This window comes from Cupriavidus sp. C3SS-1 (genome assembly GCF_057073755.1).
Genome location: NZ_CP172700.1, coordinates 2,313,224 through 2,370,479, shown reverse-complemented (window position 1 = coordinate 2,370,479; position 57,256 = coordinate 2,313,224). Strand labels below are relative to the sequence as shown.

The 57,256-nt window shown below is 63.5% G+C and carries 49 protein-coding genes and 3 rRNA genes (2 of these 52 cut by a window edge); 35 read left to right on the top strand and 17 right to left on the bottom strand.

All coding sequences use genetic code 11. The annotated features are described in order from the left end of the window. From flgK to rrf, 6 genes are all read left to right on the top strand, one after another. Window positions 1-1,766: the 3' portion of a flagellar hook-associated protein FlgK gene (gene flgK / locus ACIGJC_RS26890; protein ID WP_483712509.1), read on the top strand. 130 nt of this gene lie to the left of the window's left edge; 1,766 of the gene's 1,896 nt are visible here — the last part of the coding sequence; the start codon falls outside the window, past its left edge; its stop codon occupies window positions 1,764-1,766. Window positions 1,767-1,801: 35 nt separating this feature from the next. Continuing rightward, the gene (gene flgL / locus ACIGJC_RS26885; RefSeq protein WP_483712507.1) at window positions 1,802-3,016 is read left to right on the top strand and encodes a flagellar hook-associated protein FlgL; all 1,215 of its coding nucleotides are present in this window, start codon (window positions 1,802-1,804) and stop codon (window positions 3,014-3,016) included. Window positions 3,017-3,269: 253 nt separating this feature from the next. Beyond that, on the top strand, window positions 3,270-3,485 hold the full coding sequence (locus ACIGJC_RS26880) for a hypothetical protein (protein ID WP_483712506.1): 216 nt from the start codon (window positions 3,270-3,272) through the stop codon (window positions 3,483-3,485). 272 nt (window positions 3,486-3,757) lie between these two features. Further along, window positions 3,758-5,289, top strand: a 16S ribosomal RNA gene (locus tag ACIGJC_RS26875). Window positions 5,290-5,628: 339 nt separating this feature from the next. After that, a 23S ribosomal RNA gene (locus ACIGJC_RS26870) occupies window positions 5,629-8,509 on the top strand. Window positions 8,510-8,635: 126 nt separating this feature from the next. Then, a 5S ribosomal RNA gene (gene rrf / locus ACIGJC_RS26865) occupies window positions 8,636-8,749 on the top strand. The 16S, 23S and 5S rRNA genes sit together here, the layout of an rRNA operon. 62 nt (window positions 8,750-8,811) lie before the next feature. Here rrf and ACIGJC_RS26860 read toward each other — a convergent pair. Beyond that, window positions 8,812-9,429: a DsbA family protein gene (locus tag ACIGJC_RS26860; protein ID WP_483712505.1), complete on the bottom strand. Its 618-nt coding sequence runs from the start codon at window positions 9,427-9,429 to the stop codon at window positions 8,812-8,814. Window positions 9,430-9,494: 65 nt separating this feature from the next. Then, on the bottom strand, window positions 9,495-10,223 hold the full coding sequence (locus tag ACIGJC_RS26855; protein WP_483712503.1) for an SDR family oxidoreductase: 729 nt from the start codon (window positions 10,221-10,223) through the stop codon (window positions 9,495-9,497). Between the two features lie 181 nt (window positions 10,224-10,404). On the opposite strand from ACIGJC_RS26855, the gene ACIGJC_RS26850 reads away from it, so the two are divergent. The 5 genes from ACIGJC_RS26850 to ACIGJC_RS26830 all read left to right on the top strand — a co-directional run bounded on the left by ACIGJC_RS26850 (window position 10,405) and on the right by ACIGJC_RS26830 (window position 15,771). Then, the gene (locus ACIGJC_RS26850; protein WP_483712502.1) at window positions 10,405-11,970 is read left to right on the top strand and encodes a class I adenylate-forming enzyme family protein; all 1,566 of its coding nucleotides are present in this window, start codon (window positions 10,405-10,407) and stop codon (window positions 11,968-11,970) included. Window positions 11,971-12,128: 158 nt separating this feature from the next. Continuing rightward, window positions 12,129-13,016 carry an IclR family transcriptional regulator gene (locus ACIGJC_RS26845; RefSeq protein ID WP_483712501.1) on the top strand — a complete coding sequence of 296 codons (888 nt, stop codon included), beginning with the start codon at window positions 12,129-12,131 and terminating at the stop codon, window positions 13,014-13,016. A gap of 145 nt (window positions 13,017-13,161) precedes the next feature. Further along, complete coding sequence (locus ACIGJC_RS26840) at window positions 13,162-14,883, top strand: ribonucleoside triphosphate reductase (protein WP_483712500.1); 1,722 nt, start codon at window positions 13,162-13,164, stop codon at window positions 14,881-14,883. A 29-nt stretch (window positions 14,884-14,912) separates the two neighbouring features. After that, window positions 14,913-15,092 carry an anaerobic ribonucleoside-triphosphate reductase gene (gene nrdD, locus ACIGJC_RS26835; protein WP_483712499.1) on the top strand — a complete coding sequence of 60 codons (180 nt, stop codon included), beginning with the start codon at window positions 14,913-14,915 and terminating at the stop codon, window positions 15,090-15,092. A gap of 4 nt (window positions 15,093-15,096) precedes the next feature. Next, the gene (locus tag ACIGJC_RS26830) at window positions 15,097-15,771 is read left to right on the top strand and encodes an anaerobic ribonucleoside-triphosphate reductase activating protein (RefSeq protein WP_483712497.1); all 675 of its coding nucleotides are present in this window, start codon (window positions 15,097-15,099) and stop codon (window positions 15,769-15,771) included. Between the two features lie 64 nt (window positions 15,772-15,835). Here the strand turns inward: ACIGJC_RS26830 and ACIGJC_RS26825 are convergent, their stop codons facing one another. From ACIGJC_RS26825 to ACIGJC_RS26815, 3 genes are all read right to left on the bottom strand, one after another. After that, window positions 15,836-16,786: a Bug family tripartite tricarboxylate transporter substrate binding protein gene (locus tag ACIGJC_RS26825; protein ID WP_483714403.1), complete on the bottom strand. Its 951-nt coding sequence runs from the start codon at window positions 16,784-16,786 to the stop codon at window positions 15,836-15,838. Window positions 16,787-16,916: 130 nt separating this feature from the next. Beyond that, a complete protein-coding gene (locus ACIGJC_RS26820) occupies window positions 16,917-17,675 on the bottom strand; it encodes an SDR family oxidoreductase (RefSeq protein ID WP_483712496.1) in 759 nt (252 codons plus the stop codon). Between the two features lie 48 nt (window positions 17,676-17,723). Beyond that, on the bottom strand, window positions 17,724-18,677 hold the full coding sequence (locus ACIGJC_RS26815) for a 2-hydroxyacid dehydrogenase (RefSeq protein ID WP_483712495.1): 954 nt from the start codon (window positions 18,675-18,677) through the stop codon (window positions 17,724-17,726). 109 nt (window positions 18,678-18,786) lie between these two features. Here ACIGJC_RS26815 and ACIGJC_RS26810 point away from each other — a divergent pair, with 109 nt between their 5' ends. Further along, window positions 18,787-19,929 carry a citrate synthase gene (locus ACIGJC_RS26810; RefSeq protein ID WP_483712494.1) on the top strand — a complete coding sequence of 381 codons (1,143 nt, stop codon included), beginning with the start codon at window positions 18,787-18,789 and terminating at the stop codon, window positions 19,927-19,929. A gap of 111 nt (window positions 19,930-20,040) precedes the next feature. Then, entirely contained in the window at window positions 20,041-20,472 is a 432-nt protein-coding gene (locus ACIGJC_RS26805; RefSeq protein WP_483712493.1) for a hypothetical protein, read from the top strand. On the opposite strand, the gene metC is transcribed toward ACIGJC_RS26805, so the two are convergent. From metC to ACIGJC_RS26775, 6 genes are all read right to left on the bottom strand, one after another. After that, the gene (metC, locus tag ACIGJC_RS26800; RefSeq protein ID WP_483712491.1) at window positions 20,473-21,699 is read right to left on the bottom strand and encodes a cystathionine beta-lyase; all 1,227 of its coding nucleotides are present in this window, start codon (window positions 21,697-21,699) and stop codon (window positions 20,473-20,475) included. 60 nt (window positions 21,700-21,759) lie between these two features. Then, on the bottom strand, window positions 21,760-22,788 hold the full coding sequence (locus ACIGJC_RS26795; RefSeq protein WP_483712490.1) for a D-cysteine desulfhydrase: 1,029 nt from the start codon (window positions 22,786-22,788) through the stop codon (window positions 21,760-21,762). A 34-nt stretch (window positions 22,789-22,822) separates the two neighbouring features. After that, a complete protein-coding gene (locus ACIGJC_RS26790) occupies window positions 22,823-23,548 on the bottom strand; it encodes an amino acid ABC transporter ATP-binding protein (RefSeq protein WP_483712488.1) in 726 nt (241 codons plus the stop codon). 44 nt (window positions 23,549-23,592) lie between these two features. Beyond that, the gene (locus tag ACIGJC_RS26785; RefSeq protein ID WP_483712487.1) at window positions 23,593-24,252 is read right to left on the bottom strand and encodes an amino acid ABC transporter permease; all 660 of its coding nucleotides are present in this window, start codon (window positions 24,250-24,252) and stop codon (window positions 23,593-23,595) included. 73 nt (window positions 24,253-24,325) lie between these two features. Then, the gene (locus ACIGJC_RS26780) at window positions 24,326-25,126 is read right to left on the bottom strand and encodes a transporter substrate-binding domain-containing protein (RefSeq protein WP_483712485.1); all 801 of its coding nucleotides are present in this window, start codon (window positions 25,124-25,126) and stop codon (window positions 24,326-24,328) included. 318 nt (window positions 25,127-25,444) lie between these two features. Next, window positions 25,445-25,792, bottom strand: coding sequence for a DUF3088 domain-containing protein (locus ACIGJC_RS26775; protein ID WP_483712483.1), 348 nt, complete (start codon window positions 25,790-25,792; stop codon window positions 25,445-25,447). Between the two features lie 223 nt (window positions 25,793-26,015). Between ACIGJC_RS26775 and ftrA the strand changes: the two genes are divergently transcribed. The 3 genes from ftrA (at window position 26,016) to ACIGJC_RS26760 (ending at window position 28,920) form a co-directional block, all read left to right on the top strand. Continuing rightward, complete coding sequence (gene ftrA / locus ACIGJC_RS26770; protein WP_483712481.1) at window positions 26,016-27,014, top strand: transcriptional regulator FtrA; 999 nt, start codon at window positions 26,016-26,018, stop codon at window positions 27,012-27,014. Between the two features lie 246 nt (window positions 27,015-27,260). Continuing rightward, window positions 27,261-28,499, top strand: a complete 1,239-nt coding sequence (gene phaZ, locus ACIGJC_RS26765; RefSeq protein WP_483712480.1) for a polyhydroxyalkanoate depolymerase — start codon at window positions 27,261-27,263, stop codon at window positions 28,497-28,499. 220 nt (window positions 28,500-28,719) lie between these two features. Beyond that, window positions 28,720-28,920, top strand: a complete 201-nt coding sequence (locus ACIGJC_RS26760) for a hypothetical protein (RefSeq protein WP_483712479.1) — start codon at window positions 28,720-28,722, stop codon at window positions 28,918-28,920. 27 nt (window positions 28,921-28,947) lie between these two features. On the opposite strand, the gene ACIGJC_RS26755 is transcribed toward ACIGJC_RS26760, so the two are convergent. The 3 genes from ACIGJC_RS26755 to ACIGJC_RS26745 all read right to left on the bottom strand — a co-directional run bounded on the left by ACIGJC_RS26755 (window position 28,948) and on the right by ACIGJC_RS26745 (window position 31,808). Next, window positions 28,948-29,718 carry an IclR family transcriptional regulator gene (locus ACIGJC_RS26755; RefSeq protein WP_483712477.1) on the bottom strand — a complete coding sequence of 257 codons (771 nt, stop codon included), beginning with the start codon at window positions 29,716-29,718 and terminating at the stop codon, window positions 28,948-28,950. Window positions 29,719-29,805: 87 nt separating this feature from the next. Continuing rightward, a complete protein-coding gene (gene dmpG, locus ACIGJC_RS26750; protein WP_483712476.1) occupies window positions 29,806-30,828 on the bottom strand; it encodes a 4-hydroxy-2-oxovalerate aldolase in 1,023 nt (340 codons plus the stop codon). A gap of 11 nt (window positions 30,829-30,839) precedes the next feature. Continuing rightward, window positions 30,840-31,808, bottom strand: coding sequence for an acetaldehyde dehydrogenase (acetylating) (locus ACIGJC_RS26745; protein WP_483712474.1), 969 nt, complete (start codon window positions 31,806-31,808; stop codon window positions 30,840-30,842). A gap of 529 nt (window positions 31,809-32,337) precedes the next feature. Between ACIGJC_RS26745 and ACIGJC_RS26740 the strand changes: the two genes are divergently transcribed. The 3 genes from ACIGJC_RS26740 to ACIGJC_RS26730 all read left to right on the top strand — a co-directional run bounded on the left by ACIGJC_RS26740 (window position 32,338) and on the right by ACIGJC_RS26730 (window position 34,179). Continuing rightward, complete coding sequence (locus ACIGJC_RS26740; protein ID WP_483712473.1) at window positions 32,338-33,159, top strand: DUF2092 domain-containing protein; 822 nt, start codon at window positions 32,338-32,340, stop codon at window positions 33,157-33,159. A gap of 12 nt (window positions 33,160-33,171) precedes the next feature. Next, the gene (locus ACIGJC_RS26735; protein WP_483712472.1) at window positions 33,172-33,696 is read left to right on the top strand and encodes a hypothetical protein; all 525 of its coding nucleotides are present in this window, start codon (window positions 33,172-33,174) and stop codon (window positions 33,694-33,696) included. Window positions 33,697-33,852: 156 nt separating this feature from the next. Continuing rightward, window positions 33,853-34,179, top strand: a complete 327-nt coding sequence (locus ACIGJC_RS26730; protein WP_483712471.1) for a hypothetical protein — start codon at window positions 33,853-33,855, stop codon at window positions 34,177-34,179. A gap of 31 nt (window positions 34,180-34,210) precedes the next feature. On the opposite strand, the gene ACIGJC_RS26725 is transcribed toward ACIGJC_RS26730, so the two are convergent. Further along, window positions 34,211-36,550, bottom strand: coding sequence for an ATP-dependent DNA helicase (locus ACIGJC_RS26725; RefSeq protein WP_483712469.1), 2,340 nt, complete (start codon window positions 36,548-36,550; stop codon window positions 34,211-34,213). Between the two features lie 276 nt (window positions 36,551-36,826). On the opposite strand from ACIGJC_RS26725, the gene ACIGJC_RS26720 reads away from it, so the two are divergent. The 3 genes from ACIGJC_RS26720 (at window position 36,827) to ACIGJC_RS26710 (ending at window position 41,252) form a co-directional block, all read left to right on the top strand. After that, complete coding sequence (locus ACIGJC_RS26720; protein ID WP_483712468.1) at window positions 36,827-38,125, top strand: MFS transporter; 1,299 nt, start codon at window positions 36,827-36,829, stop codon at window positions 38,123-38,125. 123 nt (window positions 38,126-38,248) lie between these two features. Then, a complete protein-coding gene (locus ACIGJC_RS26715) occupies window positions 38,249-39,355 on the top strand; it encodes a porin (protein WP_483712467.1) in 1,107 nt (368 codons plus the stop codon). A 91-nt stretch (window positions 39,356-39,446) separates the two neighbouring features. Then, window positions 39,447-41,252 carry a methyl-accepting chemotaxis protein gene (locus tag ACIGJC_RS26710; RefSeq protein WP_483714402.1) on the top strand — a complete coding sequence of 602 codons (1,806 nt, stop codon included), beginning with the start codon at window positions 39,447-39,449 and terminating at the stop codon, window positions 41,250-41,252. A 114-nt stretch (window positions 41,253-41,366) separates the two neighbouring features. Here the strand turns inward: ACIGJC_RS26710 and ACIGJC_RS26705 are convergent, their stop codons facing one another. After that, the gene (locus ACIGJC_RS26705) at window positions 41,367-42,881 is read right to left on the bottom strand and encodes a CoA-acylating methylmalonate-semialdehyde dehydrogenase (protein ID WP_483712466.1); all 1,515 of its coding nucleotides are present in this window, start codon (window positions 42,879-42,881) and stop codon (window positions 41,367-41,369) included. A 184-nt stretch (window positions 42,882-43,065) separates the two neighbouring features. Between ACIGJC_RS26705 and ACIGJC_RS26700 the strand changes: the two genes are divergently transcribed. The 13 genes from ACIGJC_RS26700 to ACIGJC_RS26640 all read left to right on the top strand — a co-directional run bounded on the left by ACIGJC_RS26700 (window position 43,066) and on the right by ACIGJC_RS26640 (window position 55,740). Next, window positions 43,066-44,031, top strand: a complete 966-nt coding sequence (locus tag ACIGJC_RS26700; RefSeq protein ID WP_483712465.1) for a LysR family transcriptional regulator — start codon at window positions 43,066-43,068, stop codon at window positions 44,029-44,031. A gap of 159 nt (window positions 44,032-44,190) precedes the next feature. Then, complete coding sequence (locus ACIGJC_RS26695; RefSeq protein WP_483712464.1) at window positions 44,191-45,822, top strand: thiamine pyrophosphate-binding protein; 1,632 nt, start codon at window positions 44,191-44,193, stop codon at window positions 45,820-45,822. Window positions 45,823-45,845: 23 nt separating this feature from the next. Continuing rightward, a complete protein-coding gene (locus tag ACIGJC_RS26690; RefSeq protein WP_483712463.1) occupies window positions 45,846-46,577 on the top strand; it encodes a succinate dehydrogenase/fumarate reductase iron-sulfur subunit in 732 nt (243 codons plus the stop codon). 2 nt (window positions 46,578-46,579) lie between these two features. Beyond that, complete coding sequence (locus ACIGJC_RS26685) at window positions 46,580-46,915, top strand: succinate dehydrogenase (RefSeq protein WP_483712462.1); 336 nt, start codon at window positions 46,580-46,582, stop codon at window positions 46,913-46,915. Next, window positions 46,912-47,259 (top strand): succinate dehydrogenase/fumarate reductase transmembrane subunit, encoded by a 348-nt coding sequence (locus ACIGJC_RS26680; RefSeq protein WP_211947612.1) that lies wholly within the window; start codon window positions 46,912-46,914, stop codon window positions 47,257-47,259. The genes ACIGJC_RS26685 and ACIGJC_RS26680 overlap by 4 nt, the downstream gene beginning before the upstream one ends. Continuing rightward, window positions 47,260-49,008 (top strand): L-aspartate oxidase, encoded by a 1,749-nt coding sequence (locus tag ACIGJC_RS26675; RefSeq protein WP_483712460.1) that lies wholly within the window; start codon window positions 47,260-47,262, stop codon window positions 49,006-49,008. A gap of 12 nt (window positions 49,009-49,020) precedes the next feature. Beyond that, window positions 49,021-49,956 (top strand): fumarate hydratase, encoded by a 936-nt coding sequence (locus tag ACIGJC_RS26670; protein ID WP_483712459.1) that lies wholly within the window; start codon window positions 49,021-49,023, stop codon window positions 49,954-49,956. Beyond that, window positions 49,950-50,633: a fumarate hydratase C-terminal domain-containing protein gene (locus tag ACIGJC_RS26665; protein WP_483712458.1), complete on the top strand. Its 684-nt coding sequence runs from the start codon at window positions 49,950-49,952 to the stop codon at window positions 50,631-50,633. The genes ACIGJC_RS26670 and ACIGJC_RS26665 overlap by 7 nt, the downstream gene beginning before the upstream one ends. Before the next feature lie 44 nt (window positions 50,634-50,677). Further along, window positions 50,678-51,511 carry an amidohydrolase family protein gene (locus tag ACIGJC_RS26660; protein ID WP_483712457.1) on the top strand — a complete coding sequence of 278 codons (834 nt, stop codon included), beginning with the start codon at window positions 50,678-50,680 and terminating at the stop codon, window positions 51,509-51,511. Window positions 51,512-51,575: 64 nt separating this feature from the next. After that, entirely contained in the window at window positions 51,576-52,490 is a 915-nt protein-coding gene (locus ACIGJC_RS26655; RefSeq protein WP_483712456.1) for a LysR family transcriptional regulator, read from the top strand. A gap of 427 nt (window positions 52,491-52,917) precedes the next feature. Further along, the gene (locus tag ACIGJC_RS26650) at window positions 52,918-53,865 is read left to right on the top strand and encodes a Bug family tripartite tricarboxylate transporter substrate binding protein (protein ID WP_483712455.1); all 948 of its coding nucleotides are present in this window, start codon (window positions 52,918-52,920) and stop codon (window positions 53,863-53,865) included. 86 nt (window positions 53,866-53,951) lie between these two features. Continuing rightward, window positions 53,952-54,962, top strand: a complete 1,011-nt coding sequence (locus ACIGJC_RS26645) for a Bug family tripartite tricarboxylate transporter substrate binding protein (RefSeq protein ID WP_483712453.1) — start codon at window positions 53,952-53,954, stop codon at window positions 54,960-54,962. 34 nt (window positions 54,963-54,996) lie between these two features. Next, on the top strand, window positions 54,997-55,740 hold the full coding sequence (locus ACIGJC_RS26640) for a sulfite exporter TauE/SafE family protein (protein WP_483712452.1): 744 nt from the start codon (window positions 54,997-54,999) through the stop codon (window positions 55,738-55,740). Window positions 55,741-56,582: 842 nt separating this feature from the next. Here the strand turns inward: ACIGJC_RS26640 and ACIGJC_RS26635 are convergent. Then, a protein-coding gene (locus ACIGJC_RS26635) for a TRAP transporter large permease (RefSeq protein ID WP_483712451.1) crosses the window boundary here: on the bottom strand, window positions 56,583-57,256 show its 3' portion. The gene runs 619 nt beyond the window's last position; the window shows 674 of its 1,293 coding nt (coding positions 620-1,293); its start codon lies beyond the right edge, outside the window — the gene reads right to left on this strand; its stop codon occupies window positions 56,583-56,585.

Below are 57,256 nucleotides of genomic sequence, written 5' to 3'. Positions count from 1 at the left end.
GCGGCCAGTACACCAGCCAGGGATTCTTCGGCCAGGGTTCGAATACCACCACGGTGATGCGCGTCTATGACGAGTTCCTGACCGGCCAGTTGCGTGGCGCCCAGTCGACCAGTTCGTCGCTGTCGACTTACTCCGACCAGATCAGCCAGATCGACAACCTTCTGGCCGACCAGAAGGGCGGCCTGGCACCGTTGATGCAGAAGTACTTCGCCGCCGTGCAGGCCGTGGCCGATACCCCCGCGGACCCGGCGGCACGCCAGGGCATGCTGTCGGCCGGCCAGGCACTGGTGGGCCAGATGCGTTCGGCCAGCAATTACTTCGATCAGCTGCAATCCGGCGTCAACACGCAGGTCGGCACCGCCGTCGACCAGATCAATGCCTATACCAAGCAGATCGCCACCATCAACGGAGAGATCACCAAGCTGAAGGCGGCCTCCGGCGGCCAGCCGCCCAACGACCTGCTGGATCAGCGCGACCAGGCCGTGGCCGAGCTGACCAAGCTGGTCGGCGCCAAGGTCGTGGTCCAGGACGGTGGCACCTACAACGTGTTCGTGGGCAATGGCCAGCCGCTGGTGATGGGGACGGATTCCTACGATCTGAAGGCAGTTGCCTCGGCGGCCGATCCGAACCGGACGGTGGTGGGCTACACCCTGCCCAACGGCGCGGTATATGAAAGCGAACCGGGTTCCATCAATGGTGGATCGCTGGGCGGGCTGCTGCAGTTCCGCACCGAGACGCTGGACTCGGCACAGAACGCTATCGGCCGGCTGTCGCTGGCGATCGGCCAGTCCTTCAATGACCAGCACAAGCTGGGCATGGACCTGAACGGCAATGTCGGCACCGACATGTTCAAGCTCGGCACGGCGACGACGCTGCCCAACGCCAACAACACTGGCAGCGCCCAGGCGCAGGCCAGCATTACCGACGCCTCGGCATTGACGACGAGCGACTACACGCTGAAGTTCGACGGGACCAACTACACGGTCACGCGCCTGTCGGACAAGCAGGTCACGACGACGACGACCATGCCGGTCACCGTGGATGGCTTCACCGTGCAGATGACCGGTACCATGGCCGCGAATGATTCGTTCGTGATCCAGCCGACCCGGCATGCGGCGGCGGGATTCGACATGGTGATTACCGATCCGGCCAAGATCGCGGCGGCATCGCCCGCGCGCGCCGATGCCGCGAGTACCAATCTTGGCACGGGTACAGCCACGCTCGGCAACGTTGCCCAGGGCTTCACGCCGCTGACGACCCCGATCACCGCTATCTACAACGGTACCGGCTACGACTTCAAGGATTCCACCGGCACTCTGCTGTCGCCCCAGCCCGCCGGCGTGCCCAACGGTGCCAACACAGACTACAAGATCGGCGGCCTGACTTTCAGCTTTGGCGGCGCCCCAAGGGCCGGCGATACGTTCACGCTGGCTTCCAATACCGGCGCGGTGAAGAACAACGGCAACGCACTGGCGCTGGCGAAGCTGCAGAACGCCAAGACCATCGGCGGCGTGTCGAGCTTCAACGACGCCTATGCCGAGCTCGTCAACGACGTCGGCACGCGCGCGAAGTCCGTGCAGATCGCGTCCACGTCGCAGGACAGCATCACGGCTCAGATCCGCACGGCACAGCAGTCGGTGTCGGGCGTCAACATGGATGAAGAAACGGTTTCCATGCTCAAGTTCCAGCAGCTCTACCAGGCCAACGCCCGCGTGATCCAGACGGCCAGCACGCTGTTCGACACCATCATCGGCATTGGCCGGTAAGCGGACCAGATCAAGAATTCGAGAAGGAACAGACTATGCGCGTCGCAAGCTCCACGCTTTACCAGCAAGGCCTGGCCTCGATGAACATGCAGCAGTCGTCGCTGCTGCACATCCAGCAGCAGCTCGGCACTGGCCGCAAGGTACTCACGCCCTCCGACGATCCGGTTGCCGCCACGCGCGCGCTGACTATTTCGCAGGCCAGCGCGGTCAACGGCCAGTACGCCACCTCGCGCACGCAGGCCAATATCGCGCTGGGCACGGAAGAAAACACGCTTTCCACCGTGACCACGGTCACGCAGAACATCCAGACGCTGCTGGTGCAGGCCGGCAACGGTACGATGAGCGACGTGGACCGCGCCTCGCTGGCCACGGCACTCCAGGGCCAGTATGACCAGCTGCTCGGCCTGGCCAATGCCGACGACGGCAATGGCCAGTACCTGTTCGGCGGTACGAACTCCGGCTCCGCGCCGTTCGTGCAAGGTGGCGCTGGCGTCCAGTACGTCGGCAATACCGAGCAGCAGCAGTTCCAGGTGGACGTGTCTCGCCAGATGCCGGCCGGCAGCAATGGCCGCGAAGTCTTCCAGAGCGTGCAAAGCTCGGCCGGCTACGTGCTCCAGGGCAATAGCGCGAACACCGGCACCGCCACCTATGGCCAGGTATCCACGACCGACCCGACCAATCCGCTATACGGCACTGCGCTCACGTTGTCGTTCGACGATAGCAGTGGCAGGATGCAGTACACCATCAAGGATCCTTCCGGGGCCGCGGTGGCTGGCACGCCGATGAATTACACCGACCCCGGTCAGATTTCCGCGGCTGGCATTACCTTCACGGTCAAGGGCACGCCCAAGAATGGCGACACCATTTCCATGGACCCGGCCAGCCAGGGCAGCACCGACATGTTCGCCAACTTGAAGTCGGTGATCGACGCCCTGCGCAAGCCCACGACGACCGACGCAGACTCGGCCAACCTGTCGAACACCCTCGCCACCGGCCTCCGCCAGTTCTCGAACTCGCTGGACAATGTGCTGACCGTTCGCGCTTCGGTGGGTTCGCGCATGCAGGAGCTGGATGCGCTGAACACCATCGGCACCAACCGGGGCCAGTCGTACTCGGACACGTTGTCCAGCGTTCAGGACCTGGATTACGCTGCGGCAATTACCGAGTACTATCAGCGCCAGACTGCGCTGCAAGGTGCGCAGCAATCGTTTATGCAAATTCAGAGTATGAATTTGTTTAAATATTTGTAAGGTCCGGGTTCCCGTTGGTCCATCGCCGTGCCGTGCGGCGATGGACCAACTCCTCGGACGCAAGCTCGATCGAGCAATTGGGAGTGTCGACCGCAATGGTGTCGCCATACTCCTCTCAGGCAATCGCGCCGCCCATCGCCGTTTCCGGCGAGACACACAGCAACATCATCTAACGCTCGCGGCCCGCCCCAAGACGTGGGCGCTGACCCCCATCGCATGAGAGAACGATGGCTGGCCACACCGGGAGTGGCGTTTGCGACTCATTGCAGGTATTCCCGGTGTGGCCAGCCTTCAGGTGCTTAACGGGGCGCATGAAGTTTTCTTTCATCAAGACTTGCAACTTGGCCTTGGCCGCATTACTATTCGCTCCCCGCTCGTAGAGCACCGCGCAGCGGGCAGGGATTTTCTGGCAGAAACTCAAATGAGTACGCCGTCCAGAATAAAGAATTTTTCGGAAGTGGTTGCATAATCGCTGAAAGTTCTTTATAGTCTCGCTTCTTCGCTGCTGACGCAAACGCAGCGACGCAAAACGGCAAAGCCGGTTGCGCAGTTCTTTAACAATCAAACAACCGATAAGTGTGGGCGCTTGATAGCGGATGCGAAAGACTTCGGTCTTTTAGCTTAAAAGTTATCAGTGCTCGCACAGCAAAATGTGACTGGATTTTCGGATCTGGTCAGTCAGTTTTCTGAGAGTGAGCGACCGCTCGAAAGAGCGAGGACCTTCGGGTCCACACAGAGATTGAACTGAAGAGTTTGATCCTGGCTCAGATTGAACGCTGGCGGCATGCCTTACACATGCAAGTCGAACGGCAGCACGGGCTTCGGCCTGGTGGCGAGTGGCGAACGGGTGAGTAATACATCGGAACGTGCCCTGTCGTGGGGGATAACTAGTCGAAAGATTAGCTAATACCGCATACGACCTGAGGGTGAAAGCGGGGGACCGCAAGGCCTCGCGCGATAGGAGCGGCCGATGTCTGATTAGCTAGTTGGTGGGGTAAAGGCCTACCAAGGCGACGATCAGTAGCTGGTCTGAGAGGACGATCAGCCACACTGGGACTGAGACACGGCCCAGACTCCTACGGGAGGCAGCAGTGGGGAATTTTGGACAATGGGGGCAACCCTGATCCAGCAATGCCGCGTGTGTGAAGAAGGCCTTCGGGTTGTAAAGCACTTTTGTCCGGAAAGAAAACCTCTGCCCTAATACGGCGGGGGGATGACGGTACCGGAAGAATAAGCACCGGCTAACTACGTGCCAGCAGCCGCGGTAATACGTAGGGTGCGAGCGTTAATCGGAATTACTGGGCGTAAAGCGTGCGCAGGCGGTTTGATAAGACAGGCGTGAAATCCCCGAGCTTAACTTGGGAATGGCGCTTGTGACTGTCAGGCTAGAGTATGTCAGAGGGGGGTAGAATTCCACGTGTAGCAGTGAAATGCGTAGAGATGTGGAGGAATACCGATGGCGAAGGCAGCCCCCTGGGACGTCACTGACGCTCATGCACGAAAGCGTGGGGAGCAAACAGGATTAGATACCCTGGTAGTCCACGCCCTAAACGATGTCAACTAGTTGTTGGGGATTCATTTCTTCAGTAACGTAGCTAACGCGTGAAGTTGACCGCCTGGGGAGTACGGTCGCAAGATTAAAACTCAAAGGAATTGACGGGGACCCGCACAAGCGGTGGATGATGTGGATTAATTCGATGCAACGCGAAAAACCTTACCTACCCTTGACATGCCACTAACGAAGCAGAGATGCATTAGGTGCCCGAAAGGGAAAGTGGACACAGGTGCTGCATGGCTGTCGTCAGCTCGTGTCGTGAGATGTTGGGTTAAGTCCCGCAACGAGCGCAACCCTTGTCTCTAGTTGCTACGAAAGGGCACTCTAGAGAGACTGCCGGTGACAAACCGGAGGAAGGTGGGGATGACGTCAAGTCCTCATGGCCCTTATGGGTAGGGCTTCACACGTCATACAATGGTGCGTACAGAGGGTTGCCAACCCGCGAGGGGGAGCTAATCCCAGAAAACGCATCGTAGTCCGGATCGTAGTCTGCAACTCGACTACGTGAAGCTGGAATCGCTAGTAATCGCGGATCAGCATGCCGCGGTGAATACGTTCCCGGGTCTTGTACACACCGCCCGTCACACCATGGGAGTGGGTTTTGCCAGAAGTAGTTAGCCTAACCGCAAGGAGGGCGATTACCACGGCAGGGTTCATGACTGGGGTGAAGTCGTAACAAGGTAGCCGTATCGGAAGGTGCGGCTGGATCACCTCCTTTCCAGAGCGTGCATCCAACGTCGAGCGTTCACACTTATCGGTCTGTTTGTTGTTTCAGCCTGGGCTGAAGCCAAATGCAAGCGCTTAAATCCAAGCGCTTGCATTTGGCATTTGCCAAGCGATCGCGGGTCTGCCCTGCGAATCGGCTGTTCTTTAACAATATGGGATGTAGTAAAGGTGTCGCGCGAGCGTTGATGAGACGCTGCAGTAACCAACGCGATACCGGGTTGTGATTGTATCAACCAAAATGTATTTAAGTGATCGAAAGATGACTTGGAATACGGCACAAATGCGAGAACTCACCTGTAGCGACTGTCTCACTGAGACACACTCGTTATAGGGTCAAGCGAACAAGTGCATGTGGTGGATGCCTTGGCGATCACAGGCGATGAAGGACGCGGTAGCCTGCGAAAAGCTTCGGGGAGCTGGCAAACAAGCTTTGATCCGGAGATGTCCGAATGGGGAAACCCGGCCCGAATGGGTCATCCCTGGCTGAATACATAGGCCAGGGAAGCGAACGCGGCGAACTGAAACATCTAAGTAGCTGCAGGAACAGAAATCAACCGAGATTCCCAGAGTAGTGGCGAACGAAATGGGAAGAGCCTTGTACTCTTTAGCAGTGTTGTTAGCAGAACGGGATGGAAAGCCCGGCCATAGCAGGTGATAGCCCTGTATGCGAAAACAGCGTTGTGGAACTAGGTGTACGACAAGTAGGGCGGGACACGTGAAATCCTGTCTGAAGATGGGGGGACCATCCTCCAAGGCTAAATACTCGTGATCGACCGATAGTGAACCAGTACCGTGAGGGAAAGGCGAAAAGAACCCCGGGAGGGGAGTGAAATAGATCCTGAAACCGCATGCATACAAACAGTCGGAGCCTGGAAACGGGTGACGGCGTACCTTTTGTATAATGGGTCAGCGACTTACATTCAGTGGCAAGCTTAACCGATTAGGGCAGGCGTAGCGAAAGCGAGTCCGAACAGGGCGTTCAGTCGCTGGGTGTAGACCCGAAACCAGATGATCTATCCATGGCCAGGTTGAAGGTGCGGTAACACGTACTGGAGGACCGAACCCACTAACGTTGAAAAGTTAGGGGATGAGCTGTGGATAGGGGTGAAAGGCTAAACAAATCTGGAAATAGCTGGTTCTCTCCGAAAACTATTTAGGTAGTGCCTCGTGTCTCACCTTCGGGGGTAGAGCACTGTCATGGTTGGGGGGTCTATTGCTGATTACCCCGCCATAGCAAACTCCGAATACCGAAGAGTGCAATCACGGGAGACAGACATCGGGTGCTAACGTCCGGTGTCAAGAGGGAAACAACCCAGACCGCCAGCTAAGGTCCCCAAATATAGCTAAGTGGGAAACGAAGTGGGAAGGCTAAAACAGTCAGGAGGTTGGCTTAGAAGCAGCCACCCTTTAAAGAAAGCGTAATAGCTCACTGATCGAGTCGTCCTGCGCGGAAGATGTAACGGGGCTAAGCTATATACCGAAGCTGCGGACGCACAGCAATGTGCGTGGTAGGAGAGCGTTCCGTAAGCCTGTGAAGGTGTCTTGTAAAGGATGCTGGAGGTATCGGAAGTGCGAATGCTGACATGAGTAGCGATAAAGGGGGTGAAAGGCCCCCTCGCCGTAAGCCCAAGGTTTCCTACGCAACGTTCATCGGCGTAGGGTGAGTCGGCCCCTAAGGCGAGGCAGAGATGCGTAGCTGATGGGAAGCAGGTTAATATTCCTGCACCGTCGTATGATGCGATGGGGGGACGGATCGCGGAAGGTTGTCCGGGTGTTGGAAGTCCCGGTCCCTGTAGTGGAGAAGGCGCTTAGGCAAATCCGGGCGCGTAATTCAAGGCTATGGGGCGAGCGGCCTAGTGCTGCGAAGCAATTGGAAGTGGTTCCAAGAAAAGCCTCTAAGCTTCAGTCATACGAGACCGTACCGCAAACCGACACAGGTGGGCGAGATGAGTATTCTAAGGCGCTTGAGAGAACTCGGGAGAAGGAACTCGGCAAATTGGTACCGTAACTTCGGGATAAGGTACGCCCTGGTAGCTTGACTGGCCTGCGCCAGAAGGGTGAAGGGGTTGCAATAAAATGGTGGCTGCGACTGTTTAATAAAAACACAGCACTCTGCAAACACGAAAGTGGACGTATAGGGTGTGACGCCTGCCCGGTGCCGGAAGATTAAATGATGGGGTGCAAGCTCTTGATTGAAGTCCCGGTAAACGGCGGCCGTAACTATAACGGTCCTAAGGTAGCGAAATTCCTTGTCGGGTAAGTTCCGACCTGCACGAATGGCGTAACGATGGCCACACTGTCTCCTCCCGAGACTCAGCGAAGTTGAAGTGTTTGTGATGATGCAATCTCCCCGCGGCTAGACGGAAAGACCCCATGAACCTTTACTGTAGCTTTGCATTGGACTTTGAACCGATCTGTGTAGGATAGGTGGGAGGCTTTGAAGCGTGGACGCTAGTCTACGTGGAGCCGTCCTTGAAATACCACCCTGGTTTGTTTGAGGTTCTAACCTTGGCCCGTGAATCCGGGTCGGGGACAGTGCATGGTAGGCAGTTTGACTGGGGCGGTCTCCTCCCAAAGTGTAACGGAGGAGTTCGAAGGTACGCTTGGTACGGTCGGACATCGTACCTAAAGTGCAATGGCAAAAGCGTGCTTAACTGCGAGACCGACAAGTCGAGCAGGTGCGAAAGCAGGACATAGTGATCCGGTGGTTCTGAATGGAAGGGCCATCGCTCAACGGATAAAAGGTACTCTGGGGATAACAGGCTGATACCGCCCAAGAGTTCATATCGACGGCGGTGTTTGGCACCTCGATGTCGGCTCATCTCATCCTGGGGCTGTAGCCGGTCCCAAGGGTATGGCTGTTCGCCATTTAAAGAGGTACGTGAGCTGGGTTTAAAACGTCGTGAGACAGTTTGGTCCCTATCTGCCGTGGGCGTTGGAATCTTGACGGGGGCTGCTCCTAGTACGAGAGGACCGGAGTGGACGTACCGCTGGTGTACCTGTTGTCTCGCCAGAGGCATCGCAGGGTAGCTATGTACGGAAGAGATAACCGCTGAAAGCATCTAAGCGGGAAACTCGCCTGAAGATGAGGATTCCCTGGCGGCTTGACCGCCTTGAAGGGTCGTTCGAGACCAGGACGTTGATAGGCTGGGTGTGGAAGCGCAGTAATGCGTTAAGCTAACCAGTACTAATTGCCCGTAAGGCTTGATCCTATAACCAGTGTGTTTTAGCCTGGTGAGAGAATCGCCTGTGCCGTGCGTTGACAAGCACAACCCAAGACTACAGAACTACATCCCGAATTGGTGAGGTTGACCGCGTCAGCCTCACAACCCCTTATGCCTGGTGACCATAGCGAGTTGGAACCACCCCTTCCCATCCCGAACAGGTCCGTGAAACGACTCCGCGCCGATGATAGTGCGGATTACCCGTGTGAAAGTAGGTCATCGCCAGGCTCTTACAACGCAAAACCCCTCGACAGCATGTGCTGCGAGGGGTTTTTGCTTTGGCGGCTTCGCTATGCTGACCGGATGCGCTCGATTTCTTCTTCGACGTCGTGCAGGCGGTCCTTGCCAAAATAGATCTCGTCATTGACGAAGAAGGTCGGCGAGCCGAAGGCGCCACGCTCGAATGACGCCTGGGTGTTCTTCAGCAGCATCTCCTTGATTTCCGGGTCGTTCATCCGTTCAAGCAGGCGTTCGGCATCCAGGCCAGCCTCGCGCAGCACGGCCGCGATCGTCGCAGGATCGTCCATCTTCTTTTCCTGTTCCCACATTGCCGAAAACACGACCTCGACATAGCGCTCGAAGCAGCCCTCGATCCGGGCCGCGACCGCGCAACGCATGATTTGCAGGGTGTTGACGGGAAAGTGGGGGTTGAACCGGTACGCAGTAAGTCCGTGCTTCTCGACAAAGCGCCTGATTTCCAGTTGACCGTATTCCGGCTTGTTCTTGATGCCCGCAAAGGCTTCGCCTGGCGAGCGGTTGCCCGTCAGCCGGAACAGGCCTCCCAGAAGGACCGGTACATACTCGAACTTCACGCCGGTGCGCTGCTCGATGGACGGGATGACTTTGTGCGAGAGGTACGAATTGGGGCTGCCAAAATCGAAGTGGAACTGCACGACGGGCGTACTCATTTGCTGTCTCTCCAGTGTGGTTCAATGCCTTCAGGTGCTGTTCTTCTTGTCGTGGACTAGCGGCATTACCAGGCCTCGATCCAGGGACGCAGGTCGAGTTCGTGGGTCCACGCATCGCGCGGTTGCTGGTGCAGCATCCAGTAGGCGTCGGCGATGTGCTCGGGATTGAGAATGCCGTCGCGCTCCTTCAGCGCGTAGCGCTCGGGGAACGTCTCGCGAATGAACTCCGTATCGATGGCGCCATCGATGATGGGATGCGCCACGTGAATGCCCTGCGGGCCAAGTTCCTTCGCCATGGATTGCGCCAGCGCACGCAGTCCGTGCTTCGCCCCCGCAAAGGCGGAGAAGCCTGCCCGGCCGCGCAGGCTGGCCGTCGCGCCGGTGAAGAAGATGGAGCCGCGGCCGCGGGGGGCCATCACCCTTGCCGTCTCGCGCCCCATCAGGAAGCCGGCAAAGCACGCCATTTCCCACACCTTGTAGTAGACGCGCGCGGTCGTTTCCAGAACGTCGAAGCGGACATTGGCGCCGATATTGAAGACCGCAATCTCGATCGGCGCGATGTTCGTCTCGATGTTCCGGACCAGCGCCGTCATTTCCTCTTCCTTGCGCGCGTCCGAGCCGAAAGCATGTGCGACGCCGCCTTCCGCTTCGATCTGGGCCACCAGGGGCGCGAGCTTGTCGGCATTACGCCTTGTGACGCATGCGATATATCCCTCGCGCGCAAAGCGGCGGGCAATGGCGCCACCCGTGGCATCGCCTGCGCCGACAACGAGGATGGCTTTCTTGTCACTCATGGTGTCTCCTTGTAGAAAGAGTTGCGGAACAAGAAACTGCATTGCAGTCCAGTATGGGTATCGCATCCGCAATAGTCAACGGAGAAACGTTGCATGATTGCTGAAATTGTCATCTTGCGGACTGCATATCGGGCCTATAGACTGCATAGCGGTTCGACAAGCCAATATGGGAGACATGACTATGAGCGAGCACCATGGCGCCCCGGGCGCCGCATTTCGACGCATTCACGAGGTGATCGATCCCTGGGTCGAGCGTCAGCCCCAAGCACTGGCGCTAGTGGACAAGCGTGTGCGCCTGACCTATGCGGAACTTGCCGCGACGGTACATGCGGCAGCCACGCGCTTGCGCGAACTGGGGGTGCAGCCAGGCGACCGCGTCATGATGGTGGCAGAGAATTGCGCGGCCCTGGCGGTGCTGGTGCTGGCGGCCAGCCGCTGCGACGCGTGGGCCGTGGTGGTCAATGCACGGCTGTCGCCGCGTGAAATCGACCACTTCATTGACCATTCGGGCGCCCGGCGCGTGTTCTACGCCGTCGACGTCTCGCAGGAGTGCGCCATTCATGCCGACCGTGCCGGCGCAGTCAGGCAGGCCTGGCCGCTGTTAGGCGAGCTTGCCGTCGGGCCATGCAACGATGGCGCGCGCAGCGAATCCGTCAGTGCCGACCCGGCGCAGCAGGTCGCGGCGATGATCTACACCTCGGGAACTTCCGGCCATCCGAAGGGCGTGATGCTGACGCACGCGAACCTGCTCCATATGGCAACGCTGTCGCGGCAGATGCGGCATCTGGGTCCTGCCGACGGCGTGTACGGCGTATTGCCGATGGCACACGTGGTCGGGCTGTCGTCGCAGCTGGTGGGATCGCTCTCGTGCGGATGCGTGCTGCATCTGGAGGAGCGCTTTTCGCCGGAGGCCCTGGTGGGTGCCTTGCGCGAAGGACACCTCACTGTCCTGATCGGCGTTCCGGCGATGTATGCACGATTGCTCGAATGGCTCGGCCGGACCGGTACCGCGCTGGGCGACCATCGTTTGCGCATCATCGGCACGGCTGGCTCGCCGCTGACTCTCGAACTGAAAGCGGCGGTGGAACGGGCGTTCGGGATGCCGCTGCAGAACGGCTATGGCCTGACGGAGATGTCTCCCACGATTGCCCAGACCCGGCTTGAAGCGCCGCGCCGGGATTGCTCTGTCGGGCCGGCTGTCCCCGGTGTCGAGGTCCGGATCGTCGACACCGGGGGCAACGATGTCGAGCCCGGTTGCGCGGGCGAGCTGTGGGTGCGTGGTCCCAATATGATGAAGGGCTACTACCGCGATGCCGCGCAGACGCGTGCGGCCATCAACGATGAAGGCTGGCTCAATACCGGCGACATGGCCAGGCAGGATGACGATGGCGCGCTGTTCATCGTCGGCAGAACGAAGGAGCTGATCATCCGTTCCGGATTCAATGTCTATCCGGTCGAAGTCGAGCAGGTCCTGAACAGCCATCCCGCCATCGTGCAGTCGGCCGTGGTCGGGCGCCAGGTCGAAGGGAACGAGGAGGTGGTCGCGTTCGTCGAGCTTGCCGATGGCGTGTCCGTGGCGCGCGACGAACTGGACGCCTACCTGCGCGAACGCCTGTCACCTTACAAGCTGCCGACGGAGATACGGGCGATGGTCCGGCTTCCGGCCGCACCCACCGGAAAGCTGCTCAAGGGTGAATTGAAGACGCTGGCCGCAAGCACGGCGGATGCACGCCAGACCCTTCTATAGCCGCCCTGTATTTCGACGCGAGGGCCGGGCATGACGAGGCCGGCATCTGTGCTAACTTCTTTCAGTTCGGAAGGCATCGCGGGGAGACGGCACAAGGCGCAGCCGCGCCTCGATGCCAGTCCGCAAGCGTGCGCGGAAATCGCGCAAGGAAAATCAGTATGGCAACAGAATCGAAGCAAGGGGAGTTGAGCCGCGCGTTGGGCACGGACGTCAACGACGCCGAGGAAGAGGCCCGGGGCGACGAGAGTCAGGACCGGCATTTCGTCACGGCGCTGGCGCGGGGCCTCGAGGTGCTCAGCTGCTTTCGCAGCGGCGACAGCTTCCTTGCCAACCATGAGATTGCCATGCGCTGCGGGCTGCCGAAATCGACTGTCACCCGGCTCACCTATACCCTGACGAAGCTGGGCTATCTGCATCTCGTTCCGGACAGCGGAAAGTACCGGCTCGGCACGGCCACGGCAGCGCTGGGCAGTTCCATGCTGCTCAATCTCGACGTGCGGCAGGTGGCAAGGCCATACCTGAAGTCGTTGGCAGCCGAAACCGGGGCGGTCGTGGCGCTGACGACGCGAGACCGGCTCTCGATGCTGTATCTCGAATGCTGCCGCAGTACGTCGATCGTCACCCTCAGCCTTGATGTCGGTTCTCGCATTCCACTGGGAACCAGCGCGTCGGGGATGGCTTTGCTGGCAGCGCTGCCCGCCAGCGAGAGAGCCGACCTCATGGAGCGCATCCGTGACCTGGACGAGGGCAACTGGCCGCACACCGAGCGCGGCATCCTGAAGGCGATCGAGGAATTTCGCGCTACCGGATGCGTGACCTCGGCAGGCAACTGGATCAAGGAGGTCCATGGTATCGCCACGCCGCTATGGCCGGGCAGGGGGCTGCCCTTGATGACAATCAGTGTGGCCGGGGCCGCGGGCTATTTTCCCGTGGCACGCCTGCACGAGGAGATTCGCCCGAAGCTTCTGGATTCCGTAAGGGAAATCGAGCGGAATCTCGGTCAGCGCCCGGAAGCGCCGGCGCCGGAAAGACTGCCGATGCCCTAGCGCTCCGCGGCCCGATCCAGTCCGCGCCTGAAAGATCAGCGGTTGCTTTCCGATCGCAGGAAACCCCTCCGTTTGATCTTTGGCAAACCTATATATAGTGGCTGGTAAATAATGCTGCCCCATATCTAGTGTTTTTGGGGGCACGATGGGACCGAATTTTCACAGGACGCTCGTGGACGTGGAATCGTCCGTCAACGAGTACCTGAACCGCGAGGACTGGCGCGTCAACGCCAATGCGAACCAGGGCTACTCGCTGGGCGGGCTGATTCTCAACGTTGCGGGCAAGGTCACCGCGAACTACTGGCTCTCGCATGTCTATGCGCCGGAAGCCGGGACGGCCCATCGCGAGGGCGACCTTCACATCCACGATCTCGACATGTTGTCCGGCTACTGCGCCGGCTGGTCGCTGCGCACGCTGCTGCATGAAGGGTTGAACGGCGTGCCCGGCAAAGTGGAAGCCGCACCGCCGCTGCACATGTCGAGCGCGGTCGGCCAGATCGTGAACTTCCTTGGCACCATGCAGAACGAGTGGGCCGGGGCGCAGGCGTTCTCGTCGTTCGATACCTATATGGCCCCCTTCGTGCGCAAGGACAGCATGTCCTACGCCGAGGTCCGGCAACACATGCAGGAACTGATCTACAACCTCAACGTGCCGTCGCGCTGGGGCACGCAGACTCCGTTCACCAACCTCACATTCGACTGGACCTGCCCCGAAGACCTGCGGGAACAGGTGCCTGTGATCGGCGGCGAGGCGATGCCATTCCGCTATGGCGACCTGCAGGCCGAGATGGACGTGATCAATCGCGCTTATATCGAAGTCATGACCGAAGGCGATGCCCTTGGCCGCGTCTTCACCTTTCCGATTCCCACCTACAACATCACGCCGGACTTCCCCTGGGAGAGCGAGAATGCCGCGCGGCTGTTCGACATGACGGCCAAGTACGGATTGCCGTATTTCCAGAACTTCGTGAACTCCGAGCTCAAGCCGAACATGGTGCGGTCCATGTGCTGCCGGCTCCAGCTCGATCTGCGCGAACTGCTCAAGCGCGGCAACGGCCTGTTCGGCAGCGCGGAGCAGACTGGCTCGCTGGGCGTGGTCACGATCAACTGCGCCCGGCTGGGCTATCTGAATGCAGGCGACGAAGCCGGCCTGTTGCAGCGGCTCGATAACCTGCTCGATCTCGGCCGCGATTCGCTCGAAGCCAAGCGAGAACTGATCCAGAAGCTGATGGACCAGGGCTTGTTCCCTTACACCCGGCGTTACCTCGGCACGCTGCGCAATCACTTCTCGACGCTTGGGGTGAACGGCCTCAACGAGATGATCCGCAACTTCACCGACGATACCCACGACATCACCACGGAATGGGGATGCGGCTTCGCGCTGCGCGTGCTCGACCATGTGCGCGCGCGCATTGTCGAATACCAGGAAGCGACCGGCCACATGTATAACCTTGAGGCCACGCCGGCCGAGGGCACCACCTATCGCTTCGCGCGGGAGGACCGCAAACGCTGGCCCGGCATTCTGCAGGCCGGTACGGCGGAGCAGCCGTACTACACCAATTCCTCGCAGCTGCCCGCGGGCTTCACCGATGATCCCTTCGAAGCCCTGGCGCAGCAGGAAGCGCTGCAAGCCAAATACACCGGCGGAACGGTGCTGCATCTCTACATGGGCGAGCGCCTGTCCAGCGGCGAGGCGTGCAAGCGCCTCGTACGCCGGGCGCTGGAAAATTTCCGCCTGCCGTACATCACGGTCACGCCCACGTTTTCGATCTGCCCGACGCATGGCTACCTGGCCGGCGAGCACATCTATTGCCCGAAGTGCGACGAGGATGTTCTCGCCCGCAAACGCCTGCAGCAAGCCGCATGAATTTCCCAACCCCAGCAAGAAGAACCACCATGATCAGCCAATCGCAACGCCTGGAAGCCACCGTCGAACTCGAGCAACACGAACGCCAGCGCTGTGAAGTCTGGACGCGCGTGATGGGTTACCACCGTCCCGTCGCCAGCTTCAACACCGGCAAGAAGGGCGAGCACGCCGAGCGCCGCTTCTTTGCCGAGCAGCGCTGCGCGGCCTGATGCCATGGGCAGCCTGCGCATTGGCGGCCTGACGCCACTGACCAGCATCGACTTTCCCGGCCGGCTTGCCGCGGTGGTGTTCTGTCAGGGTTGCCCGTGGCGCTGCGGCTACTGTCATAACGCCCACCTGATTCCTCCGCGCGGGCCCGACCTGCTGCCATGGAATCAGGTGATGGATTTCCTGGCGAACCGGCGTGGCCTGCTGGACGGCGTGGTGTTCTCCGGCGGCGAGCCCACGCTGCAGGCATCGCTGCCCGATGCCGTGCGCGAAGTCCGCGCCATGGGGTTCCAGGCGGCCCTGCACACTGCAGGCATGTACCCGGAGCGGCTCGCGTCAGTGCTGCCGTTGATGGACTGGATCGGCCTCGATATCAAGGGGCCGGCACATCGCTACGACGCGATCACCGGCACGCCCGGCAGCGGCTCCCGCGTGATGGCGTCGCTGGATCTTGTCGTCGCGAGCGGCGTGGACTACGAATGCCGCACCACGTGGGATTCGGAGCTGTTCAGCGAAGACGAACTGGACGGTCTCGTCGGTACGCTGGCGGAGCGTGGCGTCCGTCATTGGGCTTTGCAGCCGCGTGGCACGGAGGGCAGACCCTGCGTCGCCGCGGCCGATATCGCCCGCCGATTGAAAGCCGCGTATCCGCAAATCTCCATGCGGCTGCCTGCTGCGTGAGCGACACGACGGCCGTCCTTGCGTTGAACGGCCAAGCGTGTCGCCACCCCGGAATCAAACGCCATTACTCCGGCTGGATTCCCGCTTCCTTCACTACCTTGCCCCACTTCGCAAGGTCCGATTTGATCAACGCCGCATACTCCTGCGGCGTGCCGCCTTGCACGTCGATGCCCGCCGTTTCCAGCTTGGCCCGCACCTCCGGCAGCTTCAGCGCCGCGTTGATCTCTGTGTTCAGCCTGGCCACGATCTCCCTGGGCGTGCCCGCCGGCGCCAGGAAGCCACCGTTGGTGTTGGCGTCATAGCCCTTGAGCCCTTGTTCCTCGGCGGTGGGGACATTGGGCAACGCCTTGGACCGCTTGCGCGTGGAAACGGCCAGTGCGCGCACATTGCCCGATTTCACCTGCTCCTGAATCGCGCTGATGGTGTCGATGTAAAGCACCGTGCGGCCGGCGATAAGGTCGGGATGCGCCGCGGACGAGCCCTTGTAAGGCACCAGCAGCACCGGCGCACCACTAACCATGCGGAACATCTCGGCGGCCATTTCCTGCGCGCTGCCACGACCCGACGTGGCCACCTTCGCTTCGGCCGGATTGGCCTTCATCCAGCCCACCAGCTCGGGCACCGTCTTCGCCGGCAGCTTGGGGTAAGCCGCGAACACCAGCGGGATCTCGTGCGTGTAGACGATCGGCTCAAAGCTCTTCTCAGGGTCCCAGCCGAGATTCTTGAACAGGAACTTGTTGATGTTGTGGCTGCCGCCGACGATGCCGATCGTGTAGCCATCGGGCTTGGCATTGGCCAGGACCGCGGTGCCCAGGTTGTTGGAGGCGCCGGGTCGGTTCTCGACGATGAACGGTTGGCCGAGCTTTACCGACAGCTTCTCGCCGACGACGCGGGCGATCAGGTCAATGCCGCCGCCGGCCGGCGCCGGGACGATGATGGTGACTGGTCGCGTCGGATAGTTGCCTTGGGCACCGGCCCCGCCGGGCGCCATCATGATGGCGGCACAACCGGCCATCGTGCCGATCAGGGTACTGAATCTGCTTGGGGTGAATCGCATGGGGTGTCTCCGTCTGGATGCTGGTCAACTTCAGTCGACTCTGGTGGCTCCCACGGATGCGAGGCCCGTGGGAATGTGGGCGGGGATGTCAGCCGCGGCCGACGAACGGCATGGCGCTGGCCATGACGGTCATGTTCAGGACATTGGTGTCCAGCGGCAGCGAAGCCATGTGGCGCACCGCATTGGCCACGTGGCTCGCGTCCATCATCGGTTCGGGCGCGACCGTGCCATTGGCCTGGAGCACGCCGCGCGTCATGCGCTCGGACAACTCGGTCAGCGCATTGCCGATATCGACCTGGCCAGCGGCGATGTTGAAGGCGCGGCCATCGAGCGCCAGCGCCTTGGTCAGACCCGTGACAGCGTGCTTGCTGGCCGTATAGGGCGCGGTGAACGGCCGCGGCGTATGCGCGGAAATCGAGCCATTGTTGATGATGCGGCCGCCCTGCGGCGACTGGCGCCGCATCAGCGCGAACGCCGCGCGGGCGCACAGGAACACACCGGTGACGTTGGTGTTGATGACGGCGAACCATTTCTCCAACGGCAGTTCGTCCATCGGCACAGCGGGTGCGTTGACGCCGGCGTTGTTGAACAGAAGGTCCAGCCGGCCGAACTCGCGCTCGATCGTGTCGAACAGCGCCTGCACGCTGGCAGGGTCGGTCACGTCGGCGGGGACGGCCATCGCGGCCTGGCCGCGTGCGGCGGCATCGGCCGCCAGCGCCTGCAGCGGCTCGGCACGCCGGCCAGCCAGCACGACGGTCCAGCCGTCTTCAAGCAGCGCGAGCGCGGTGCGGCGGCCTACGCCGCTGCCGGCACCGGTCACCAGGGCGATCTTTCGGGATGCGGTCAAGATGGTCTCCAATGGAGGTTGTGTGCAGGGTGTGCCGGGCACGTTGGCTCAGGTGGTCAGGCTCATCACAGGACGCTCGCCCGCCAGCGCCTGCGCCACGCTGTCCAGCACCATCTGCGCCATGGCGCCGCGCGTCTCCCACGTGGCACTCGCGCGGTGGGCTTGCAGCGTGGTGCGGTCCGACTGGCGCAGCGTCAATGGCACGCGCGGTTCATCGACGAAGACGTCGAGCCCGGCGCCGGCGATGTGGCCCGCTTCGATGGCCTTCGCGAGATCGGTCTCGTTGACGAGCCGCCCGCGTGCCACGTTGACCAGGTAGCCCTGCGGGCCAAGGGCATCGAGCACGGCTGCATCGATGAGCCCCTCGGCCTTGTCGGCGGCCGCGCACAGCACGAGCGCATCGCTTTCGCGCGCCAGTTCAAGCAGGTCGGCGACGTATGCGTGGGGCACGTCGTCCATGGCGCGCAGGTCCGTATAGCGGATCGGGCAACCGAACGCAGCTGCCCGCGCGGCGACGGCACGGCCCACGCGACCCATGCCGACGATGCCGACGCGCATGCCGCTGAAGCGGCGCGCCAGCGGAATCGCGGACGGCGACGGGTGAAGTTCCCAGTTGCCGTCGCGGACAAAGCGGTCGACCGCGCACAGGTTGCGGCAGGCCGCGATCAGCAAGCCGATCGCCAGGTCGGCCACATCCTCGGTCAGCGCGCCGAGCGTGGCGGTGACGGGCAGGCCACGCTCGCGGCAATAGGCCAGGTCCACCGCATCGGTGCCCACGCCGTTGACGGCCACGACCTTCAGCGCCGGCAACTGCTCCAGCATCGCGCGGGAGATTCCGGTGTGGCCTCCCGTGATCACTGCCTCGATGGAGGAGCCATGCTCTCGCAGCCACGCGGCCTGATCCGGGATTTCGAAGTACTTGTGGACTTCGTAGCGCGCGGCAAGCGCCTCATTGGCGGCGGGAATCAGGATCGGGTTCAGTTGCAGGATCTGCGGCTTCATGGTTGGTGTCGCGAGGCTTGGAGGAAGTAGGAATATCGTAGGCAATAGTTGATTGATCACGCAATATTGATATATAAAATCAACATAAATCCGTTTCAGCGAGTGATTGATGAGTTCGTGGATATCGATGGACGAGGCCTGCACACGCCTCGCGGTTCGGCCGCAGACCGTGTATGCCTATGTCAGCCGCGGCAAGATCGAGGTCATGTCCGATCCGGCCGATACGCGCCGCAGCCTGTACCGCGCCGAAGACGTGGCAACGCTTGCCAAACGCAAGCAGGCTGGCCGCAAGCACGAGACATTGGCCACCAACACGCTGTTCGGCTCGGAGCCCAGCATCCCGACGGCCATTTCCACGTTCGTGCGCGAACGGCTGTATTACCGCGGTGAGGATGCGGTGGCGCTCGCCGCATCGGCCACGGTGGAAGAGGCGGCGCACCTGCTGTGGGATGCGGACCGGATTGCGGATTTCTCATCGTCGGCACGCGTCGCCCGGCCCGGACGCGTGGCCGCGTTCAAGACCCTCGCCGAACTGGCCGCCACAGGCCATTCCACGCACGGCCGCATGACGCGCGTTCTGCATGGCGAATGCCAGAGCCTCGTCGGGCAAATCGCCAACGCGTTTGGCGCGCAGCCGGGGCAGCAGCCATTGCACCTGCGCTTCGCGCAGGGTTGGGGACAGCCGGCGCCGGTGGCCGAACTGCTGCGGACCGCGATGGTCCTGCTGGCCGACCATGAACTGACGAGTTCCGCGTTTGCGGCGCGCATCGCGGCATCTACCGGCGCCTCGCTGCCGGCCTGCCTGCTGTCCGGCCTGACCACGTTGTCAGGACCGTTGCACGGCGACGCATCGGGACGGGTGAAGGCGCTGTTCAGCGAGCTGGAGCGGCAAGGCGAGGACGAGGTCATTGCCCATCACCTGTCGACCGGCTTGCCGCTTGCCGGCTTCGGCCATCACCTTTATCCGGAGGGCGATCCGCGCGCGAAGGCGCTTCTGGACTTGTTCGAGCCCCCGCGTGTGATCGCGCGCTTCATCGAGAAGGCAACGCGGCTGACTGGTCTTCAGCCGAACATTGACGTGGCCCTGGCGGCTTTGGTGACGCACTACGGACTGCCGGAGGATGCGGCATTCGGCATGTTTGCGACCGCGCGCAGCGTGGGGCTGCTTGCGCACAGCCTGGAGCAGTTGGCTGTCGGGCAGGTCATCCGTCCGCGTGGGCGCTACGTCGGGGTAGCGCCCGGACGGGACTGAGGGCCGATCCGGCGCGAGACAGGGCCCTATGGTAAGGTTTATGAGATCTGTTCCTGCCATCATGGTGATGCATGGACGGCACTTATTTGCTGTAGGGGAGAACGACGCAGCGTGAGTGATGCAAAGCAGGACCTGCGGCGCAAGCTGCGGGCCGAGAAAGTGGAAAGCAGCAGGGCATTGCGCCTGAGCGTGCCGCCGGAGGCCAGGCCCGCGCCGGTCAGCCGGCAAGAGTGGCTGCGCCAGCGCAAGGCGCAGCTGCAGGCCGCCCGTGCCGCTGCCAGGCAAAGGCGCGACCTGCTCAAAGCCGAGATCCTGTCGGCAGCGCGCGACATCGCGCGCGAGGAACGCGTTGCCGCGCGGCTGGAAACGGAACGCCTGAAGGCGGAAGCCAAAACCGAGCGGACCCACGCGCGCGAGGACGAGCGGGCCGCGGCCAAATTTGAGCGCGGCCAGCCCGCGCGCCCGGCGTCAAAACGAAAGACGCTCTCGCAGGAGAAGCGCAAGCTGGTCTCCTACACCGACCTGCTGCGCATGCGCAAGTGATCAGGTCGCGCAGGCCTGCTCGGCGCCTGCTTCCGCATGTTCCGTTTGGGACTCATGCGAGGAGAGCGCCAGCAGGCCCCGCTGCAGGTCGTCGATCAGGTCCTGCGGATCTTCCAGTCCCACATGCACGCGCACGGCCTGTCCCTGGTAGGGCCAGCGCGAGCCCGTGCATCCCTTGCCCGGCGTGAACGGGATCGCAAGGCTTTCATAGCCCCCCCAGGAAACACCCAGTCCGAAATGCTCGAGCGCGTCGATGAAGGCCGCGAGCGATGCCTGCGAATTCGTGCGCAGCACCACCGAGAAGAGGCCGCAGGCGCCGGTAAAGTCGCGCTTCCATAGCGCGTGTCCCGGATGGGAGGGCAAGGCCGGATGCAGCACCGCCTCGACCTGCGGTTGCCGCTCCAGCCATTGCGCGACCTGCAGGCCGGACTGCCAGTGGCGCTGCAACCGGACGGCCATGGTGCGCAGGCCGCGCAGGGCCAGATAGATATCATCCGGGCCCGCGGTCTGCCCCAGGTCGTACGTCGTCTGCTTGACCAGAGGCCAGGTGTCGCGGTTGCAGGTCACCACGCCGAGCATGGCGTCGGAATGGCCCACGATGTATTTCGTGGCGGCCTGGATCGACACGTCGACGCCGTGCGCGAACGGCTTGAAGAATAGCGGCGTCCCCCAGGTGTTATCCATGACGACATAGGCGCCGTGCCGGTGCGCCGCGGCGGAGATGGCGGGAATGTCCTGGATGTCCAGCGTCTCGGAGCCCGGCGATTCCACGTAGACGACGCGCGTATTGGGCCGGAACAGCGACTCGATCGGCTTGCCATCAACCGGATCATAGGTCTCGACTTCGACACCGAAGCGCGCCATGACGCGCTCCAGGAACGCGCGTGTCGGCGAATAGGCGCTGTCGCTCACGAGGACGTGGTCGCCCGAAGACAGCAGCGCGGTCAGCGCGGTCGTGACCGCGGCAAGGCCGGAAGGAAAGACCAGCGATCGATAGCCGCCTTCGAGTTCGGCAATGGCTTCTTCGAACGCATGCGTGGTGGGCGTGCCATAGCGGCCATAGGTCGTGGCGCCGGGCTCTTCCGCGGCGCGCGCGCGCTTCATCTCTTCCCATTCGGCCATTGAACCCGCGAGGATGGTCGAGGCCCGGAAGATCGGGGTATTGACGACGCCGCCGAAGCGCTCCGGATGGCGGCCGGCACAAACGAGTTGGGTGCTTTCCTTCATTGGATCTCCATGGATGGTTGATGCGGCATCCGCGCCCGCGGATGCCGCCGGGATGTCTGGTCAGCCGGCAGAGGGCTGGAGGGCAGCGGCCTGGAGCACGTCGCGATAGGCGAACAGCGCCGGTGCGCCGCCGGTATGCAGGAACAGCAGCGGACCGTCGCCGTCGAAGCGCTTGCGCACCACGCCGTCGAGCAAACCGGCCATCGCTTTGCCTGTGTAGACCGGGTCGAGCAGCATGCCCTCCATGCGTGCCAGGAGCCTGATCGCGTCGAGCGTGCCTGTGTTGGGCTCGCCATAGCGCGGCAGGAAGTACTCGTCCCACAGTTGGAGCCGCATTTCGGTCGGCACTTCGATGTCGAGCAAATCCGCGGTTGCGTCGATCAGCCCCGCGACCTTGGGCGCCTGGGCTTCGACAGTCCGCGAGACGGTGACACCGACAACCTGCGTATGCGGCATGGCATGGGCCAGTGCCAATGCGAGCCCGCCGTGCGTGCCGGCACTGCCGGACGCCAGTACGACGGCCGAGAATGAAACGTCCATTGCCTCCGCTTGCTGTGCCAGTTCCAGGCCGGCCTGCACATAACCCAATGCGCCAAGCGGACTGGAGCCGCCGATCGGCACGACGTAGGGCTTGTAGCCATCGCCACGCATCCGTTCGGCCAGCGCCTGCAGTTGCGCATCGGCGTTGTCGAGCGAGGCCACCGGCTCACTGCGCGCGCCGAACAGGTCGAGCAACAGGCGGTTGCCGCTGTGCAGGTAATCGACATCGGTGGTGCCGGTGGGGTTCTCCAGCAACGCGTGGCAGCGCAGTCCGAGACGGGCCGCGACGGCGGCTGTCTGCCGGACATGGTTCGACTGGATCGCGCCGGCCGTCACCAGCGTATCGGCACCCTGGCGCAACGCGTCGGCGGCCAGGAACTCCAGCTTGCGCAGCTTGTTGCCACCAAAGGCAAGCGGCGTGGTGTCATCGCGCTTGATATAGACATCGCGGCCGAGCATTGCGGACAGCCGATCGAGCTTCTGCAGGGGCGTCACCGCGCCAACCAGGTCGAGGCGGGAAAATGATGCGAGGCGATCCGAGATTTTCATGGTTTGGTCTTTGGGGAGATAAACGCGCGCCGCATCAGTGCAGGATCTTCGCCAGGAATTCCTTTGCACGGGCCGACTTCGGATCGCCGAAGAAGGCGTCCTTGCCGGTGTCTTCAACGATGGTGCCGCTATCCATGAAGATCACGCGGTTGGCCACCTTCTTCGCGAACCCCATCTCGTGGGTGACGCAGATCATCGTCATGCCTTCGCGCGCCAGTCCGGTCATGACGTCGAGCACCTCGTTGATCATTTCCGGATCGAGTGCCGACGTCGGTTCATCGAACAGCATGGCAACCGGGTCCATCGACAAGGCGCGCGCAATGGCGACGCGTTGCTGCTGTCCACCGGATAGCTGCGCGGGAAATTTGGCGGCATGCGTTTTCAGGCCGACGCGGTCAAGCAGCCGCAAGCCCTTTTCACGGGCCTCGTCCTTGCCGCGCTTCAGCACCTTGACCTGCGCCAGCGACAGGTTGTCGAGGATGGTCAGGTGCGGGAACAGCTCGAAATGCTGGAACACCATGCCGACCCGCGAGCACAGCTGCGCGAGGTTTATCTTCGGATCGCCGACGCTGACGCCGTCCACGCTGATGCGGCCTTGCTGGAACGCTTCGAGCCCGTTGACCGTCTTGATCAGCGTGGATTTGCCCGAACCCGAGGGGCCGCAGATCACCACGACCTCGCCTTTTTCCACGCGCGTGCTGCATCCATCCAGCACCTTGAATTGTCCGTACCATTTCGATACGCCTTCGAGGGCAATCATGTCGTGTCTCCTGCTTGCAGATGGTTGTTGTTGGATAGCGCTGATCAGCGCGTCACGCGCAGGGTCAGCCGTGCCTCGATGCGCCTTTGCACCCATGACAAGCCGGTGCTGAGCAGCCAGTAGATGGCGGCCACCGACAGGTACAAAGGCAGCGGCTGGAACGTGGAGGCAATGATTTCCTGCGACGATCTCAGCAGCTCAGTGACGGTAATGACCGACACCAGCGAGGTGTCCTTGATCAGGCTGATGAGCGTGTTGCCGAGGCTCGGCACGGCCAGGCGCAAGGCCTGCGGGCAGACGATGTAGCGCAGCGTCTGCAGGTGGCTCAGCCCGAGGCTGTGCGCCGCGCTCCATTGCCCGCGGCTGATCCCCAGGATCGCGCCGCGCATGCTCTCCGACAGGTAAGCGCCGGCATTGGCTGTGAGGGTCAGAATGCCCGCGCTGGTCGGGTCCAGGGAGATGCCGAGGTCCGGCAGGCCGTAGTAGACGACGAACATCTGCACCAGCAGCGGCGTGCCGCGCATGACGCTGACATAGGCTCGGGCGATGCCGCTGAGGACGGGGTTGGCACTGATGCCCATGATGGCGACGACGATCCCGACCAGCAGGCCGAAGATCATCGAGGCCAGCGCAAACTTCACGGTGATCGCGGCGCCTTGCAGGAGCACCGGCGAGGCATGAATAATCAGGTCAATAGGGTTCATGATGCGATCCATTGCGGTGGCCAGGCACGCCCGTTCCGGACTTGGACGGGCGTGTCGTCAGGCGTGGCGGTGATTACTGTGCGAGGGGTTGGCTGGCGTCGGTGCCCAGCCACTGGACAGACAGCTTGCGCAAGGTGCCGTCCTGCTGCAGCGCGTTCAGCGCGTCGTCGATCGCCTTGGCGAACTTCGGGTTGCCCTTGCGGAACGGAATCCCCATTTCGAGCTTCGTACCGGCCAGCAGTGCGCCGGTGCGCAGCGGCAGGTTGGCGTTCTTGATCAGGTACGGGAGCATCAGGCGGTCATTGAGCGCGGCATCGATACGGCCAGCCGCGAGATCACGCAGGTTTTCCGAGGTGCCCGGATAGGTCTGCACCTGGATGCCAGGCACTGTCTTCGCCAGGTCGGCATAGTTGCTGCCCAGCGTGACGCCGACGGCTTTGCCCTTCAATGTTTCCAGCGACGGGAACTCGCGTTTGTCGTTGCTGCGCTGAAGCACCTGGACCGCGGAATAGACATAGGGCTGCGTGAAATCGAGCGCCTGCTTGCGCGCCGGCGTCATGCTCACCTGGTTGACGATCACGTCGAACTTGCCGGCCTGCAGGCCCGCGATGATGCCGCTCCATTCGGTGGTGATGAACTGGGCCTTGACGCCCATCTTGTCAGCCACCGCGCGAGCCACCGCGACGTCGAAGCCATCGAGCTCGCCCTGGGTGTTGCGATAGCCGAACGGCGGGTACGTGCCCTCCATGCCGACCTTCAGGACGCCGCTGGCCTTGACGGTGTCCAGCAGGTCTTCAGCCTGTACGGCGGGTGCGGTGAAACCGAGGACGGTCGCGAGCAACGCCCCCTGCAACAGCGATTGCAGCAGCTTCATGCCTTGTCTCCAATGTGGTTTTAGGTCTTGTCGATGGGCAGCATCAGTGCCCGACAGGTCTGTGAAACGACGTTCCTGACCGCTGACGGAGCCCTCGCCGGCCTTGGCGACGTCGCCCTGTGGGGTCACCATGTCGTCCTGGCCGTGAGGGAAATCGTAGTGATCCGTCAGGGGAAAAAACTTTCAAAAGACCGGGAGGCGAAGCGCGTTCGTGGAATTTTTTTCTCCGTACATCAGGTTAATGACAACGGAGTTCCTGATACCTGGAGTGAAGCGCAAAATGCCTCTCCCTTTGGCAACGGCTTCGCGGATCCGCGCTCAGCCCGCCGGGCGCGCTACGCCATATTGCGACGACAGGTAGCGGCGGATGTGGTCAGGAGAATCGATGAACTGGGTCTGGCCGGCCACGCGGACCTCCACGCCGTTGTCGACCGGCGCGCGCCCGGCGCCGAGCACCAGCACAGGGGCGGACTGGTTGGCTTCGCCGATCAGTTCGACGATCGCCTGCCGCGGGCGCGGCGCATCGATGTACTCGACATCGATCTCGTTGCGCAGTTGCGGGAAGAAGCTGAGCAAGCCTTCGACCGCAATGGCATCGCCGCAGTAGAAGGGCCCTTCCGTGCCTTGATAGAAGCCAGGGCGAAGCATCAGTAGCTTGTCTTTCATGTCTCTCTCTATGGGTTGAAATGAGTGGTGGTCGCCGTTGCCCTTGCTTGCCGGGCCGCGAACCACCGGACAAAGGATAGGGTCGGGTGGGTAAACCCACTAGTGGCACGAACGACAATTAACGTCCGGATCATGCCAAAATCTGCCGAGGGGAAAATCGCGTGAAACAGGGCGCGGCAATCCTCCGCCAGGTGGCCTCAACCGCTCATTCATTCGACCTCTCGTGCCAAAGAAAGAATCGCAATCCGGTGCCCACGGTGGGCTGGTAGCCGTGGTGGTTTACGACGGCCTGAGCCTTTTCGAATACGGCTGCGCCGTGGAAGTCTTCGGTCTGCCCAGGCCGGAAATGGGCGACGCGTGGTATCGCTTCGCGACCTGCTCGGCCGATGCGGGGACGTTGCGCGGTGCGGGTGGCATCCAGGTGCAGGCCGACAGCGGCCTGGAACTGCTGTCGAAGGCGAAGACCATCATCATCCCCGGGTGGCGGGGCATCGAAGCCGAAGTGCCGGAGGCGCTTTGCCACGCGTTGCGCAAGGCGAACGGGCGCGGGGCGCGCGTCATGTCGATCTGCACCGGCGCGTTTGTGCTCGCCGCAGCGGGATTGCTTGACGGCAAGCGCGCGACGACGCACTGGCGTCATGCTGCAGCCCTCGCGCAGCGGTATCCGGAAGTACGGGTGGAGGCAGACGTGCTCTACGTCGATGCCGGCGATGTCCTGACTTCGGCAGGCAGTGCGGCGGGCATCGACCTGTGCCTGCACCTGATTCGCCGGGACTTTGGCCCGCGCGTGGCCAATCAGGTCGCACGCAGGCTCGTCATGCCCCCGCACCGTGAAGGGGGGCAGGCCCAGTACATTGCGGAGCCGGTGTCGAAGCGCAGCAGCGCGTCGCTGGCGCCGCTGCTGGACGGGGTTCGCGCCACCCTGGGAGAGGACTGGCCGATTGTCAGGATGGCGGAGCAGGCGGCAATGAGCGCCCGCACCTTCCAGCGCCACTTCGTCAACATGATGGCCATGCCGCCGGGAGAGTGGCTGCTGATCGAGCGGATCAGCCGGGCCAGGGTATTGCTGGAAGAGACGGCCTTATCGCTGGACGATATTGCCGTGCAGGTGGGGTTTGGCGCCGCGGCTACCTTGCGCAATCACTTCCGCGCGCGGCTTGGAACGAGTCCTGGTGACTATCGGCGGCGTTTCAGTGCATCGGACCAGCATGGATCCCGGTGAGCGGCGGAGCAGGCTTTGAAGTCGCGGTCGGGTGTTTGGCATCAAAGGCGAAATGCATCTTCGGTGCCGCGGCGGTAGTGGTCCGCCCTATAGTGGAACTCAGGTACCGCGCTCACACCCGCACAGGTGCGAGGGTCGCGGACCAGATTCCGCGTGCGTCCGCCTCGACATCGCGTCGGCGAAGCCATCCGGGCCGATGAAGCCTGCAGCCTTGGCCGCCGGCCCGCCACATCCTTGGAGGCCTCCATGCTCTACCGGTACATGGAGTATCAGCGCGCAATATTCGCGCCATTTGCTGCGTGGGCAGCGAACGCGGCAAGCGCGCTTTCCGATCACGGTAACGTCCTGTCGCGGATACCGGGCGCTCCCGCCTTTGCCGCTGGTTACGAGACGCTGTACCGGCTCGGACAAGGCAACGACAATCCCGGCTTCAGCATTGCCGCGGTCGAGCACAACGGATGCGTCCTCCCGGTCGTCGAGCAGGTCGTCCTGGAGCGGGCATTTTGCCGCCTCTTGCGCTTCGCCGCCGATACGGCCGCACTTGGCGCCGCGGCTCCGCCAAGACCGGCGGTGCTGGTCTGTGCGCCGCTTGCCGGGCATCACGCTGTCATGCTGCGCGAGGTCGTCGAAAGTTTATTGCCCGAGCATATCGTCTATGTGACGGACTGGATCGATGCGCGCTGCGTTCCACTGGCGGAGGGGCCGTTTCACCTGGATGACTACGTCACCGAACTTCAGGCGTTCATCCGCCGGATCGGCGCGGCGCAAGCGCTGCACGTGATTGCCATCTGCCAGGCCACCGTGCCGGCCCTGGCGGCGGTTTCGCTGTTGGCCAGCGCGGACGAGCCCACGCCCAGGAGCCTGATCCTGATCGGCGGGCCGATCGATGCGCGTCACAGCCCGACTGCGGTCGGTCGACTGGCCGCGGACCACCCGCTGGTGTGGTTCCAACGAAATCTGATCTATACCGTGCCCGACCGCTACGCCGGTGCCGGCCGCAAGGTGTACCCGAATTTCCTTCAGCTTGCTGGCTTGATGGCGGCGCAGCCTGGTCTCTTGCTGGCATCGCACTGGGACTATTATTCGGAACTTGTGCTGGGCGACCACAAGCGTGCCGAAGCGCTCCGGCGCGTTTGCGATGCCTACCTCGCGGTGCTGGACATGGCGGCCGAGTTCTATCTGGATACGATCGAGATCGTGTTCCAGCAATTCCGCCTGGCGCGCGGCAATTGGTTCGTGCGAGGCCAGCTTGTGCGTCCGCAAGACATCCGCGCGACTACGCTGCTCACCATAGAAGGCGACCACGACGCCATTTCCGGCTGCGGGCAGACACAGGCCGCGCACCAATTGTGCCGGGGCATTGCGGCGCGCGACAAGCGGCATGTCACGGCGCCGCGGTGCGGTCACTACGATCTTTTCGGTGGCCCGCGATGGCACCTCGAGATCTACCCCGGCATCCGGGCCCTGATGCGGCAGGGTAGCTAGCGCCACATGCCGGCGCCGGACTCGGCTTCGCTCCGCTGCATCGCAGCACATCCATCCCTTGAATCCGCCGACAAGACGGTTTAGGGTACATGCTCGGTGTGCGCAGAGTCAGCGCCTTCTTGCACCGGGTTCACCAGTACTTTCAACCGTCCTCCGTGGAACTACCTCCACGGGGCAGCAGTCGCAGTTCCTTTTTTCGCCCACGACAAAGGAGCCTGACATGCTCAGTCCGCATGAAATAGCCGCGCTGCTGCTGCTAGGCGATGCACAAGACATTGACGATCTCGAACCGGAGCAGCTGGATGGACTGCTGCTCCACAAACTGGTGACGCTGGAGCAGGGCCACGGCAGCGGCAATGTCCACCCCCGCTTGACGCGTCAGGGATATTCCATGCTCGATGCGATGCGCCGCATTCCATAACCCGGCACGGTGGCGGTAGCGCGGACTTCATCCGAGCGTGCCGCCGAGCTTCGCGCTAATCGCCTGTGCCGCGCCGCGCACCGTGGGAATCAGCGCGCGCAGGCGTGCCTCGTCGGTGGAATCGGTCGTGCCCGTAACGCTGACGGCCGCCACGGTCTTGCCGCTCGCATCGCGGATCGGTACCGCGACGCAGCGGATGCCCGGCGCGTTCTCTTCCAGGTCGAACGCGTAGCCGCCTTGCGCATAGGCGTGCATGCCGGCTAGCCAGGTCTCAAGCGGCAAGTGGATGTTGCCGCGCTCGGCATCGTACTGGTAGCGGGTGCGCCACGACGCCTCGCCCTCGTCCAGGATCAGCGCCTTGCCCACGCCCGTGCAGCAGACCGGCTTGCGTCCGCCGATGCGCGAATTGACGCCGATCGGACGCTGGGCGTCGATCTTGTCGAGATAGATGATTTCGTCGCCATCGAGCATGGCCAGGTGGACGGTATCGCGCGTCTCGTCCGCGAGTTGCTCGATGTTCTGCCGCGCACTGCGGGCAATATCGGAATCACGGTAGGCGGCGAAGCCCAGCTCCAGCAGCCGCGCGCCCAGCCGGTAGCCGCGGCGGGGTTCGAATTGCAGGTAGCGGGCCTGCACCAGTGCCGAGGCCAGGCGGTGGGTGGTGCTGAACGCCACACCGGTACGGTCGGCGATTTCCTGCACGGACTGGCAGCCGTCAGCAACGGCATCGACCACATCCAGTCCGCGAAACAGCGTCTGGCTGGCCAGGGTTCGAGTGGGGTTTGGCGTTCTTGACATGGCAGGAAGTGTAACGCCGCTGGCGGACAGCCCACCAGCGGCGCGACGCTGCAGCCTGGTCGTCAACGATACCCGGGCGGTGCTGCCTTACGCCTTCTTGAGCAGATCCAGCGCGACGTCGACGATCATGTCTTCCTGGCCGCCCACCATGCGGCGCTTGCCCAGTTCGACCAGGATGTCCACGGCCTTCAGGCCGTACTTGTTCGCGGCGATTTCGGAGTGGCGCAGGAAGCTGGAATAGACCCCGGCATAGCCGAGCGCCAGCGTTTCGCGATCGACGCGGACAGGGCGGTCCTGCAGCGGGCGCACGATATCGTCGGCGGCATCCATCAGCTTGTACAGGTCGGTGCCATGTTCCCAGCCCAGGCGTTCGATGGCGGCGATGAACACTTCCAGCGGCGCGTTGCCGGCGCCGGCGCCCATGCCGGCCAGCGATGCGTCGATGCGGTCGCAGCCTTCTTCCACGGCGACGATCGAGTTGGCCACGCCCAGCGACAGGTTGTGGTGCGCGTGGATGCCCGTATGCGTGCTCGGGTCGAGCACCGCCTTCAGCGCACGGAAGCGGTCGCGCACGTCCTGCATGCCCAGCGCGCCGCCCGAGTCCACCACGTAGATGGTGGTAGCGCCATACGATTCCATCTTCTTCGCCTCGACGGCGAGGTTTTCCGGCGTGGTCATGTGGCTCATCATGAGGAAGCCCACGGTGTCCATGCCGAGTTCGCGCGCGCGTTCGATGTGCTGGCGGGACACATCGGCTTCCGTGCAATGCGTGGCCACGCGCACGATGCGCGCGCCGGCCTTGTAGGCATTGTCGAGATCGTGGATCGTGCCGATGCCGGGCAGCAGCAGCGTGGCGATCTTCGCGTGTTCGATCTCGCCCGCGACTGCTTCGATCCACTCGAGATCGGTGTGGGCGCCGAAGCCGTAGTTGAAGCTGGAGCCTTGCAGGCCGTCGCCGTGGGCCACTTCGATCGAATCGACGCGTGCCTGGTCCAGCGCGCGGGCGATGTCCTTGACGTTCTGGATCGAGTACTGGTGGCGGATGGCGTGGCTGCCATCGCGCAGCGTCACGTCGGAGATATAGAGTTTCTTGCCGGGGTTGAAAGTCATGGCGCGTTTCCTCAGGCGTTCAGTGCGCATTGCGCCATGCGTTCGGCGGTGGCGAGCGCGGCGGAGGTCATGATGTCGAGATTGCCGGCGTAGGCGGGCAGGTAGTGCGCCGCGCCTTCCACCTCCAGGAACACCGAGGTCTTGAGGCCGCTGAAGCGGCCCAGGCCCGGGATGTTCAGCGGGGCATCGGCGGGGATCACGTCGAACTGGACGCGCTGCTTGAGCCGGTAGCCCGGCACATAAGCCTGCACGGCGGCGGCCATGTCGTTGATCGATGCTTCGACTTCGGTCTGGTTCGCGGCATCGCTGAGCACGTACACGGTGTCGCGCATGATCAGCGGCGGTTCCGCCGGGTTCAGCACGATGATGGCCTTGCCCTTGGTCGCGCCGCCGATGACCTCGATTGCCTTCGACGTGGTCTCGGTGAATTCGTCGATATTGGCGCGCGTGCCGGGGCCGGCCGACTTGCTGCTGATCGACGCGACGATTTCCGCATAGTGAACCTTCGCCACGCGCGACACCGCGGCGACCATCGGAATGGTGGCCTGTCCGCCGCACGTGACCATGTTCACGTTGCGGGCGTCCAGACGCGTTTCCAGGTTGACCACGGGCACGCAGTACGGACCGATGGCCGCCGGCGTCAGGTCGATCATGCGGATGTCCGGCTTCACCTCGCGCAGGCGCGCGTCATTCTTGATGTGGGCGCCCGCGCTGGTCGCGTCGAACACCACGTCGATGTCCCGGAACTCGGGTAGGTTCAGCAGGCCTTCGACGCCTTCATGCGTGGTGGCCACGCCCATGCGGGCGGCGCGCGCCAGGCCGTCCGACTCGGGGTCGATGCCGACCATGGCGCCCATTTCCAGGTGTTTGCCGTGGCGCAGGATCTTGATCATCAAGTCCGTGCCGATATTGCCCGATCCGATGATCGCGGCCTTCAGTTTCCGATTTGCCAATGGAGCCTCCGTCCTCGGGGCCGCCATGGCGGCGAACCCCATTTCTTTGAAGTGCTGTAAATCGCAGGCCAAGACATCGCCGATCCGGGCCGGGAATGCTCCTGCGCTGCGGGGCAAGATTACTCCTCGGTTTCTGAAATATCAACATGTAAGATGCATTCTCATATATTGAGATAAAAAGTGAAGGAAGCGCCGTGCTACAAGACTGCCCGAGTATCGGTCAGGTCATATAGGCGGTGCGGTGAGAGGTATTCGCTACTTCACGTCATCGAGGCACGCGTGCCGCAGCGGCGCCTTGTGTCGCCCATCGCATCGGTGACATCGAATCGAATAAATGCCTGCGCGCAAAAGTTTCACTTCGCCTGGCGTTGGCGTCGTGGAGAATGGCATCCACTGTGGCTGCGGCTGGGCCACAAGACGGGCATTCGGGCGGGGGGCTTTCAAGCCTCGCGAGCTGGCCTTTCATGCAGCGCTTGATCGCGCGCATCACCCGAACTGAGGCGGGTATCGCGCATTGGTGTCCGGTAAGACCAAGGGCCGTTCAACGGAGAACTTCATGGCACGCATCAAAGCTCTGAGCTTGCTTGTTGTCACGCTGGCGGCGTGCAGCAGCACGCCGCCGCAGTCTTCCAATCCACCGGCGAGTCCGCCGGCACAGGCCAACCCCGCCCCGGCGCAGACGCCGGCAAGCGCCGCGCCGGCCGATGCCAAGGCCGTCGACCCCGCGGCCATCCAGGCCCTGAAAGACATGGGCGCGTACCTGCAAACGCTGAAGCAGTTCGAAGTGATGATCGAACTGTCGGGCGAGCGCGTGCTGGCGGACGGCCAGAAGCTTCAGCACACCGCCACGGCGGATCTCGACGTGCAGCGGCCGAACAAGCTCCGTGCCGACATGCGCACCGTCAACGGGCGTCGCGAGCTGATCTATGACGGGAAGACCGTGACGCTCTACACGCCTGCGCAGAAGTACTACTCGCAGGTCAAGTTCGATGACAACCTGGGCGTTCTTGCCCAGCGCTTGCGCGAGCGCTTCGCCCTCGAAATCCCCTCGACCGACCTGTTCCTGTGGGGCACCGACGCCGCGCCGATGGACAATATGCAATCGGCGATGAACGCCGGGCAGGACATTGTCGGGGGCGAGGTCTGCGACCACTACGTGTTCCGGCAGGGAGAGATCGACTGGCAGATCTGGATCGCCACCGGGGCTCGCCCACTGCCGCGCAAGCTGGTCATCACCAATCGCGCCGACGAGGCCCGGCCCCAGTCGGTCACGCTCTACAAGTGGAAGCCGAGTCCGAAGTTCGGCAACGATGTCTTCGCGTTCAAGCCGCCGAAGGATGCCAAGGTGGCCGAATTCGTTCCGGTCAAGGCCAGGTAAAGGAGCGATGCCATGACATACCTATCCTGCAAGCGATTCGTGGTGGGCCTGGCGGTCCTGGGGCTGGCGACGGCTGGCTGGACACTTCCTGCGCAGGCGCGGCCGGGCGGCGGCCTCGGAGGTGGCGGCGGTGGCGCTCATGCCGGCGGTGGACGCGGTGGCGGCGAGGCGCAGGCGCGCCAGGTCAACAACCAGCGCGCCGACGCGCGCACCAACAATGTTCGCAGCAGCAGCGTGAACAACGTCAATAACGTCAATGCCAACCGCAACGTCAACGTCAACTCCAACCGCAACGTCAACGTGAACGTCGACAACAACAACGGATGCTGCGGCGGCGGTTGGGACCATCCGGTGGCGGCGGCGGCGGCCGTGACGGCTACCGTGGCGGTCACGGCCGCGGCGATTGGATCGATGGTCCGAACCGTGCCGCCGGGCTGCGTGCCGGTGAACTATGGCGGCATGGTGTACCAGCAATGCGGTGCCACGTGGTACGCGCCGCAGGGGTCGCAGTACATGGTGGTCAACCCGCCGTACTGAGGAACCGGAGCAGGGCGGGGCCGCCAGTCCGTGTGCGCTGGCGCCCGCCTTTCACGACGGCCTATACTGCGAAGGCGAAATGCGTTTGCGAAACGCGCGCCCCCAGACCGATGGCTCCGGTGGCCGCCAGCTTCGATTCGATCAACAGGAGCCTCCATGCATTCACCCATGATCCGCGTGCTGGGCGCCGCAGCGACCGCGATACTGCTGGCCGCTGCTTCATCGGCAGCGTTTGCTGCTCCGCCCGCGGATAGCCGGCCTCTGGTGCTGGATACCCACAGCGGCATCAGCGACGGCAAGCGCGGCGGCACCGAGCTTCAGACCGCACCGCTTTCACTACGCGGCGCAGCGGGAGCGCAGCAGAACATCGCACAGGAGACGCAGTATCCGCTCGTCGTCGCACCGTACATCGAGGTGCCCGGTGGCGGGCAGAGACCTCCGTATCCGTCGCCGCGTACGCGGCCGACGCCACATATGCCGTAGAGCGGTACGTCGGATGACCGCTGCGCGGCCGTTATCCGGTTGCCGGGCTTTCCGGAAGCGGTTGCGGCTTGCGTGCCGGCACCTCCCACCATGACGGCAACATGTCCTGCACCTCCGCGCGCGAGTACCGGTCATCGATCAGCCACACCACGCCGCGGTCCTGCCGGGTGCGGATCACGCGGCCGGCCGCCTGGATGACCTTGCGCAGGCCCGGATACAGGTAGGCGTAGTCATAGCCATAGCCTTGGCCGAAGGCGGCTTCCATCCGCTCGCGCAGTTGTTCGTTGACCGGGTTCACCTGCGGCAGGCCCAGCGTGGCCACGAATGCGCCAATCAGCCGGTCGCCGGGAAGATCGACGCCTTCCGAGAAAACGCCGCCCAGCACCGCGAAGCCGATGCCTTGACCGCCCGGGGCGAACGCCTCCAGGAATGCCGCCTGCCCGGCCTCTGTCATGCCACGAGCCTGCGACCAACTCGGGATATCAGGATGATGCTGGGCCAGCATGGCGGCGGCCTGCCGGAGATAGTCATGGCTGCTGAAGAACGCCAGGTAGTTGCCGGGGCGTTTAGCGAACTGGTCTGCCATCAGCGCGACGATGGCCGGGAGCGAGCGCTGCCGGTGGCTATAGCGCGTGGAGATATGGCGCGCGACATGTACGTCGAGCTGTTCCGCCTGGAATGGCGACGGCACCTCTACCCACACCGCACTGCCCGGCACGCCCAGCAGGTTGCGGTAGTAGTCGGCCGGCTGCAGCGTGGCCGAGAACAGCGTGGTCGAATGCGCGCCCGCGAATCGCGGGGCGAGGTAAGGCGCGGGCAACAGGTTGCGCACGCACAGCGCAGCATCCATGCCGCCACGCTGGCGCGGCGTGCGCGTGATATCGAACAGCGAATGCTTGCCGCCGTATTCCGTCATCTGTTCGGACAGGCGCAGGAAATGCATCGCATCGAAATAGAAGCGCTCCAGCGTGGCGTCGTACCGCTGCGGCTGCGCGCTCATGTCGTCGATGATGGCGGTGCATAGCTGGACCAGTGCCTCGATGAACGCGGCGGGCTCTTCATCGCGCGTTTCGTAGGCGGCCTCGCTGGATTTGGCGAGTGCGCTCCATTGCCGGTTGACCCGGTTCATCTCGCGCTTCAGCGTGCCCGGCGCCGACAGCCGCACGCCGCGGAAGACGGCATGGTCGAGCGTGACCGTGTACATGGCGCGGCCGCGTTCGACCAGGTTGTGCGCCTCGTCCACCAGCACGCTGACGCGCCATTCGTTCATCGCGGCCAGCGCATACAGCATCGCGCTGCGATCGAAGTAGTAGTTGTAGTCCGCCACCACCAGATCGCTCCAGCGGATCATCTCCTGCGCGAGGTAATACGGGCAGACCTCGTGCGCGCGGGCGATGTCCCGCACGCTTTGGCCGTCGAGCAGCGCTGCATGGCTGGCCGTGTCGCGCGCGGCGGGCAGGCGATCGTAGAAGCCCTTCGCCAGCGGGCAAGAATCTCCATGGCAGGCCAGGTCGGGATGCTCGCACGCCTTGTCGCGCGCCATCAGTTCGAGCACACGCAGCGGCGCATCGCCGGGCTGGCGGCGCAATTGCGCGGTGGCCTGCAGCGCCACCGCGCGGCCGGTGGAACGCGCGGACAGGAAGAAGATCTTGTCGAGGCGCTGCGTGGGCATGGCCTTCAGCGCCGGAAACACGGTGCCAATCGACTTTCCGATGCCGGTCGGTGCCTGTGCCAGCAGCGTGCGCGCGCTGGCGTTGGCCTTGTAGACCGATTCGGCCAGCAGGCGCTGCCCGTCGCGGAATGTGCCATGGGGAAAGGTCAGTGCTTGCAGCCCGGCATCGCGATCGCTGCGATGCGCGATTTCCCGTTCGGCCCATTGCATGAAGCGGCGGCAGCTGTCCTCGAAAAACGCGCGCAGCATCGCGGCGTCGCAGCGCTCCCTCAGCACGCGCTCGCGCTGGCTCAGGATGTCGAAATACACCAGCGCCACGTCGATCTGCGCAAGGTTGCGCGCCTCGCACAGCAGCCAGCCGTAGATCTTCGCCTGCGCCCAGTGCAAGGCCTGGTGGTTCTGCGGAATCTCGATCTTGTCGCCGCGCACGGTCTTGATTTCCTCGACGCGGTTGGCCACGGGATCGTAGCCATCGGCGCGCCCGCGCACGCGCAGGCCTTCGAACTGGCCCGACAGCGTGACTTCGGACTCATAGCCGGACCCGCGCCGGCTGGTAACGACGCCATGACCCGCGACGCCTTCCTGCCCGGTAGGCGAAGGCGTAAAGCGCAGGTCGAGGTCGCCCGCCTTGGCCGTGAATTCGCACAGCGTGCGTACGGCGACGGTATAGCGGGGCGGATCGGTTGGTGTGGCGGACAAGGCGCGGGACGGCGAGGATTGCGGGGCTGTATGAATATACAGTGATCCAGCGCCTTCGGAAATATGCAATCCGCGTGTTCCCGACTAGCGGCGCGGAAGCCTCCGCCGGCCGCTGGGAAACCACAATATAGTGATTTACCCTATGAACACTACATACAAATCATGTACTTACGTTCATTGTAATTACAGATTACGTATCTTATACTCCGCCCGGTTGCGCGACACCTTAATCAAAACGCCTCAATCGAAGGACACAAGGACAAGGAGACAACCGTCATGCAATCCACGAGCCCCGCCACGACGATGGCGATTCCGCGCAGCAGCGTGCGCTGGAAAATCTTCCTGATGATGCTGCTGCTGGTGGCCATCAACTACATCGACCGCGCCTCGCTGTCGGTGGCCATGCCGCTGATCGCGAAGGAGTTCGACCTGAGTCCGGCCATGCAGGGGCTGATCCTCAGTTCCTTCTTCTGGACCTACGCCTTCATGCAGGTGCCGGGCGGCATGCTGGCCGACAAGTACAAGCCGCGCATCGTGATCGCCTGCGCCACCGTGTTCTGGGGCTTCTTCCAGGCCATCGCGGCGGCCTGCACCAATGCCACCTCGCTGATGCTGACCCGGCTCGGGCTGGGCGCCGCCGAAGCGCCGATCTACCCGGCCGGCGGCAAGCTCAATGCCATCTGGATGACGAAGAACGAACGCGGCCGCGGCGCCACGCTGCTGGACGGCGGCGCACCGCTGGGCGCGGCGCTCGGCTCGCTCATCATCGCCGGGCTGATCAGCGAACTGGGATCGTGGCGCCTGTCGTTCGTCGTAGCGGGCGTGGGCACGGTACTGGCCGGCTTCGTGGCGTGGTGGTACATCCGCAATTCGCCGCGCGAACACAGCGGCGTCAATGAACAGGAAGCCCGTCATATCGAGGATGCGCTTGCACTGGAGCACAGCGAGGAGCCGGCCAACCTGAGCGGCCGTTCGCTCGACTTCTTCAAGTACCGCTCGGTGTGGTGCATGGCGGTCAGCTGGATGTGCTTCAACGCCGTGTTCTACGGCCTGCTGACCTGGATGCCGACCTACCTGAGCAAGGCACGCGGCTTCGACCTGAAGACCATGGGCGGCGCGAGCTTCATCATCTTCTTCGCTGGCTTCATCGGCGAACTGATCGGCGGCTGGATCGCCGACAAGTGGAAGGAAGCCGGCGGCCGTCCCAACGTCGTGATGCGCACGCTGTTCGGCATCGCCGCCGTAGTGGCCACGGTGTCGATCTTCTCGGTGGCCTATGTCACCGACCCGGTGCTGGTGGTCGTGCTGCTGTCCTCGACCCTGTTCTTCCTGCGCTGGTGCGGCCTGTTCTGGTCGGTGCCGTCGATGCTGGGCACGCGCAACAAGGTGGGTTTCCTCGGCGGCGTGATGAACCTGGGCGGCAATATCGCCGGCATCAGCGTGCCGATCATCGTCGGCCTGATCGTGCAGGCCACGGGCTCGTACTTCCTGGCGCTGATGTTCTTTGCCGCCTGCGGTGTCGGCCTGCTGCTTGCATCCACCAGCATCGACTACGAGAAAAAGATTCCGGTCTGACGGCAACACGGCAGGACAGCAGGAACCGGAACACTGCAATTCCCGCATGAACAACAAGGAAGCGCCGCCCGTCGCGGACGGCGCTTGTCAGCGCATTGGCAGGAATCCCCAAACAAGGAAAACATGAAGCTCAAACTAATCGCCATTTCGGCTGGTCTGCTCGCATCGGCTGGCGCTTATGCCCAATCCAGCGTGACGCTTTATGGCGTGGTTGATGTCGGTATCGAATACCTGAACAGCGTCCCGAATGCGGCCAAGAACAGTTCCAGCCTGGTGGCCATGCAATCGGGCAACCAGTCGGGTTCGCGCTGGGGCCTGCGCGGCGTAGAGGATCTGGGCGGCGGGCTGAAGGGCATCTATACGCTGGAGAGCGGTTTCAATATGGATGACGGCAAGATGGCCCAGGGCGGCCGGCTGTTTGGCCGCGCCGCATATGTCGGCTTGCAAAGCCGCTGGGGCCAACTGACCCTGGGACGCCACACGTCGCCGTTCTGGGACTTCTCTGGCGCATTCGATCCGATGGGCAACGCAGGCCGCTTCGCCATCGGCGCACAAGACCCGTTCATGCTTGGCCAGCGCGCGGACAACTCGGCCAAGTATGTCGGCACCTTTGGTGGCCTGACGGTGACCGGCCTGTACAGCTTCAACTACAACAACGCGGAAGTTCCGGGCAACTTCACCAACGGCCGGGAGTATTCGGTGTTGGCAACTTACGCCACCGGCCCGTTCTCGGTCGGTGTCGTGTACGACCAGACCAACCAGTCGTCCGCCGCCGCGCTGTCAAGCAACCAGCTGATCCGTCGCGCGGCGATTGCGGGCAACTATGCATTTGGCCCGGCCAAGCTCTATGCCGGCTACCGTTATGCGCGCTCGTTCAACGGCGCTTCGCTGCCGGGGACTGCCGGTGCGGCGAATACCTATGCCAACCTTGCGTGGGCTGGCCTGGGGTATCAGCTGACGCCGACCTTCTCGCTGACCGGCGCGGCGTACTATCAGAACCTCGCCAACGCGCACGTCGGCAACCCGTGGCAATTCGTTGCGACGGCCGACTATCTCCTGTCGAAGCGCACCGACGTGTACGCAACCATGGCTTACGCGGTGAACAGCAATCCGCGTTCGGGGCTGGGCGTGAACGGGTTCAACGATGTGCTGGGTGCATCGTCGAATGAGCAGGTGATGCCAGGCAAGAATCAGTTCGGCGCCGTAGTTGGCGTTCGCCACAAGTTCTGAGCGATCGGCAGATTGCGCAATGAGCCCGGTTCTTCCGGGCTTTTTTGCGCCAACGCCGATCCGCGTGACCCTTAGCGCTCCTTACCTTCGTATGCTCTCATCCATTCGCTCAAAGATTCAGGCCATCTCCACTGGCATCGTCGTGACGGCCCTGGCACTGACGGCTGGCGTGACGTATGTCATCGTCCGCAACAGCAATCTCGAAACGATTCAGCAGAATCTCGACGCCATCGCGACCGGCCATAGCCTGGCGCTCGATGAGTGGGTGGCGGCCAAGGCCACGATGGTGAGCGCCGCCGCCGAACAGATTGCCCCGGGCGATCCGCAAGGCATCGTCCGCCAGTTGCAGAAGGCCGGCGCATTCCCGATTACCACGGCGGGCTGGAAGGACAAGTCCTTCGTAGCCAGCAAGGATCGCATGCCGGAAGGCTTCGATCCGACCGCGCGTCCCTGGTACCAGCAAACCGTGGCGGCGGGGAAGCCGATCGTCTCCACGCCCTATGCCGATGCCGCGAGCGGCAAGCCCTTCGTCTCCTTTGCGGCGCCGATCGTGCGCAATGGCGCATTGGACGGCGTGGTGTCGGCGGTCGTGTCGCTGGATGGCGTTCGCGCCGTCGTTGCCGCGGTGCATCCGACTCCGGCGAGCCTGGGCTTTGTGGTGGACAAGGACGGAACCATCCTGGCGCACCCGCAGGACAAGTACATCCGCAAGCCGGCGCTTGAGTTGGCGCCGGCGCTGACGCCGCAGACGATGGCGTCGCTGGCGACGGAGACCACGCCGCTAGAGGTCGAACTTGATGGCACGGCCAAGCTGCTGCGCGCCAAGCCGATTCATGGCACCAACTGGCAACTGGTGGTGGCGCTGGACAAGGCCGAGGCCACGGCAGCCCTGGACAGCGTGGTCAAGGCCTCGGCCATCGCCATCGTGTTGTTGGCGGCCGTCGCAGCGGTGCTGAGCGGGGTGCTTACCGCGCGGGCATTCAGCCGGCTATCGGGCGTTCGGGATGCGATGAACGAGATCGGATCCGGTGATGGCGATTTGACGCACCGGCTCCCTGCTGCGGGCCGTGACGAGGTGACGCAGATTGCGGTCTCTTTCAATACCTTTGTCGAGAAACTCGGAGGCGTGTTGTTGCGGATTCGCCATGGCAGCGAGTCCGTGAAGATTGCGACCCGGGAGATCGAAGCCGGCAATCAGGACCTGTCGCGCCGGACCGAAATGGCGGCCAGCAATCTGGAGGAGACCGTCGCTTCGCTGTCCGAGCTGACGGGTTCCGTGAGGCGATCCGCCGAGGCGACGGTGCAGGCCACGCGTCTCGCCTCATCCGCGAGCGAGGCCGCTGCGCGGGGCGGTACGGTGGTGTCCGATGTGGTGGCGACCATGGCGGACATCGCGCAGTCTTCCGCGAAGATCGTGGAGATTATTGGCGTCATTGATGGCATCGCTTTCCAAACCAATATCCTGGCGCTGAATGCGTCGGTGGAAGCGGCGCGCGCTGGCGAGCATGGGAAGGGCTTTGCGGTCGTGGCGAATGAAGTGCGTGGGCTTTCTCATCGCTGCGCGACGGCTGCGAAAGAGATCAAGGCATTGATCGAGGCTTCCGATCTCAGCGTTCAGTCGGGCGCGCAACGCGTGCAGGCGGCGGGGGAGGCGATGAAGGAAATAGACGATGGCATTCGTCGTGTTACTTCGCTGATTGGGGAAATCAGCGCGTCAATGGGGGAACAGGCCACGGGGATCAGCCAGATCAACCAGGCTGTGGAGGAGATGGAGCAGGCAACGCAGCAGAACGCGGCGTTGGTGGAGCAGGCGACTGCGGCGTCATCGCTGTTGAATGAGCAGGCTCATACGTTGGCGGAGGCGGTGGGGGAGTTCAGGCTTGGGGATACCCGGTGATGACCGGTTCGTCGCCCTTGGCATGCGCCGCTGTTGCCGGCGTAGCCGGCGACACAGCAGCGCATGCCAAGAGCGAGAACCCCGTCATTGCCAGCGAGGGCTCGCAAAGATCCCTTACTTCGCCGTAGGCATCGCAAACTCCGCCCCCCGCGTCGAATCGTCCGGCCACCGCTGCATGACACTCTTCTGCCGCGTATAAAACCGCACGCCTTCCTCCCCATACGCGTGCATATCGCCGAACAGCGAGCGCTTCCAGCCGCCAAAGCCGTGCCAGGCCATCGGCACCGGGATCGGCACGTTGATGCCGACCATGCCAACCTCGATCCGGCGCGCGAACTCGCGCGCAACCTGGCCATCCCGCGTGTAGCAGGCCACGCCGTTGCCAAACTCATGGTCATTGACCAGCTTCACAGCCTGCGCGAAATCGTCCACCCGCACGCATGACAGCACGGGCCCGAAGATCTCCTCCTTGTAGATGCGCATGTCAGGCGTGACGTTGTCGAACAGCGTGCCACCGGTAAAGAAGCCTTGCTCGTGCCCCGGCACCTTGTAGTTGCGGCCATCGACCACCAGCTTCGCGCCTTCTTCCACGCCAAGAGCGATGTAGCTTTCGATGCGTTCGAGCGCCTGCCCAGTGACCACCGGTCCCATCTCGGCCGCCGCATCCATGCCGTTGCGGATCACCAGCTCCCGCGCACGGGCTTCCAGCTTCGGCAGGATCTTGTCGGCCACGTCGCCTACCAGCACCGCGACCGAGATCGCCATGCAACGCTCGCCGGCAGAGCCGTAGGCCGCACCGATAAGACCATCCACGGCCTGATCGATATCGGCGTCCGGCATGACTACCATGTGGTTCTTGGCGCCGCCCAGCGCCTGCACGCGCTTGCCGAGCCGCGCGCCGGTCTCGTAGATGTAGTTCGCGATCGGCGTGGAGCCGACGAAGCTCACCGCCTTCACGTCGGCGTGGTGGAGCAACGCGTCGACCACCGTCTTGTCGCCCTGCACGACGTTGAACACGCCATCGGGCAGGCCCGCCTGCTTGAGCAGCGCGGCCATGAACAGCGATGCCGAAGGATCGCGCTCGCTCGGCTTCAGGATGAAGCAGTTGCCGGCCGCGATCGCCACCGGGAACATCCAGCACGGCACCATGCAAGGGAAGTTGAACGGCGTGATGCCGGCCACCACGCCCAACGGCTGGCGCAGCGTCCAGTTGTCCATGCCGGTCGAGACCTGGTCCGTGAAATCGCCCTTGAGCAGCTGCGGAATCCCGCAGGCGAATTCGATGATGTCGATGCCGCGGCTGACTTCGCCGGCGGCGTCGCTCAGTACCTTGCCGTGCTCGGCCGTGATGATGGCGGCCAGCTCGTCCTTGTGCTGGTTCATCAGCTCCAGGAACTTCAGCATGACGCGAGCGCGCCGGATCGGCGGCGTGTCGGCCCACTTGGGGAAGGCCGCCAGGCCGCTCGCCACCGCGGCATCGACGTCCTCGGCCGTGCCGAGCCGGACTTGCCGCGCCACCGCGCCAGTCGCCGGATTGAACACGGCCTGCGAGCGCGTGCCCGAACCCGCGAAGCGTTCGCCCGAAACAAAGTGGATCACGTCTGCGGAGTCGTTGTAAGGCGCGGTCATGGGAATCTCCTGTGCGGTCTGGCGAGCCTGCAAGGCCGCCCTGTCTGGGAATGAGGCGAGTGTAGGAAGGCGCGCGAGTCGCGGCTAGCACCCGCGGGCGAATTCACTGTTCAGGATTTTTAGATAGTGGCATGCTATAGACACGAACTATAGGCATCTGAAGTGATGCGAAAGGAGTCTCGGGATGACAAAAGCCAACGTAGAGGAACTCTGGGAGCACCTGCACTGGCTGGTCGTACTTCAGCAGCAGGGCAGCTTCAGCAAGGCCGCCGCGCGGCTGGGCGTCAGCAAGGCGTCGATGAGCCAGCACATCGCTGACCTCGAAAAGGCTGCCGGCATCATGCTCGTGCAGCGCACGACGCGCAGCGCCACGCTGACGGATGCCGGCCGGCAACTGGTCGATTCCATGCGCGGCGCCTTCGAGCAGATCGCCACGGGCTACGCCAATGTCCGTGACCTGGCCGGCGCCCCGCGCGGCTTCTTACGCGTCACCGCGCCGGTGGCGTTTTCCAGGCAGCAACTGGTGCCGCTGCTGCCCGGATTCCTGCGCCGATATCCGCAGATCCAGGTCGAGCTGGACATGTCCGACCGCCTGCGCCCGCTCGCGCAGGAAGGCTTCGACATTGCCGTGCGGCATACCTCCGCGCCCCCCGAAACCCATGTCGCCTGGACGCTGGCCGCCACGCGCACGGTGCTGGTGGCCAGCCGTTCGTACCTCAGGACCCGAAGCGCGCCCGAATCGCCGCAGGCACTGGCCGAGCACGCCTGCCTGCACTACCCCCGCCGGCAAGGCACCTCCACATGGACCTTCGTGCCGGAATCGCCGGACGCGGGCGCGGGGCATGCCGATCCGGTCACGGTCCCCGTCGCCGGACAGCTGGCGGTCAATAACAGCGAAGCGTTGCGGGATGCCGCCATTGAAGGCCTGGGCATCGCGCTGCTGCCGGACTTCAGCGCGCAGTCAGCGCTGGAAAGCGGAAGGCTGGTCGAACTGCTGCCACAGTGGCGCGCGACCGGTGCATTCGGCGACTGGCTCTATGCCATCCGGCCGTACTCGGCGCACGCGTCCCGCGTCTCGCAGGTGTTGGTCGAGTACCTGAGGGAGTCGTTTTCTCAAGGCTTTGCGTTCCGCCCGCCGGCACAGGTCTGAGATCAATCGCAATGAGATATCCAAAGGTCACATTGCGGCCTTAACTTCAAAAAATATCAACTTATATCCAATTGATTCAGAAATTTCGATTACTTAAACTTTATTCAACCCAACCACAAAAGACCACGGCCGAAACAGAACGGTCGGGTACGGAGACAAATGCTCGGTTCGGAACTCTTCATTCGGGCGCTCGCACGCCGCGGTGTCAGCACCCTGTTCAGTCTGTCCGGCAACCAGATCATGCCGCTCTACGACGCGTGCATCGATGCCGGCATTCGCATCGTCCACGTCCGTCATGAAGCCGCGGCCGTTTTCATGGCCGATGCGTGGTCGCAAGTCACGGGCGAACTCGGCGTGGCGCTGCTGACCGCCGCGCCGGGTATCGCCAACGGCATTGCGCCACTGTTCTCCGCGTCGCAGGCCGAAAGCGCCGTGCTGGTGCTGTCCGGCGACTCGTCCGTGGCCGAAGACGGCATGGGTGCATTCCAGGAACTGGACCAGGCGGCCATGACCGCGCCACTGACCAAATGGTCAAAGCGCGTGACCGATGCCCGCTCGCTCGTATCCACGCTGGACACCGCCGTGTCGACCGCAATGGCTGATCGTCGCGGACCGGTTCACCTGGCACTCCCGTTTGACCTGATGACGCGCGAATCCGGCCTCGATGCCCTGCCACCGCAGATGCCCGATGCAAAACCGGCGGAGCCGGCCGAGAGCACCATCGAGACCATCGCGCAGTTGCTGGGCCAGGCACGCCGGCCGCTGATTCTTGCGGGACCCACGCTGTGCCGGGACCGCAATCGCCGGGCGCTGCCCGCACATAGCCATGCCTTGGACGCGCCGATCGTGCCGATGGAAAGCCCCCGCGGATTGCGTGACCCGTCACTGGGCGCGATCGCCGAGGTCGTCGCGGACTCCGACCTGATCGTCCTGCTCGGCAAGCGCCTCGACTTCACGGTCGGATTTGGCCGCGAGAACATCTTTGGCAAGACGGCGCGGGTCGTGGCGATCGACCCCGACGTGGACATGCTGCGCCGCGCCGAAAGGCTGCTCGGCGACCGCCTTGCCGCGCGCTGCGTGGCGGATGTGTCCATCGCGCTTGAGCGGCTGGAGCAAGCATCGCGACCGCCCGGGCATGATCGCCTTGCGTGGATGGAGCGTGTTGACGCCGCGCGGCGCGAACGCGGGCAGGCGCCGGCCGGATCAAAACCGGCCATCCATCCGCGCGCCTTGTGCGAAACCGTCAATCAATTCCTCGGCGGTGTACCCGAACCCATCCTCGTCTGCGATGGCGGCGAGTTCGGCCAGTGGGCGCAGGCGTTCTGCACCGCGCCGACGCGGATCATCAACGGCGTGTCCGGCGCGATCGGCGGCGGCATCTGCTATGCCATCGCCGCGAAGATCGCCCGGCCCGAGGCCACGGTCGTCCTGCTGATGGGCGATGGCACCGCGGGCTTTCATCTTTCCGAATTCGATACCGCGGTACGCGAACAGGCCGGCGTCATTGGCGTGATCGGCAACGACCTGCGCTGGAACGCGGAACACGTCATCCAGCAACGCACCTACGGCGAAGACCGACTGATCGGCTGCGAGCTGAGCGCCGCGGCACGCTATGACGCGGCGGTGGCCGGGCTGGGCGGGTTCGGGGCGTTCGTCGAACGCATCGATGCGCTGGCGCCTGCATTGCAGGCAGCGCTCGACAGCGGCAAGCCCGCCTGCATCAACGTCCGCATGGAAGGCGTGCCGGCGCCGGTATTCGCGCGCAACCAGGCCGGCGCATCGGCGCATTGAACGACACGAAGGGGGAGACAGTGATGGAGGCGACCAAGGCCGCGCAGCGCATGCTCACGGTACGCATTGCACGCGGCACCGAAGCGGGAAGCTTCACCACCTACGAGGTGCCATGGCGTGAAAACCAGACCGTGCTGGATGTGGTCACCGAGGTGCAGCGCCGCCTCGACCCGACGCTGTCCTACCGCTTCGCGTGCCGCGTGGGCGTGTGTGGCTCCTGTGCGATGACCGTCAACGGCCGTCCGCGCTGGACCTGCCGCACGCACGTGAGCCGCGTGGAAGAGGACGGCGTGATCGTGATCGAGCCGCTGCGCAATATGCCGCGCATCAAGGATCTCGTGGTCGATATGTCGGAGTTCTTCGACAAGTGGAAGAAGGCCGGCAATACCTTCGTCGGCACGGCCACGCGCGACGATCCGCCGGCCGCAGTATCGCCGGCCAGCCGCAAGCGCAAGATGGCCGACGCCGCGATCGAATGCATCAACTGCGGGGTTTGCTATGCGGCCTGCGACGTGGTGTCGTGGGACAAGGAATACCTCGGCCCGGCCGCGCTGAATCGCGCCTGGACGCTGTTCAACGACGAGCGCCATGCCGACCCCAAGGACGTGCTGCGCAAGGCCACCTCCGGCAGCGGCTGCAATGCCTGTCACACGCAAGGCAACTGCATGACGCACTGCCCGGTCAGCCTGAGCCCGACGGGCAGCATCGCGGGCCTGAAGAAGAACGCGCTGCTGCAGTTCCTGAAGGGAGGCTGATCATGGAGCAGCGTCTCTTTGCCCTGCAGCGTCTGACGGCCATGATCATGGCGCCGTTCGTGCTGGTGCACCTGGGTGTCATCCTCTATGCGGTGCGCGGCGGCCTCACGGCGGCCGAGATCCTCTCGCGCACGCAGGGCAGCTGGATCTGGATTCCGTTCTACTCGCTGTTCGTGCTCAGCGTGGCGGTCCATGTGCCGATCGGCCTGCGCAACATCCTGATCGAATGGGCGCGGCTGAGCCGCAGCGGCGCATCGGTGGCGAGCCTGCTGTTCGGCCTGCTGCTGCTTGCCATGGGACTGCGCGCGGTGGCGGCAGTAGGAGGGTTCGGGTCATGAAGTCGCCACGCAATCATCGCGCTTACTGGGCTTTCCTGGGCCATCGGCTTTCCGGGCTGGCGCTCGGCATCTTTCTTCCTGCGCATTTCTATGTGCTCGGCCTTGCGCTGGACCAGCGTGCCCGCATGGACGCGTTCCTGAAGTTCGCCGACATGGGTGCGGTGAAGTTCGGCGAATGGGGGCTGGTGCTGCTGCTGTCCATTCATATGTGCTTCGGCCTGCGGCTGCTGGCGCTGGAACTGTTGCCGTGGAGTTCCACGCGCGACGCACGGCTGTCGTGGATCGGCTGGGGCGGCGCGCTGTCGCTGCTGGTCGGCGTGGTCTTTGCCCTGGGGGTAATCTGAATGCAAATCGAGAACCACAAGACAGACATCCTGATCCTCGGGACCGGCGGCGCGGGTCTGTTCGCGGCGCTGCATGCCAAAAAGGCCAACCCTGCGCTGAAAGTGTCGGTGGCGGTCAAGGGCCTGCTCGGCAAATGCGGCTGTACGCGCATGGTGCAGGGCGGCTACAACGTGGCGCTGTCCTCCGGCGATTCGGTCGAACGCCATTTCATGGACACGATCGAGGGCGGCAAGTGGCTGCCGCGGCAGGACCTGGCCTGGCGTCTGGTCGAAGGCGCGGTCGAGCGCGTGCGCGAACTTGAAAACGAGATCGGCTGCTTCTTCGACCGCAACCCCGACGGCACGCTGCACCAGAAGGCCTTCGCGGGGCAGAGCTTCGACCGGACTGTGCACAAGGCCGACCTGACCGGCATCGAGATTATCAACCGGCTGATGGAGCAGGTGCGCGCGCTCGATGTGGAAGAGCTGGAGGAACACCGCGCGATCGAGCTGATTCCCGCCGCGGACGGCTCCGGCATCGCAGGCGTGCTGTTCATCGACATGCGTCGCGGCACCTATCGCTTCGTGCAGGCCAAGGCCGTGCTGCTGGCCACCGGCGCGGGTCCGACCATGTATCGCTATCACACGCCGTCGGGCGACAAGACCTGCGATGGCCTGGCCATGGCGATGCGCTACGGCCTTAGCCTGCGCGACATGGAAATGGTGCAGTTCCATCCGACCGGCCTGCTCGGCGGCCCCGATACGCGCATGACGGGGACGGTGCTCGAAGAAGGCCTGCGCGGGGCGGGCGGCTGGCTGCTCAACGGCGACGGCGACCGCTTCATGACCAACTACGACGCACGCGGCGAACGCGCGACGCGCGACGTGGTTAGCCGCGGTATCTATGCCGAAATGCGCGCCGGCCGGACGGGACCGATGGGCGGCGTCTACATACAGATGAGCCATCTCGGGCCGGAGAAGGTGGCCAAGACCTTCCCGGGCATGGTCAACCGCTGCAGCGACTGCGGCTTTGATCTTGCGGGCGGCAGGGTCGAGGTGGTGCCGACAGCGCACTACCTGATGGGCGGTGTCGAGTTCAATGTGGATTGCAGCACCGCGTCGCCGGGACTGTTCGCCGCTGGCGAGGACTGCGGCGGCGTCCACGGCGCAAACCGCCTCGGCGGCAACGGCGTGGCGAACTCGACGGTCTTCGGCGGCATCGCAGGCGACGCCATGGCGGCTTATGTCCCGGGCGTGAAGCAATGGAAGGAGCCGGACCGCCGCGTGATCGCCGATGGCATCGCGCGCGCCGAGTATCCGTTCTCGAAGCCGGCGGGCGCAATCCACGAACTGCGCGACGCGCTCGCGCAGACGATGTGGGACGACGTCGGCGTGCTGCGCCACGAGGCGGCGATGCAGCGCGGACTGGAATCGGTCGCGTCGCACCAGCGTGCGTTGATGGCCATCGGCGTGCCCGACGGCGACCGGCGCTACAACGTGACCTGGCATGACTGGCTGAACCTGCAAAGCCTGGTCGACATGTCGCGCGTCATTACGGTCTCCGCGCTGGCACGCGAGAACAGCCGCGGCGCGCATTTCCGCGAAGACTTCCCCGAGGCGGGCGACCTGCACGGCAGCCGCTACACCCGCGTGAGCGCCGATGGTGACGATCTCCGCCTCGAGATGGTCCCCGTCAAGTTCGATATTGTCCGGCCCGGCACGTCGCTGATTACTGGCGAGGCAGGCCAACCCCCGAAAGTTGCAGCATAAAGGACCGCTACGATGACCATTTCCATCGATCGGGTCGAGGAAGCCGCGTTCGAGATCATGAAGCGCGCCGCGATCGAGATCCCCAAGGACTACAAGCAAGGCATCCAGGCCTTGCAGAAGACCGAGACCGGCAAGCTGCCGCGCTTCGTCATCCACGCGATGCAGGACAACTGGGAAGCCGCCGACGAGGACCGCCGCCCGATGTGCGCGGACACCGGGCTGCCGCGCTACTACGTGAAGGTCGGCAATGAAGCGGCGGTCCAGCGCGGCTTTGTCGCGGTCGAGCGGGCACTGCGCAAGGCGACCGCCGACGCCACGCTGGCCGTGCCGCTGCGCCCGAACCGCGTGCATCCGCTCTGGCGCACCGACAACAACAACAACGTCGGCATCAACGCGCCGGAGATCGAATGGTCGTTCGAGCCGGATGCCGACTGGGTCGAGATCACCACGGTGCACAAGGGCGGCCTGTTTGGCACCGACTACCGCATGCTGTTCCCCGGTGACGGCATCGACGGCATCAAGCGCTTCGTGCTCGATACGCTGATCGCGTTCGGCAAGCGCGGCCTGGCGTGCCAGCCCGCCATCGTTGGCATCGGGCTGGGCGGCTCGAAGGATACGTGCATGCAGCTCGGCAAGCAGGCGGCTTGCCTGCGCGTGGTCGGCGACCGCAACCCCGATTCGAAGATCGCGGAGCTGGAACTGGAACTGATGAAGCTCGGCAACTCGATCGGCATGGGGGCCATGGGGTTTGTCGGTTCTTCGATGGTGGTCGATTGCCACATCGAGGTTGGCCACACACACACGGGTGGCATGCCGATCAGTCTGCATACGTTCTGCCTCTCGTCGCGCCGCGCCACGGCACGCATCCACGCGGGCGGCGAAATCGAGTACCGCACCGACCCGCAGTGGTTCACCCCATACCTGCGCAGGGAGACAGTCGAATGGTAAGCCCGCAAGACGATGACCTGAAGGTCTTCCATATCAACCTGCCTGCCACTACGGAAGACATCGCCAGCCTGGAACTGGGCGCGGCGGTCTACCTGAATGGCGTGATCTACACCGCGCGAGAGGGCGTCTACAAGAAGGTGCTCGACGAGGGGCTTGAGCCACCGGTCGAGCTGCGCGGGCTCAGCAACGTCAACTTCCACTGCTCGCCCGCTGCCGCGCCCGATGGCCATGGCGGCTACAACGTCGGCGCGGTAACCGCCACCGCGAGCTTCCGCTTCTCGAAGTGGATTCCGAAATGGATGAAGCAGACTGACTGCCGCATCTTCATCGGCAAGGGCGGCATGCCCGCCGACGACTACAAGCGCGTGCTCGCTCCCGGCGGCGCGGTCTACCTGACCACGGTCGGATACGGCACGGGCGCGCTGCTGGGCCGCGGCATCAAGCGCGTGCGCGATGTGTTCTGGCTGGACGAGCTTGGCATTGCGCAGGCCATGTGGATGTTCGAGGTCGAGAACTTCGGCCCGTTTATCGTCGAGAGCGATCTTGACGGCAACTCGCTCTTTGCGCAGCACGCCGAGATCATCAACGCCGGCATCGAAAAGCTCTACGCGGGACTCAAGCCGCCCGCGCTGCATCGCTACGGCGAGACCGACGACCGCAAGAACGAAGTGATGTAGCCCCGCACTCTCAACACACTGCAGCAAACCGGCAAGGAACGGACATGATCATCGATTTCCGACTGCGGCCGCCACTCGGCGGCTTCCTGAACACCCTGATGTATTCGGCCGGCGAGCGCCGCGACGGCTTCACGCGCACGGTCGGCTTCGAGCCGTCGCCGGCTGCGCAGCAGCAGTCGATGGGTCTGCTGATGCAGGAGATGGATGCGGCCGGCGTCGATCGGGGTGTCGTGGTGGGGCGCCTTGCCGGCACGCTGGGCAGCGTATCGAACGACGACGTGGCGCGCATCGTGCGCGATTACCCCGGGCGGTTCATCGGCGCGGCGTCCATCGATCCGACCGATCGCGTGGTTGCATGCAAGACCATTTCGAATGCCGTCGCCGGCGGCTTCAAGGCCATCAACATCGAACCGGGCTCGTACCCGATACCGATGTACGCCGACGACCGCCGCCTGTACCCGATCTACGCGCATTGCGAAGACCTGGACGTGCCGGTGATCCTGATGGTGGGCGGCACAGCGGGCCCGGACCTGAGCTACTCGGACCCGATACGCACGGACCGCGTGCTTACCGATTTCCCGAGGCTCAAGGTCGTGGTGGTGCACGGCGGCTGGCCGTGGGTCACGGAGATTCTCCACATCGCCTTTCGCCGGCCGAACCTGTACCTGTCGCCGGATATGTATTTTTCCAGGATGCCAGGCTGGGAGGAGTATGTGAAGGCGGCCGATACCTTCCTGGCGGACCGGATGCTGTACGCCAGCTCGTTCCCGTTCTGCCCGGTGCGCGACTACAAGCAGTGGTTCGAAACCTTGCCGATCCGTGCGGAGAACATGGAGAAGGTCATGGGCGGCAATGCGCGCCGCCTGCTGGGGCTTTAGGGCACGTGGCGTGCGTCCGTGCGGCACAATGACGGCGCACCGAACCCCTGATATCGAGTCGAATATGGACGTCAAGACGCTCTACACCCTGGTCGCCATCGCGGATCGCGGCAGCTTCGCCGAAGCGGGCAACGCGATCGGCCTGTCGCTGTCCGCCGTGAGCATGCAAATGCGCGCGCTGGAGGAAGAACTGGGCATGACCATCTTCGACCGCAGCCGCAGGCCGCCGATCCTCACGGATGCCGGGCTGGCCTTCACCAACCGGGCGCGCGACCTGCTGACCCACTGGGAAAGCATGAGCGCGGCGCTCAAGCGCGAAGCGGCGGGCGGCGTGCTCAAGCTCGGCTCCGTGCACACCTGCGTGTCCGGCCTGCTGCCGCTCGCGCTCAAGCGGCTGCAGCAGCAGGGGCACCGCCTCGACATCCACCTGACCACGGGCCTCACGCATGACCTGGAGCGCGCCGTGCAACGGCGCCAGCTCGATGTCGCGGTAGTCACCGAGCCCGAAGTGCCGCGCCTGGACCTGGAGTTCACACCGTTCTTCAACGAGGAATTCGTCGTCATCACGCATGTCACTACGCGTGGCGACTCGGACAAGGGCGTGCTCGAAACGACGCCGTATGTGCGCTTCAATCGCACGGCGCGCGTGGGTTTCCTGGTCCAGGAAGAAATGGTGCGCCGGCAGATTGCGGTGCGGTCGACCATGGAGATCGACACGCTGGAAGGCGTCATCTGCATGGTTGCAAACGGCCTCGGCTCCTCGGTGGTGCCCGCGCGCGGCGTGGAGAACGAATTCCCGGCGTCGATCCGTACCATCCCGTTCGGATCGCCGCCGTTGATGCGCCGCCTCGGCATCCTGGTGCCGCGCGACAACCCGCGCGCGCACCTGTCGCGGCTGCTGCTCGATGCGCTGACGGCCGTCACCGAGCCGGCCAGCGCGCCCGATGACACCCGGCCCCGCCTTGTGCGCAAGCGTTAGCGATGGCGACGGTGCGCTTTTCCGCTTGGACAGCGATGACGGTCATCCTGCATCGAAGCGAATAGTCGAAGAAGAACAGGTCAGATCGATAGCCTGCATTTGATTTAAATGCAGGATGGATTTTTGTTTTCGAAAGTTAAATTTTATCAACCAGTTTAACTGGTGATGCTCACAAAAAGATTCGGTTTTTGTTTAAGGAAATTATTTATTAGCCTCGATTGAAGACAATGCGTTGCACACGATAGCCGCGCCGGACAGCGGCACCACAAAGGAGACAGCGATGACACGACTTGGCATTGGAAGCGCACTCAGGCATTGGCAGGGACACGCACGGCGGTGGCTGCATCGCTTGCGCGCGAATCCCATTCTCGAGGAACTGCGTGGCGGCGCGGACGCCAGGCGTCACGCGGGTTCAACGGCGGTAGCCATGTTCGCCCTAGCCATCGCACCGCTGTACATGACGCCGGCACATGCGGAGGAATGGCCGAACAAGCCGGTCCGCCTGGTCGTGCCCTTTGCATCGGGCGGCGCCACCGACCTGCTTGCACGTGCGCTGGCGCTGGAGCTGGGCAAGCAATGGAAGCAGCCCGTGGTGGTGGACAACCGTCCCGGCGCCGGTGGTGCGGTGGGCGCGGAGGTCGTCGCCAAGTCGGCCGCGGATGGCTACACGCTGCTGCTGGCCTCGGGCAGCATGTTCACGGTGAATCCGTACATCTACCACAAGCTGCCGTATTCCACGCAGAGCTTCGAGATGATCAGCAAGGTGGCCAGCGGCCCGATGGTCGTTACCGTCAACACCAAGGTCCCGGCCAAGACCGTGGCGGAACTCATCAGCTATGCGAAGGCCAATCCCGGCAAGCTTACCTTTGGCTCGGCGGGCAACGGCAGCCAGGTCCATATCGCGAGCGAGGCATTTGCCGAGGCCGCTGGCATGGAGGTCGTGCACGTGCCGTACAAGGGGGATGGCCCGGCCTATGCGGACCTGATGGCCGGCGTGATCGACATGACCGTGGGCAATATCAATGGCATCTCGCCGCTGCTAAAGGGAAGCCGTTTGCGTGCGCTGGCCGTGACGGGCAAGGAGCGCTCGCCGCTGCTGCCCGACGTGCCGACGGTGGCCGAAGCCGGACTGCCGGGTTTCAGCTTCTATGGCTGGTTCGCGCTGATGGCGCCCGCGGGCACCTCGAAAGACCTGACCGCAAAGATGTATGCGGATCTCGAACGTGCCGTCTCGGAGCCCAGCATGCAGCGCTACCTTGCCGCACAAGGCATGACGAAGACACTGTCGCCGAATGGCCGCCTTGTCGAGGAGATCGCGCAGGAATCGGGCCGCTGGAAGGTGCTGGTGGCAAGGCGGAAGATCTCGGCCAACTGAGCGTGGCGGTCCGATACAGAGCGCGCCCACAGTCGGCTGGCTGGTGGCGCCTGCGCCGCCGCCGTCCGGAAACGGAGACAAGCGTCATGGATCCAATGTTTCGCAGGCTCATGCGGTTTGCCTTGCCCGGCATGGCAATGGCCGGTGCTGTCACGGCGCTGCCTGCCTCCGCGCAAACCACGCAGCAGTACCCGAGCCGGCCGGTCACGATCATCGTGCCGTTCAGCGCAGGCGGTGATGCGGACCAGTCCGCGCGCAACCTGTCGGTCACGGCCTCCACCATGCTCGGGCAACCGGTCGTGGTGATGAACCGGCCCGGCGCCAACGGCGCCATCGGCTCGCAGGTGGTGAAGGACGCGGCGCCGGATGGCTATACGCTGCTGCTGGCCAGGGTTGGCTCGCAGGTGCTGCTTCCCGCGATCCAGGATTCGGGGCTTCAATATAAGTGGAACGACTTCACGTTTATCGGGCTGCTTGAACTGAACCCCGTGGTTTGCGTCGTGCATCCGGAATCGAAGTACAAGACCATCGCGGATCTTGCAGCCGAACTGCAGGCGCATCCCGGCAAGCTGAACTACAGCGCATCGGGCCCGGCCACCGTGCTGAACCTTGCGCCGCAGTTGCTGCTGCAAAGCCTGAACCTGAAGCCGGCCGATGCCGTCAGCGTGAACTACAAGGGCGGCAGCGAGGCGGCGCTCGCGGTGATCTCGAAGGAGGTCGATTTCAGCTGCCCCAACCTCAGCTCCGTGTCGGGCCAGCTGTCGGGCGGCAAGCTGCGTGCGCTGGTGACCACCACGCCAGAGCGGCTCAAGCAGCTTCCGGATGTGCCGACCGTGCGCGAGGCTGGCTTCCCGAAGCTTGAAGCGGTGATCGGCTGGAGCGCGCTGTACGGCCCGCCGAAGCTGTCGCCGGACATCGTCAGGAAGTGGGCCGGCGTACTGAAGGCGGCGGCGGGCGATGCTCGCTGGATTGCCGCTAACGCGACATATGGGGGCATACCACGCATCCTGACGCCCGAGGAGACCACCAGGTATGTTTCGGAAAGCTTCGCGACGTACCAGTCGCTGGCCCGCAGCGTAGGCATCAAGGTGCAGTAGCGTGACGACGACAACAACAAGAACGGGTTGAAGCATGGGTAGCGAGCATTACGCAGTCCTGGGGGCGACCATTGCCGCCGCCTACACGGTATTCGGGCTGACCGGTTTTGGCGCGGCGATGGTGGCGGTGCCCGTGCTGGTCCAGTTCATTCCGCTGCAGTTCGTGGTGCCCATGCTGTTGCTGCTGGACCTTGTCACGACCGCCATGGTCGGCTTGCGCAACCGCAAGTCCATTGCGCGCCCCGAGCTGCTGCGGCTGGTGCCGTCCATGGTCGCCGGGGTGGCACTGGGCACCACGGTGCTGGCCAGGGTCGAGTCGCGCTGGCTGCTGGTCGGCCTTGGCGTGTTCGTGCTGGGCATGACGGGCCGCGCGCTGCTTCGTCCTGCCGCCGCCAGCGCGCCGGCCGCCGGCACGGCATGGTCGGCGCCGGCGGGTATCGTTGGCGGTGTGTTCAGCGCGTTGTTCGGGACGGGCGGGCCGATCTACACCATGTACCTGTCCAGGCGCCTGCCGCACCTCGACGAATTCCGCGCCACGATCGCGGCGGTGATCCTGGTCAGTGCGGGCATGCGCCTGGTTGCGTTTGCCAGCAGCGGACTGCTGCAGCAGGCGGACCTGCTGCGCAGCGCGGCATTCGCGGTGCCGTTCAGCCTGGCCGGGTTGGCGGTGGGATCCCGGCTGCGCAAGCGTTTCCCTGCCGACGTTGTGCGGCGCGTGCTGATGCTGTTCCTGGCGGCCAGCGGTGTGTCGGTGCTTTGTCGGGGGTTGATGATGTAGGGATCTGAGAGGGAATTCGTTTGCTCACATGGGAGGATGGCAAGGTACAACAGTTATGGATTTCCGTACCCAGTTGGTTCCGGATTGCGCGCATTTTTTCGTCCGCAAAGCCAATGCTGACAAGGCATATCCGTAACTGTTGAGTCTTGCCATGTGCGGCTTTTTTGCACCGCGATTTTGCGGGAATTCAAGCAAACTTTTGCGCTGCACATCTCAAATCGAGACCTGCTCGTTGCCTTTGTGAGGCCCACTACACGCAGATCACCACTGAACTTGGCTGCCCACACAAACGAACACGTAGGCGCCTGACGCGATGCTCTTGGTCGGTTTCACATTGAAGTCGCGAGCGAAGGGCGGCAGACGACCCCTCTGCGACGGTCAAGGGCACCTACATGTATGGCGGCGAACATTCCGATAGCAGTCGTCCGCTACCTACCGTGCCGCTCATGGCAGATCGCCCGTTGTCTCCCGTCACGGACCAGATTTGGCGGAGGCCAGCGTTCCACGCCGACCGACGTTGCGCATGCATGGCTCCTCGAATGGGTGCAAAAAAAAAGGAATCCCCTATCGACGCAGCGATGCCTCCAGGCTTATGAGGTTCTGCGGGGCGACGCGGATCAGGCCGCCGCGCGGGCTGTCGATATCGGCGATCAGCGCCATCGGTCAGCTTCCGCCATTGGCCAGAGGAAGGTCGAACGTCAGCAACTGGCCCGATAAGCGACTCCCGAGATCGAAGGAAGCGCTTGTGTGAGAGACAGGGTTGAGTGTTTGCCCGTAACCCCGGAAATCTGATCTGACCGCAGCATCCCGTCCTCGGATCGGAATGCCTGCGTCAAGTCCGATTAGCGCATCAATCCAACCAGCGCGAGCGCGATGCCTGGCACGAGGATCACCAGCACGAGTGCGACGACATTGGCGGCCAAAAAGGGGATGGTTCCTTTGAAGATGGTGCTGATCGACAGCTCGGGCAGCATGGTTCTCACCATGAAGATGTTCATCCCCACTGGTGGATGGATCATGCCGATCTCCATCATCATCGCCACGTAGATCCCGAACCAGATCATGTTCGCGCCAAGCGGCTGCACGATCGCGGCGAACACAGGGATAGTCAGCAGCATCATGGCCAGCGCCTCCATCAGCGATCCGAGCACGATGTAGATGCCGGTGATCACGAGGATGACACCCAGTAGCGGCAGGTGCATCGCCTGAATCCAGTCGACAAGCGTTCCCGTGAGGCCGGACAGGGTGATGAAGTTGGCGAACACCATGCCGCCGAACGCGATCGAGAAGATCATGGCCGTGGTCTTGCCCGCTTCCACCAGTGACTCGAGCAGCGTGGCGAAGGTCAGCTTGCGCCGGATGCCGGCAAATACCAGCGCGCCAGTCGCGCCAATGCTGGAGGCTTCGGTCGCGGTGAAGATGCCGCTGTACAGGCCGCCAACCACCAGCAGGAACAGCACCAGCACGCCCCAGATCTTGCCGGCCTTGCGAAAGCGGACCGCCCACGAGGCCCGTT

Coding starts and splice junctions, on each gene's coding strand:
- ACIGJC_RS26730 (WP_483712471.1), top strand. CDS start 33,853: ATGCATTCACCCATGATCCGCGTGCTGGGCGCCGCAGCGACCGCGATA.
- phaZ (WP_483712480.1), top strand. CDS start 27,261: ATGCTCTACCGGTACATGGAGTATCAGCGCGCAATATTCGCGCCATTT.
- ACIGJC_RS26675 (WP_483712460.1), top strand. CDS start 47,260: ATGCAAATCGAGAACCACAAGACAGACATCCTGATCCTCGGGACCGGC.
- ACIGJC_RS26855 (WP_483712503.1), bottom strand. CDS start 10,223: ATGAGTGACAAGAAAGCCATCCTCGTTGTCGGCGCAGGCGATGCCACG.
- ACIGJC_RS26685 (WP_483712462.1), top strand. CDS start 46,580: ATGGAGCAGCGTCTCTTTGCCCTGCAGCGTCTGACGGCCATGATCATG.
- ACIGJC_RS26650 (WP_483712455.1), top strand. CDS start 52,918: ATGTTCGCCCTAGCCATCGCACCGCTGTACATGACGCCGGCACATGCG.
- ACIGJC_RS26745 (WP_483712474.1), bottom strand. CDS start 31,808: ATGGCGGCCCCGAGGACGGAGGCTCCATTGGCAAATCGGAAACTGAAG.
- ACIGJC_RS26860 (WP_483712505.1), bottom strand. CDS start 9,429: ATGAGTACGCCCGTCGTGCAGTTCCACTTCGATTTTGGCAGCCCCAAT.
- flgL (WP_483712507.1), top strand. CDS start 1,802: ATGCGCGTCGCAAGCTCCACGCTTTACCAGCAAGGCCTGGCCTCGATG.
- ACIGJC_RS26715 (WP_483712467.1), top strand. CDS start 38,249: ATGAAGCTCAAACTAATCGCCATTTCGGCTGGTCTGCTCGCATCGGCT.
- ACIGJC_RS26780 (WP_483712485.1), bottom strand. CDS start 25,126: ATGAAGCTGCTGCAATCGCTGTTGCAGGGGGCGTTGCTCGCGACCGTC.
- ACIGJC_RS26655 (WP_483712456.1), top strand. CDS start 51,576: ATGGACGTCAAGACGCTCTACACCCTGGTCGCCATCGCGGATCGCGGC.
- ACIGJC_RS26735 (WP_483712472.1), top strand. CDS start 33,172: ATGACATACCTATCCTGCAAGCGATTCGTGGTGGGCCTGGCGGTCCTG.
- ACIGJC_RS26740 (WP_483712473.1), top strand. CDS start 32,338: ATGGCACGCATCAAAGCTCTGAGCTTGCTTGTTGTCACGCTGGCGGCG.
- ACIGJC_RS26700 (WP_483712465.1), top strand. CDS start 43,066: ATGACAAAAGCCAACGTAGAGGAACTCTGGGAGCACCTGCACTGGCTG.
- ACIGJC_RS26665 (WP_483712458.1), top strand. CDS start 49,950: ATGGTAAGCCCGCAAGACGATGACCTGAAGGTCTTCCATATCAACCTG.
- ACIGJC_RS26795 (WP_483712490.1), bottom strand. CDS start 22,788: ATGAAAATCTCGGATCGCCTCGCATCATTTTCCCGCCTCGACCTGGTT.
- ACIGJC_RS26830 (WP_483712497.1), top strand. CDS start 15,097: ATGGGCAGCCTGCGCATTGGCGGCCTGACGCCACTGACCAGCATCGAC.
- ACIGJC_RS26785 (WP_483712487.1), bottom strand. CDS start 24,252: ATGAACCCTATTGACCTGATTATTCATGCCTCGCCGGTGCTCCTGCAA.
- metC (WP_483712491.1), bottom strand. CDS start 21,699: ATGAAGGAAAGCACCCAACTCGTTTGTGCCGGCCGCCATCCGGAGCGC.
- ACIGJC_RS26815 (WP_483712495.1), bottom strand. CDS start 18,677: ATGAAGCCGCAGATCCTGCAACTGAACCCGATCCTGATTCCCGCCGCC.
- ACIGJC_RS26645 (WP_483712453.1), top strand. CDS start 53,952: ATGGATCCAATGTTTCGCAGGCTCATGCGGTTTGCCTTGCCCGGCATG.
- ACIGJC_RS26695 (WP_483712464.1), top strand. CDS start 44,191: ATGCTCGGTTCGGAACTCTTCATTCGGGCGCTCGCACGCCGCGGTGTC.
- ACIGJC_RS26705 (WP_483712466.1), bottom strand. CDS start 42,881: ATGACCGCGCCTTACAACGACTCCGCAGACGTGATCCACTTTGTTTCG.
- ACIGJC_RS26690 (WP_483712463.1), top strand. CDS start 45,846: ATGGAGGCGACCAAGGCCGCGCAGCGCATGCTCACGGTACGCATTGCA.
- ACIGJC_RS26710 (WP_483714402.1), top strand. CDS start 39,447: ATGCTCTCATCCATTCGCTCAAAGATTCAGGCCATCTCCACTGGCATC.
- ACIGJC_RS26845 (WP_483712501.1), top strand. CDS start 12,129: ATGGCAACAGAATCGAAGCAAGGGGAGTTGAGCCGCGCGTTGGGCACG.
- ACIGJC_RS26760 (WP_483712479.1), top strand. CDS start 28,720: ATGCTCAGTCCGCATGAAATAGCCGCGCTGCTGCTGCTAGGCGATGCA.
- ACIGJC_RS26790 (WP_483712488.1), bottom strand. CDS start 23,548: ATGATTGCCCTCGAAGGCGTATCGAAATGGTACGGACAATTCAAGGTG.
- ACIGJC_RS26810 (WP_483712494.1), top strand. CDS start 18,787: ATGAGTTCGTGGATATCGATGGACGAGGCCTGCACACGCCTCGCGGTT.
- ACIGJC_RS26840 (WP_483712500.1), top strand. CDS start 13,162: ATGGGACCGAATTTTCACAGGACGCTCGTGGACGTGGAATCGTCCGTC.
- dmpG (WP_483712476.1), bottom strand. CDS start 30,828: ATGACTTTCAACCCCGGCAAGAAACTCTATATCTCCGACGTGACGCTG.
- ACIGJC_RS26825 (WP_483714403.1), bottom strand. CDS start 16,786: ATGGCCGGTTGTGCCGCCATCATGATGGCGCCCGGCGGGGCCGGTGCC.
- ACIGJC_RS26670 (WP_483712459.1), top strand. CDS start 49,021: ATGACCATTTCCATCGATCGGGTCGAGGAAGCCGCGTTCGAGATCATG.
- ACIGJC_RS26660 (WP_483712457.1), top strand. CDS start 50,678: ATGATCATCGATTTCCGACTGCGGCCGCCACTCGGCGGCTTCCTGAAC.
- ACIGJC_RS26680 (WP_211947612.1), top strand. CDS start 46,912: ATGAAGTCGCCACGCAATCATCGCGCTTACTGGGCTTTCCTGGGCCAT.
- ACIGJC_RS26640 (WP_483712452.1), top strand. CDS start 54,997: ATGGGTAGCGAGCATTACGCAGTCCTGGGGGCGACCATTGCCGCCGCC.
- ACIGJC_RS26755 (WP_483712477.1), bottom strand. CDS start 29,718: ATGTCAAGAACGCCAAACCCCACTCGAACCCTGGCCAGCCAGACGCTG.
- nrdD (WP_483712499.1), top strand. CDS start 14,913: ATGATCAGCCAATCGCAACGCCTGGAAGCCACCGTCGAACTCGAGCAA.
- ACIGJC_RS26720 (WP_483712468.1), top strand. CDS start 36,827: ATGCAATCCACGAGCCCCGCCACGACGATGGCGATTCCGCGCAGCAGC.
- ACIGJC_RS26775 (WP_483712483.1), bottom strand. CDS start 25,792: ATGAAAGACAAGCTACTGATGCTTCGCCCTGGCTTCTATCAAGGCACG.
- ACIGJC_RS26850 (WP_483712502.1), top strand. CDS start 10,405: ATGAGCGAGCACCATGGCGCCCCGGGCGCCGCATTTCGACGCATTCAC.